General features: G+C 49.1%; 57 protein-coding genes and 1 tRNA gene (1 of these 58 running past the window's edge). 42 read left to right on the plus strand and 16 right to left on the minus strand.

The annotated features are described in order from the left end of the window. Positions 1 to 274: 274 nt before the first annotated feature. The 3 genes from IM638_15130 to IM638_15140 all read right to left on the minus strand — a co-directional run bounded on the left by IM638_15130 (position 275) and on the right by IM638_15140 (position 2,252). A tRNA-Ser gene (locus IM638_15130) sits at positions 275 to 361 on the minus strand. A 64-nt stretch (positions 362 to 425) separates the two neighbouring features. Next, on the minus strand, positions 426 to 1,463 hold the full coding sequence (locus tag IM638_15135; protein MCA6364369.1) for a type I asparaginase: 1,038 nt from the start codon (positions 1,461 to 1,463) through the stop codon (positions 426 to 428). A gap of 9 nt (positions 1,464 to 1,472) precedes the next feature. Continuing rightward, positions 1,473 to 2,252: a TatD family hydrolase gene (locus IM638_15140; GenBank protein MCA6364370.1), complete on the minus strand. Its 780-nt coding sequence runs from the start codon at positions 2,250 to 2,252 to the stop codon at positions 1,473 to 1,475. Positions 2,253 to 2,417: 165 nt separating this feature from the next. Between IM638_15140 and IM638_15145 the strand changes: the two genes are divergently transcribed. From IM638_15145 to IM638_15175, 7 genes are all read left to right on the plus strand, one after another. After that, complete coding sequence (locus IM638_15145; protein ID MCA6364371.1) at positions 2,418 to 2,876, plus strand: DUF5004 domain-containing protein; 459 nt, start codon at positions 2,418 to 2,420, stop codon at positions 2,874 to 2,876. A gap of 202 nt (positions 2,877 to 3,078) precedes the next feature. Continuing rightward, a complete protein-coding gene (locus IM638_15150; GenBank protein MCA6364372.1) occupies positions 3,079 to 3,663 on the plus strand; it encodes a hypothetical protein in 585 nt (194 codons plus the stop codon). 4 nt (positions 3,664 to 3,667) lie between these two features. Beyond that, entirely contained in the window at positions 3,668 to 4,303 is a 636-nt protein-coding gene (locus IM638_15155) for a hypothetical protein (protein ID MCA6364373.1), read from the plus strand. A gap of 50 nt (positions 4,304 to 4,353) precedes the next feature. After that, complete coding sequence (locus IM638_15160; GenBank protein MCA6364374.1) at positions 4,354 to 5,313, plus strand: glycosyltransferase family 9 protein; 960 nt, start codon at positions 4,354 to 4,356, stop codon at positions 5,311 to 5,313. A 52-nt stretch (positions 5,314 to 5,365) separates the two neighbouring features. Next, a complete protein-coding gene (locus tag IM638_15165; GenBank protein MCA6364375.1) occupies positions 5,366 to 7,213 on the plus strand; it encodes a T9SS type A sorting domain-containing protein in 1,848 nt (615 codons plus the stop codon). Then, positions 7,210 to 7,497: a hypothetical protein gene (locus IM638_15170; protein MCA6364376.1), complete on the plus strand. Its 288-nt coding sequence runs from the start codon at positions 7,210 to 7,212 to the stop codon at positions 7,495 to 7,497. The genes IM638_15165 and IM638_15170 overlap by 4 nt, the downstream gene beginning before the upstream one ends. Before the next feature lie 47 nt (positions 7,498 to 7,544). Continuing rightward, the gene (locus IM638_15175; GenBank protein ID MCA6364377.1) at positions 7,545 to 8,009 is read left to right on the plus strand and encodes a hypothetical protein; all 465 of its coding nucleotides are present in this window, start codon (positions 7,545 to 7,547) and stop codon (positions 8,007 to 8,009) included. A gap of 91 nt (positions 8,010 to 8,100) precedes the next feature. Here the strand turns inward: IM638_15175 and IM638_15180 are convergent, their stop codons facing one another. Both IM638_15180 and IM638_15185 read right to left on the minus strand, forming a co-directional pair. Further along, positions 8,101 to 8,919, minus strand: a complete 819-nt coding sequence (locus IM638_15180) for a hypothetical protein (GenBank protein MCA6364378.1) — start codon at positions 8,917 to 8,919, stop codon at positions 8,101 to 8,103. A gap of 39 nt (positions 8,920 to 8,958) precedes the next feature. After that, positions 8,959 to 9,747 carry a triose-phosphate isomerase gene (locus IM638_15185; protein ID MCA6364379.1) on the minus strand — a complete coding sequence of 263 codons (789 nt, stop codon included), beginning with the start codon at positions 9,745 to 9,747 and terminating at the stop codon, positions 8,959 to 8,961. A 343-nt stretch (positions 9,748 to 10,090) separates the two neighbouring features. On the opposite strand from IM638_15185, the gene gcvT reads away from it, so the two are divergent. Genes gcvT through IM638_15225 form a run of 8 tightly spaced genes read left to right on the plus strand, consistent with a single transcriptional unit; the run spans position 10,091 to position 15,769 of the window. Beyond that, a complete protein-coding gene (gene gcvT / locus IM638_15190) occupies positions 10,091 to 11,194 on the plus strand; it encodes a glycine cleavage system aminomethyltransferase GcvT (protein ID MCA6364380.1) in 1,104 nt (367 codons plus the stop codon). 22 nt (positions 11,195 to 11,216) lie between these two features. Continuing rightward, the gene (locus tag IM638_15195) at positions 11,217 to 11,528 is read left to right on the plus strand and encodes a hypothetical protein (GenBank protein MCA6364381.1); all 312 of its coding nucleotides are present in this window, start codon (positions 11,217 to 11,219) and stop codon (positions 11,526 to 11,528) included. Between the two features lie 4 nt (positions 11,529 to 11,532). Then, positions 11,533 to 12,150, plus strand: coding sequence for a DUF4263 domain-containing protein (locus IM638_15200; GenBank protein MCA6364382.1), 618 nt, complete (start codon positions 11,533 to 11,535; stop codon positions 12,148 to 12,150). A gap of 2 nt (positions 12,151 to 12,152) precedes the next feature. Then, the gene (locus tag IM638_15205) at positions 12,153 to 12,887 is read left to right on the plus strand and encodes a 2-phosphosulfolactate phosphatase (protein ID MCA6364383.1); all 735 of its coding nucleotides are present in this window, start codon (positions 12,153 to 12,155) and stop codon (positions 12,885 to 12,887) included. Positions 12,888 to 12,947: 60 nt separating this feature from the next. Then, positions 12,948 to 13,943: a S1/P1 Nuclease gene (locus tag IM638_15210; GenBank protein MCA6364384.1), complete on the plus strand. Its 996-nt coding sequence runs from the start codon at positions 12,948 to 12,950 to the stop codon at positions 13,941 to 13,943. Continuing rightward, entirely contained in the window at positions 13,933 to 14,655 is a 723-nt protein-coding gene (gene pgeF, locus IM638_15215; GenBank protein ID MCA6364385.1) for a peptidoglycan editing factor PgeF, read from the plus strand. Before IM638_15210 ends, pgeF begins: the two co-directional genes overlap by 11 nt. Positions 14,656 to 14,700: 45 nt before the next feature. Beyond that, on the plus strand, positions 14,701 to 15,414 hold the full coding sequence (locus IM638_15220; protein ID MCA6364386.1) for a T9SS type A sorting domain-containing protein: 714 nt from the start codon (positions 14,701 to 14,703) through the stop codon (positions 15,412 to 15,414). 13 nt (positions 15,415 to 15,427) lie between these two features. Then, positions 15,428 to 15,769 (plus strand): nucleotide pyrophosphohydrolase, encoded by a 342-nt coding sequence (locus IM638_15225; protein ID MCA6364387.1) that lies wholly within the window; start codon positions 15,428 to 15,430, stop codon positions 15,767 to 15,769. Here the strand turns inward: IM638_15225 and IM638_15230 are convergent. From IM638_15230 to IM638_15245, 4 genes are all read right to left on the minus strand, one after another. Beyond that, entirely contained in the window at positions 15,763 to 16,932 is a 1,170-nt protein-coding gene (locus IM638_15230; GenBank protein MCA6364388.1) for a 3-hydroxybutyryl-CoA dehydrogenase, read from the minus strand. The two genes, IM638_15225 and IM638_15230, sit on opposite strands and share 7 nt — an antisense overlap. A gap of 4 nt (positions 16,933 to 16,936) precedes the next feature. Further along, a complete protein-coding gene (locus IM638_15235; protein MCA6364389.1) occupies positions 16,937 to 17,719 on the minus strand; it encodes a 2-(1,2-epoxy-1,2-dihydrophenyl)acetyl-CoA isomerase in 783 nt (260 codons plus the stop codon). Positions 17,720 to 17,824: 105 nt separating this feature from the next. Continuing rightward, on the minus strand, positions 17,825 to 18,670 hold the full coding sequence (locus IM638_15240; GenBank protein ID MCA6364390.1) for a hypothetical protein: 846 nt from the start codon (positions 18,668 to 18,670) through the stop codon (positions 17,825 to 17,827). Positions 18,671 to 18,785: 115 nt separating this feature from the next. Then, on the minus strand, positions 18,786 to 19,565 hold the full coding sequence (locus IM638_15245) for an RNA methyltransferase (GenBank protein ID MCA6364391.1): 780 nt from the start codon (positions 19,563 to 19,565) through the stop codon (positions 18,786 to 18,788). A gap of 57 nt (positions 19,566 to 19,622) precedes the next feature. Between IM638_15245 and IM638_15250 the strand changes: the two genes are divergently transcribed. From IM638_15250 to IM638_15290, 9 genes are all read left to right on the plus strand, one after another. Next, entirely contained in the window at positions 19,623 to 22,184 is a 2,562-nt protein-coding gene (locus IM638_15250; protein MCA6364392.1) for a BamA/TamA family outer membrane protein, read from the plus strand. 119 nt (positions 22,185 to 22,303) lie between these two features. Then, positions 22,304 to 23,359, plus strand: coding sequence for a class I fructose-bisphosphate aldolase (locus tag IM638_15255; GenBank protein ID MCA6364393.1), 1,056 nt, complete (start codon positions 22,304 to 22,306; stop codon positions 23,357 to 23,359). A gap of 29 nt (positions 23,360 to 23,388) precedes the next feature. Further along, positions 23,389 to 24,234: an acetyl-CoA carboxylase carboxyltransferase subunit beta gene (locus tag IM638_15260; GenBank protein MCA6364394.1), complete on the plus strand. Its 846-nt coding sequence runs from the start codon at positions 23,389 to 23,391 to the stop codon at positions 24,232 to 24,234. Positions 24,235 to 24,297: 63 nt separating this feature from the next. Then, on the plus strand, positions 24,298 to 24,819 hold the full coding sequence (locus IM638_15265; protein MCA6364395.1) for a hypothetical protein: 522 nt from the start codon (positions 24,298 to 24,300) through the stop codon (positions 24,817 to 24,819). A gap of 86 nt (positions 24,820 to 24,905) precedes the next feature. Beyond that, positions 24,906 to 25,202, plus strand: a complete 297-nt coding sequence (locus IM638_15270) for a hypothetical protein (protein ID MCA6364396.1) — start codon at positions 24,906 to 24,908, stop codon at positions 25,200 to 25,202. 84 nt (positions 25,203 to 25,286) lie between these two features. Beyond that, positions 25,287 to 25,556, plus strand: a complete 270-nt coding sequence (gene rpsO, locus IM638_15275) for a 30S ribosomal protein S15 (GenBank protein ID MCA6364397.1) — start codon at positions 25,287 to 25,289, stop codon at positions 25,554 to 25,556. A 183-nt stretch (positions 25,557 to 25,739) separates the two neighbouring features. Continuing rightward, a complete protein-coding gene (pnp, locus tag IM638_15280) occupies positions 25,740 to 27,947 on the plus strand; it encodes a polyribonucleotide nucleotidyltransferase (GenBank protein ID MCA6364398.1) in 2,208 nt (735 codons plus the stop codon). A 229-nt stretch (positions 27,948 to 28,176) separates the two neighbouring features. Then, positions 28,177 to 29,046: a sigma-70 family RNA polymerase sigma factor gene (locus IM638_15285; protein MCA6364399.1), complete on the plus strand. Its 870-nt coding sequence runs from the start codon at positions 28,177 to 28,179 to the stop codon at positions 29,044 to 29,046. 87 nt (positions 29,047 to 29,133) lie between these two features. After that, a complete protein-coding gene (locus IM638_15290) occupies positions 29,134 to 29,697 on the plus strand; it encodes a hypothetical protein (protein ID MCA6364400.1) in 564 nt (187 codons plus the stop codon). Between the two features lie 154 nt (positions 29,698 to 29,851). Here the strand turns inward: IM638_15290 and IM638_15295 are convergent, their stop codons facing one another. Next, a complete protein-coding gene (locus IM638_15295) occupies positions 29,852 to 31,069 on the minus strand; it encodes a tetratricopeptide repeat protein (protein ID MCA6364401.1) in 1,218 nt (405 codons plus the stop codon). A 218-nt stretch (positions 31,070 to 31,287) separates the two neighbouring features. Beyond that, positions 31,288 to 32,964 (minus strand): T9SS type A sorting domain-containing protein, encoded by a 1,677-nt coding sequence (locus tag IM638_15300; GenBank protein ID MCA6364402.1) that lies wholly within the window; start codon positions 32,962 to 32,964, stop codon positions 31,288 to 31,290. 317 nt (positions 32,965 to 33,281) lie between these two features. Here IM638_15300 and rpe point away from each other — a divergent pair, with 317 nt between their 5' ends. Beyond that, positions 33,282 to 33,932 carry a ribulose-phosphate 3-epimerase gene (gene rpe, locus IM638_15305; protein MCA6364403.1) on the plus strand — a complete coding sequence of 217 codons (651 nt, stop codon included), beginning with the start codon at positions 33,282 to 33,284 and terminating at the stop codon, positions 33,930 to 33,932. 94 nt (positions 33,933 to 34,026) lie between these two features. Beyond that, positions 34,027 to 35,892, plus strand: coding sequence for a sulfatase-like hydrolase/transferase (locus IM638_15310; GenBank protein ID MCA6364404.1), 1,866 nt, complete (start codon positions 34,027 to 34,029; stop codon positions 35,890 to 35,892). 11 nt (positions 35,893 to 35,903) lie between these two features. Here the strand turns inward: IM638_15310 and IM638_15315 are convergent, their stop codons facing one another. Both IM638_15315 and IM638_15320 read right to left on the minus strand, forming a co-directional pair. After that, on the minus strand, positions 35,904 to 36,779 hold the full coding sequence (locus IM638_15315; GenBank protein MCA6364405.1) for a transglutaminase family protein: 876 nt from the start codon (positions 36,777 to 36,779) through the stop codon (positions 35,904 to 35,906). A gap of 86 nt (positions 36,780 to 36,865) precedes the next feature. Continuing rightward, positions 36,866 to 37,750: a nucleoside phosphorylase gene (locus tag IM638_15320; protein ID MCA6364406.1), complete on the minus strand. Its 885-nt coding sequence runs from the start codon at positions 37,748 to 37,750 to the stop codon at positions 36,866 to 36,868. Between the two features lie 282 nt (positions 37,751 to 38,032). Here IM638_15320 and IM638_15325 point away from each other — a divergent pair, with 282 nt between their 5' ends. Beyond that, entirely contained in the window at positions 38,033 to 38,914 is an 882-nt protein-coding gene (locus IM638_15325) for a universal stress protein (protein ID MCA6364407.1), read from the plus strand. Positions 38,915 to 39,067: 153 nt separating this feature from the next. Further along, positions 39,068 to 39,967 carry a universal stress protein gene (locus IM638_15330; GenBank protein MCA6364408.1) on the plus strand — a complete coding sequence of 300 codons (900 nt, stop codon included), beginning with the start codon at positions 39,068 to 39,070 and terminating at the stop codon, positions 39,965 to 39,967. A 90-nt stretch (positions 39,968 to 40,057) separates the two neighbouring features. On the opposite strand, the gene IM638_15335 is transcribed toward IM638_15330, so the two are convergent. Both IM638_15335 and IM638_15340 read right to left on the minus strand, forming a co-directional pair. Next, positions 40,058 to 40,801: a DUF4197 domain-containing protein gene (locus IM638_15335; protein MCA6364409.1), complete on the minus strand. Its 744-nt coding sequence runs from the start codon at positions 40,799 to 40,801 to the stop codon at positions 40,058 to 40,060. Between the two features lie 74 nt (positions 40,802 to 40,875). Beyond that, positions 40,876 to 42,120, minus strand: a complete 1,245-nt coding sequence (locus tag IM638_15340; GenBank protein MCA6364410.1) for a competence/damage-inducible protein A — start codon at positions 42,118 to 42,120, stop codon at positions 40,876 to 40,878. A gap of 142 nt (positions 42,121 to 42,262) precedes the next feature. Between IM638_15340 and IM638_15345 the strand changes: the two genes are divergently transcribed. The 10 genes from IM638_15345 to ftsY all read left to right on the plus strand — a co-directional run bounded on the left by IM638_15345 (position 42,263) and on the right by ftsY (position 51,609). Continuing rightward, positions 42,263 to 43,681, plus strand: coding sequence for a hypothetical protein (locus IM638_15345; protein MCA6364411.1), 1,419 nt, complete (start codon positions 42,263 to 42,265; stop codon positions 43,679 to 43,681). Next, positions 43,650 to 44,939, plus strand: coding sequence for a hypothetical protein (locus IM638_15350; GenBank protein ID MCA6364412.1), 1,290 nt, complete (start codon positions 43,650 to 43,652; stop codon positions 44,937 to 44,939). Before IM638_15345 ends, IM638_15350 begins: the two co-directional genes overlap by 32 nt. A gap of 5 nt (positions 44,940 to 44,944) precedes the next feature. Next, a complete protein-coding gene (locus tag IM638_15355; protein MCA6364413.1) occupies positions 44,945 to 46,573 on the plus strand; it encodes an MBOAT family protein in 1,629 nt (542 codons plus the stop codon). A gap of 41 nt (positions 46,574 to 46,614) precedes the next feature. Beyond that, positions 46,615 to 47,166 (plus strand): hypothetical protein, encoded by a 552-nt coding sequence (locus IM638_15360; GenBank protein ID MCA6364414.1) that lies wholly within the window; start codon positions 46,615 to 46,617, stop codon positions 47,164 to 47,166. Continuing rightward, entirely contained in the window at positions 47,091 to 48,149 is a 1,059-nt protein-coding gene (locus tag IM638_15365; GenBank protein ID MCA6364415.1) for a DUF1016 family protein, read from the plus strand. The genes IM638_15360 and IM638_15365 overlap by 76 nt, the downstream gene beginning before the upstream one ends. Before the next feature lie 152 nt (positions 48,150 to 48,301). After that, entirely contained in the window at positions 48,302 to 48,541 is a 240-nt protein-coding gene (rpmB, locus tag IM638_15370; GenBank protein MCA6364416.1) for a 50S ribosomal protein L28, read from the plus strand. Between the two features lie 125 nt (positions 48,542 to 48,666). After that, positions 48,667 to 50,100 (plus strand): aminopeptidase P N-terminal domain-containing protein, encoded by a 1,434-nt coding sequence (locus tag IM638_15375; GenBank protein ID MCA6364417.1) that lies wholly within the window; start codon positions 48,667 to 48,669, stop codon positions 50,098 to 50,100. Positions 50,101 to 50,211: 111 nt separating this feature from the next. Continuing rightward, positions 50,212 to 50,394 (plus strand): 50S ribosomal protein L33, encoded by a 183-nt coding sequence (gene rpmG, locus IM638_15380; GenBank protein ID MCA6364418.1) that lies wholly within the window; start codon positions 50,212 to 50,214, stop codon positions 50,392 to 50,394. A gap of 24 nt (positions 50,395 to 50,418) precedes the next feature. Next, on the plus strand, positions 50,419 to 50,577 hold the full coding sequence (locus tag IM638_15385) for a DUF4295 domain-containing protein (protein MCA6364419.1): 159 nt from the start codon (positions 50,419 to 50,421) through the stop codon (positions 50,575 to 50,577). Positions 50,578 to 50,652: 75 nt separating this feature from the next. Further along, positions 50,653 to 51,609, plus strand: a complete 957-nt coding sequence (ftsY, locus tag IM638_15390; GenBank protein MCA6364420.1) for a signal recognition particle-docking protein FtsY — start codon at positions 50,653 to 50,655, stop codon at positions 51,607 to 51,609. 130 nt (positions 51,610 to 51,739) lie between these two features. Here the strand turns inward: ftsY and IM638_15395 are convergent, their stop codons facing one another. Next, the gene (locus tag IM638_15395) at positions 51,740 to 52,057 is read right to left on the minus strand and encodes a heavy metal-binding domain-containing protein (protein MCA6364421.1); all 318 of its coding nucleotides are present in this window, start codon (positions 52,055 to 52,057) and stop codon (positions 51,740 to 51,742) included. A 151-nt stretch (positions 52,058 to 52,208) separates the two neighbouring features. Between IM638_15395 and IM638_15400 the strand changes: the two genes are divergently transcribed. The 4 genes from IM638_15400 to IM638_15415 form a co-directional block, all read left to right on the plus strand. Continuing rightward, positions 52,209 to 53,012, plus strand: a complete 804-nt coding sequence (locus IM638_15400) for an SPOR domain-containing protein (protein MCA6364422.1) — start codon at positions 52,209 to 52,211, stop codon at positions 53,010 to 53,012. 33 nt (positions 53,013 to 53,045) lie between these two features. Further along, the gene (rimO, locus tag IM638_15405; protein MCA6364423.1) at positions 53,046 to 54,359 is read left to right on the plus strand and encodes a 30S ribosomal protein S12 methylthiotransferase RimO; all 1,314 of its coding nucleotides are present in this window, start codon (positions 53,046 to 53,048) and stop codon (positions 54,357 to 54,359) included. Positions 54,360 to 54,434: 75 nt separating this feature from the next. Next, on the plus strand, positions 54,435 to 56,597 hold the full coding sequence (locus tag IM638_15410; protein MCA6364424.1) for a S46 family peptidase: 2,163 nt from the start codon (positions 54,435 to 54,437) through the stop codon (positions 56,595 to 56,597). A gap of 1 nt (position 56,598) precedes the next feature. Further along, a protein-coding gene (locus IM638_15415; protein MCA6364425.1) for a rhomboid family intramembrane serine protease crosses the window boundary here: on the plus strand, positions 56,599 to 57,671 show its 5' portion. The gene runs 10 nt beyond the window's last position; the window shows 1,073 of its 1,083 coding nt (coding positions 1–1,073); the start codon lies at positions 56,599 to 56,601; the stop codon falls past the right edge of the window.

Here is a 57,671-nt window from a genome sequence, read left to right on the forward strand (position 1 = left end):
CTTTGCAGGCAAAGCTTTACAATCAAAAATGCTTGACAGCTTTGCCTGCAAAGGAAAATGTCCGGTCGAAAAGACCGGACACTTTTGTGCTTTAATGCGGAGACGGAGCGATTAGCTCCGCTGATCTCGTGCCTCCCATGCTGAAAATACAAAAGCCGCCGCTGCGCGTCGGTTTTCCTTTGCAGGCAAAGCTTTACAATCAAAAATGCTTGACAGCTTTGCCTGCAAAGGAAAATGTCCGGTCGAAAAGACCGGACACTTTTGTGCTTTAATGCGGAGACGGAGAGATTCGAACTCTCGATACGGTTTCCCGTATACACACTTTCCAGGCGTGCTCCTTAAACCACTCGGACACGTCTCCCGGGAACGGAGGGCAAAGATACATATTCTCGTTATTTCGCCAACCTTGAGGTTTTTTTCGGGAATTACAGCGATAATTCGCCTCTGAGCGGGGTGGTGAGTTGTGTTTTGATGGTGTCGGGCGAAAGATTCTGGCCGAGCAGGAACATGAGTTTGGCCACGGCAGCTTCGGTGGTCATATCGCTGCCGCCCACTACGCCTACGCGGGCAAAAGCCGAGCTGGTTTCATAGCGGCCCTGTTCAACGCGGCCGGCGGCACATTGGGTGATGTTGAGGAAGATGATGCCGCGTGCAATGGCTTCTTCAAGCGCATCGGCAAACCATTGCTGCCGGGTGGCATTGCCCGAGCCGAAGGTTTCTAAAATAACGGCTTTGAGTCCGGGCGTATGCAGCACCGCGTGTACCAGCTGCGGCGTAATGCCGGGGAAGAGTTTGAGCACGGCAATATTGGTATTCACGGCTGTGTGTACACGAAGCGGCTGTGCGGGCGGCGGCAAAAGCGCCGGTGTATTGAACTGAATATGCACACCGGCTTCGGCCAGGGCGGGGTAGTTGGGCGAATGAAACGCGTCGAAATGTTCGGCGTTGTATTTGTGGGTGCGGTTGCCGCGATAGAGTTTGTATTCGAAATACACACACACTTCGGGCACTACGGGTAAGTTATTGTGCGCGCCGGCGGCAATTTCGATGGAGGTGATGAGGTTTTCCTTGCCGTCGGTGCGGATGGTGCCGATGGGCAGCTGCGAACCGGTAAGCACCACGGGTTTGCCCAGGTTTTCGAGCAGGAAACTCAGCGCAGAGGCGGTGTACGACATGGTATCAGAGCCGTGCAGCACCACAAAACCGTCGTAATCGTTGTAACGGTTGCCGATGAGTGTGGCCAGCTCCACCCAGATGCCGGGGTGCATATCGCTTGAGTCGATGGGCTCCGGAAACGAATAAGTATCAATGCGGATGTTGAACTTGGAGAGTTCGGGCACTTCTTCGAGCAGGCGGGCAAAGTTGAACGGTTTGAGCAGGCCGGTGTGTGTATCGCGGATCATGCCGATGGTGCCGCCGGTATAGATGAGCAGGATGGATGCCTGTGGTTGCGCTGTGTTCATGTGAGCAGTTTAGTGGCGATGGCCAAACAACAGTTCGGCATTTTGGGTGGTGATTCGGGAAATTTCTTCCACGGGAAGCTGATGAATATCGGCCAGCTTTTGTGCCACGTGTGCTACATAAGCCGTTTCGTTGCGTTTGCCACGATGCGGAACAGGTGGCAGATAAGGTGCATCGGTTTCGAGTACAAGATGCTGCAGGTCGATTTCGCGCACCACCGCATCAAGCCCCGAATTTTTGTAGGTAAGCACACCGCCAATGCCTAAGTAAAAGCCGCCAAGCGCAATTACTTCACGGGCTTCATTCAGTCCGTCCACAAAGCAGTGAAACACCCCCCGCAGCCTGCCGTTTTGCTTGGCGGCCACAATTTCAAAGCATTCGCGGAATGCCTGGCGCGAGTGAATGGCGATGGGCAAATCATAGTGCAGCGCCAGATCAATGTGGCGGGCGAAAATTTCTTTCTGTAAATCGGCGTGTGTTTTGTCCCAATACAGATCAATCCCAATTTCGCCCACCGCCGCAAAACTGCGTGAAGCGAGTAAATCCTCCACGTTCTTCATCTCCGCCTCAATTGTAGCCGGATCAACTGAACAGGGATGAAGACCCATCATCGGAATGCAAAAATCAGGATGCGCATCGGCCAGTTCAAGCAACGTTTTTGTCGTTTCTCCGTCTATATGGGGTAAATAAACTTTGCTCACTCCTGCTGCACGGGCGCGCTCCAGCATGGCTTCGCGGTCATTGTTAAACGCATCCACATAAAGGTGAGCGTGGGTATCAACTAAATTCATGTGTGCAAAAGTACATTCTGGCGGTGAATCGACAATTTGTAGCTAATTATCGTCTAAAAACTGAAAATGCCTCCCTAATTCCGTCTAATTGGCTAAAATTTCGATTGGCATGTATGTTTTTCCTAATTTTGCCCTCGTAATACAAAACCACCAAAACTCATAACAATGAAAAAAGTATTAGCAAGCCTTGCCATCGTTGCACTTCTCGCAGGTTCGGTATCAGTAGCCGGTTGCGGTAAATACGAAGAAGGTCCCTCAATTTCTCTCCGCACCAAGAAAGCCCGTCTTGTAGGCGACTGGAAGATTGTTAAAGTGGAAGTGAATGGAACTGATCAAACCAACAGTCAGTTAGCTTTAGTTACTGATCAGAATTTTAAGTTTGAGAAAGATGGTAAATACTCTTTTGCAATTACAACAAATGTTCCCATAATTGGACTTGTTAATACTACAAGGAGCGGATCTTGGGAGTTTGTTAGTGATAAGGAAGAAATAAAAATCACAGAAGTTGACGGTAACACTTCTTCATCAACCACAAGCACAATTCTTCGACTCACCAACAAAGAGTTTTGGATGAAAAATGTAAGTGGTAATAACACAACAATTACACATTACGAAGCAAAATAATTGCAGCTTATACTGCTTCAAAAACTGCTCCGTAAGGGGCAGTTTTTTTTTGCCCTGGTTGTAGTGTGCAGCGCGGTTGTGCCCGCTTGTGCAGTTTTTACAACCACTTATTAATGTGAAGTTAAGAATTGATTTATGCTGCCTTATATTTGAAATCAGATGAACATCCCCGCCCGTAAGTCGTTCATTTAATCCTTTCACAATGCGTATTTTATTATTGTTCCTGTGTGTTACAGGAATTTCAATATCACATCTTTCCTGTACACGAAAGGGAGAAGGCGATCCGTTAATTTCGCTGCGTAGCCGAAAGGCCCGCCTCGACGGGAAGTGGAAAATTGTTTCCGGTAAGGGAACGTATGAAATGAGTCAGATAAACTATCCATGGATTTATGATGGTAATACACTTATCTACTCATCGTCAAGTGTACCCGATCAACGCGTTTCGCTGGTGGTGGAGTTTGGGAAAGACGGGAAATATGAATGGACAAGGGTAGAAGAAATACCCACTTCAGGAGGATTAACAACAATAGTTGAAACCGGGAACTGGAATTTTAAGACTGGAAAAGATGATTCACGGCGCAAAGAGGAAATCGTGCTTGAGCCGGAGCATGTTTTTCCCACAATCAATTTAGTTCAGCAGCCTCATGAACGCGTGTTTGAGTTGCATACACTCAGAAACAATAAGGTGGTGCTGAAACGTAGTTTTTTTACGTTCAATTATTTGGGATATAATCCGTCTGATCGGGTGAATACAGAGGAGTGGACGCTTGAACCTGTTAATGATTAATACGATGAAAAAAAGTTTGTTGTTTCTTCAGTTGATGGTATTTGTAATGCTTATTGCTTTACCACAATTATCATGCACCCGCAAAGGTGACGATGATCCGCTTTTGTCTCTTCGTACCCGTAAAAGCCGGGTATGTGGTAAATGGAAAATTTCCGAAGGCCGTACCCGTATGGATTATTCAGCCCGGTTTATGTCGGCAGTTTATTCGCAGTACAATGGGCAAACTGAAACTGTATTCACGCCCTATTCCAATCAGGTCATTCACGCAATTGACTACACCTTAGAGATTGAGTTTAACAGGGATAATACATTTACCTGGGTAATGAACTGGAACAGCAGTGCCGGTGTAAGTGAGAAAGGAGAATTAAAAGGACAATGGGATTTTTTGTCAAAATCCGATCATCAGAAAAATAAAGTGGAACTGATATTAACGCCCGAAAGCAATACCGGAAACTGGCTTTACAGCTATTCCTGCCCGTTTCCGGCATCACAGCAAACACCTGTATTTATACTCAGGGAATTGCGCAATGATAAAATGGTAATACGCAGAGAATTTAATATTTCTACCGAAAGCCTTCAGGGCCCATTCACCGGGCAAACCAGTCCTTATTTTGAGGAATGGATACTGGAGCCCCGGTAAGCCGGTTTGTATTTCGCTAAACCAAAACAGCAGCCTATCTTTGGCAACGTATGCCCAAAATACTGGTTGTCCGTTTCAGTTCCATTGGTGATATTGTGCTCACCACACCGGTGGTACGTGCGCTGAAGCAGCAGCTTAATGCAGAGGTGCATTACATTACCAAGAAAGGCTTTCGCGGTATTCTTGCGCACAATCCGTATATCGATAAAATCATTACCATAGAAAGCAAGGTGAGTGAAGCGGAAGCCGAGCTCCGCGCAGCGGATTATGATTTTGTGGTTGATCTGCACCACAACCTGCGTTCGATGCAGGTAAAAAGGTTAACGGGCAAGCCTTCGGGTTCGTTTCCGAAACTCAATGTGCAGAAATGGATGCTGGTGAATCTGGGTATTAACCGTATGCCGGAAATGCACATTGTCGATCGCTATTTTGAAGCGGTGAAGGCGTTGCATGTGGTAAACGACGGCAAGGGGCTTGATTACTTTATTGCCCCCGCCGATGAAGTTGATCTCAGCACCCTGCCCGATACGCATCGGCACGGCTACATTGCCGTAACGGCGGGGGCAAAGTTTGCCACCAAGCAGCTCCCTGCCGGTAAACTCATCGCCATAATTAATCTCCTCGAACTGCCTGTGGTGCTGCTTGGCGGCCCCGAAGATGCACAGCGTGGTGCCGAAATTGAACAAGCCTGCGGCAGCAAAGTATATAATGCCTGCGGCCGCTACAACCTCGGCCAGTCGGCATCACTGGTGCGGCAGGCCACACGCGTAATTGCGCACGATACCGGCCTGATGCACATTGCCGCCGCATTTCACAAACGCATACACTCCGTATGGGGCAACACCGTGCCCGAACTGGGCATGACGCCCTACCTGCCCGCCGAAGGCTCGGTAATTGTGCAAACTACCGGACTGCGCTGCCGCCCCTGCTCAAAAATTGGTTACGACCATTGCCCCAAAGGGCATTTCCACTGCATGAACCGCATCAGCCCCGAAGCTTTTGCCGTGTGAGCGGCATGTTCGTTTGTATTGCGTATCTTCATTGCGCTAAACACAACCACATATGAAATTCCGTTTACTTCTTTCGCTCAGCGTCTTCAGCCTTACACTGGCTGCGCAGCAAGCATCAACCTGGCGCATTGCACCCGGCGCTACCACCACACTCGACCGCAGCGGCGCCGATTATGCGCCCGTTGTTCAATGTATTGAGCAGCCCAGCCCGGTTGCCAAAAGCGAATTGCAGCGCGTAAAAGACAGCCTCGCTGCAATGTATCCGCGCCACAACAATACAGCAGCTGCTCCGGCAAACACGCAGCGCAGCGCAGTAGTTCCGCCTGCGCCCACACTTGGTGCCACGTTTCAGGGCAACCCCTACAGCAGCAGCACGCCCTGCGATAATGAAATTTCAATTGGCAACAACGGCCAGCTGATTTCGGTGCAAAACACCAACATTTTCCGCTACAATACCAACAACAATACGGCATACACGCTGCGCTCGCTGGCCTTCTTCTCGCAGCCGCTGCTCATTGGCGGTTCAAAGTACGATCCGAAAGTGCTGTACGACCCCGAAGCAAACCGCCACATCATGGTGTTTCTGGCCGGCTACTCATCCACGCAAACCAATATCATTGTAGCCTTTTCCAATTCCGACAGTGTAAACGGAACCTGGCACCTTTACTCGCTTCCCGGCAACCCGGTGGGCGATAATACGTGGAGCGATTACCCGATGATTTCGGTAAATCAAAACGATCTTTTCATTACCGTTAACCGCGTAATCGACAACCAGCCCTGGCAAACTGGTTTTGCCGAAACACTCATCTGGCAGGTGGGCAAATGGGACGGCTACAGCGGCGATACACTTACCTCGCAGCTTCGCCGCAACGTGCAGTATGGCGGCCGTCCGGTACGCAATATGTGTCCGGTTGAAGGCGGTAATTTTCCGCAGCAGGCAAACGAACAGTATTTCCTCTCCAACCGGAACCTCACCACCGGCAACGATACCATTTTCCTTGTGCACCTTGTGGGCACGGCCATGGACACAGCCGTAAGCATAACCGTTACACCCATCGTGGCCGACCGTATGTATGTGGCGCCGCCCGACGCCGTGCAGCCCGGAAACGGCGGACTGCTGGCCACCAACGATGCGCGTGTGCTGGGTGCATTTATGCAAAACGGACGCATACAGTATGTGCATAATACAATGGACACCGCCACAGGCACGGCCGGCATTATGCACGGCGTAATCAGCAACTATGCCACCACGCCGGCTATTGCAAGCACACTGATCAGCGATACGCTTGTGGAATACGGTTACCCGAATATTGCCTACGCCGGATACGATGGCAGCGACAACAACGCCATGATTATCATGCTGCGCACATCGCCCGCACTCAATCCCGGCTTTGTGGCGCTCACTACCGATGGCAACGGAGGCTACTCGCCGCAGCTGGTGGTGAAACAGGGTGTAGGCCCGTACAACGTGCTCGGCGGCGGCGAACGCTGGGGCGATTACTCCGGCATACAACGCCGCTACGATGCGCAGGGAACCTGCTGGGTAAACGGCCTCTACGGCATGAGCAACGGCACGCACAGCACCTGGATTGCCGAACTTGGCATTTCGCCCGATGTGAACGTGAATGAAAGTGCACCGGCCACCACACCCATTTCCGTATTCCCCAATCCGTTTGCTGATCGCATTGCGGTGGAGTTTACACTGGAGCAGGCGCAAACACTGCGTTTTGAACTTTACGACATGAATGGCCGTTTGGTTGAACTCCTGCTCGAAGACAGAGTGAAGGCTGGTGTAAACCGCTTCAGCTTTTCGGCACAGCCCCTGCCTGCAGGCGTGTATCTGCTGCGTGTGGCCGGAAACAACGGCATGGTGGCCGAGTCAAAAGTAATCCGCCAATGACCCAGACAGATACCTGTGCGCTCTGCAAACGACCGCTGGGCAGTAACTGGAATGTGCATCACCTTATTCCTAAAACCTTTGGCGGACGCGTTACCGTGCCCATGCACCGTATTTGCCACAGCAAAATACACAGCGTGTTTACCGAGCGTGAGTTGCTGAAACAATATCATACAATTGAAGCCCTGCTTACGCACGACGCCATTGCCGGTTTTGTGAAATGGGTGCAGAACAAACACCCCGATTTTCATGCGCCTACGGCGAAGGATAAACGGAAGCGGAAGTGAGCTGATTACTGCTTATTGAAATAGACTTAACAGATCATTACATGGCCATGAAAAAAATAATTCCGCTTTTTTCAATTACCCTCCTGTTCATGTATTCGTGTAATGAACCTGATTTTGAAAAAAGAGGAACACTGTCTGCACAAAACAACAATCCGGTGCCGGCACCTGAATTGGATAAAGGTGAAGCGTTCTTGCTGCGTTTTTATACCAGCTACATTCATTTGCAGGGACAGGATGTACCACCCAAGGCTGAAACAAACAAATTACTTAACCTTTGGTGTACACCCGAACTGATTGCCAGACTTGAGAAAGCCGAACCGGAGGCCGATCCTTTTCTGAATACACAGGATGTGGATGCCGGCTGGGCAGTAACCTTGCAGGCCAGGAAGAAATCAGCAACGGCGTATGAGGTGAGTTTTCTTACCGAGGCCGGTGGCAAACGCATAGTGGTGCCGGTAACAATTACCGAAACTGCAACCGGATATAAAATTGCATCGGTAAACGGGTATTGAGCGGTGAGCTGTAATTTCCGACCCGCATACAAACCACAAAGCCATCCCGTTTTTCAGGATGGCTTTGTGGTTTCAGAGGGGCAATTGTAAATCAGTATTTGGTTACTTTCACGGGTTTGCCGGGAAAATATTCTTCTTTTTTGATGAGTTTACCTGTTGCATCGTAATAGTTCCACACGCCGGTTTTGGTGGGCATGAAAGCGGTGGCTCCGGCGGGCAGTTCGGTAAAGCGGCCTTCGATGGCTTTTTTGCCGTTTTCGTGATATTCAGTGTAGGCGCCTACGTAGCCGAAACGGTAGTGTGTACCGGTAATGTGTGTGTTGCCGTTGCAATGCAGGCGGTTTACAGGAACAGGTGTAATGGAAGTGGGATTGTAGCTTTGGAGCAGGCGGCCATTGTCGCACCACGATTTCATGAGTGTACAGTTGCCGGCCGCGTCGAAGAAAAAGTACGAAGCCGGTTTGCCGTTGGGGTGGTATTTGTATTCCACGAGTGAATCGGTGTATTGCATGCGTTCGCTGCGGAGTATGCCGTTTTCGTACCAGCTTTTGCCAATGGGGAAGCCGGGGTTTTTTGAAGTGCTGTAATCGTATTCTTCGCGGAGCTGGCCGTTTTTGTACCACATACGCCATGTACCGGTGCGTGCGCCCAGCTGGGTGTAATGCTGTTCGGCAATTTTCTGCGAAAACGCAAAGTCGAAGTAAAGTGTCCAGTCGCCTTTTCGCAGAAAATCGCGTACAATGTAGCTGGTGTCGCGTTTGGAAATAAGTTCATCCACCAGCGCGGTGTCCTTGTAGCAGGCCTGATTCATGAGCGAATCAGTTTGTGCGGTGGCGGCAAAGGGCAGCAGCATGAAAAGGGCCGCAAACAGGTTGCGGAAAGCAGGGGCTGAGGGAGCAAAGCGTTTCATAGTGATAAGGCAATAAGCATTTTCTGTGCCAAACTGCCATCAGGCATGGGCATGTTGCAGGTGTTGCTGCATGGCTGCGCGGATGCTGAGGAAGTCGGCCGCCTTGAGAGCGGCGCCGCCAATGAGTCCGCCATCCACATCGGGGCAGGCAAAAAGTTCGGCGGCGTTGGCTGGGTTACAGCTTCCGCCGTAAAGCAGGGGCAGTTGTGCTGCCACGGCAGCGCCAAGTTTATCGGCCACCACGCTGCGGATGAATGCGTGCATTTCCTGCGCCTGTGCCGCGCTGGCTGTAACGCCGGTGCCAATGGCCCACACGGGTTCGTAAGCCACAATGCAGCGGCTCACGGCAACGGCGCCGGCAGGCAGCAGGCCTTCTTCAAGCTGGCGGCGTATTACGTTGAAATGTGTATTGCTTTCGCGTTCGGGCAGTGTTTCGCCGATGCAGAATACAGGCGTGAGCTGGTGTGCCAGCGCCTGCTGTGTTTTTTTGAGCAGCAGGGCATTGTCTTCGGCAAAATACTGGCGGCGCTCCGAATGCCCCAGAATTACATGCGACACACCAAGGGAAGCCAGCATGGCCGCAGAAACTTCGCCGGTGTAGGCGCCCTGTGTTTCGTGGTGCATGTTTTGCGCACCCAGCAACACACCTTCAATGCCCGAAATTTGCCGGTGTACATCGCTCAGCAGCGGAAAAGCCGGGCAAAGCAAGGTAAGCAAACTTTCAGCCGGCTGCGCCGATACACCTGCCGCCACCGCTGCCGCCAGTTCGAGCGCCTCGGTGCGGGTTTTGTTCATTTTCCAGTTTCCGGCAATAATTTTCTGTCTCACAAGTAAATATGCGTTAAAGGTGTGCGAACAGCTTTGTTTGAAGCCGGATAAAGATAATGGGTTTCTGCCGATAGGCAGGGATGCGGTGCTGTGAATTTGGAACACCAGGCGGAATGAATATCTAGCCGGGATTGTAGCGGAAATCTGCTGAAATAAAACTGGAAGTCAGCCCGGCCGATGTTTTTTTTGACCTCGGAGGGTTCAACGTATGGTGTATTTTATTTCAGCAGATTGGAGCGCAAAGCCCGGACCGAACCGATTTTTAATGTGAATAAGGTTCGCTCCTGAATGATTGTCAATTCACTGAACCCATTAACTTTGCCGCTGAATAAATTCAAACACCATGTCTGAAACAGCTACACAACTCAAAAACACCGCGCTCACTTCCACACACGTTGCACTGGGTGCCAAAATGGTTCCCTTTGCAGGCTACAACATGCCTGTGTCGTATTCCGGCCTCAACGAAGAGCACCTTTGCGTGCGCAACAGCGTGGGTGTGTTTGATGTGTCGCACATGGGTGAATTTATTCTGAAAGGTGAAAAAGCTCTCGACCTTATTCAGCTTGTGACCAGTAACGACGCCACGCAGCTTTACGACGGACGCGTGCAGTATTCCTGCCTGCCCAACGCATCGGGCGGTATTGTGGATGATTTACTGGTGTATCGTATAGACGAGAAAACGTATATGCTGGTGGTAAATGCGTCGAACATTACCAAAGACTGGAACTGGATTAGCAGCCACAATACCTTTGGTGTGGAAATGAAAGATATATCGGACCGCACCTCGCTGCTGGCTGTGCAAGGCCCCAAAGCGCAGGCGGCGCTGCAAAAACTGACTGATGCCGATTTGAGCGCCATTCCGTATTACCACTTTGTGAAGGGCAAATTTGCCGGGTTTGACAATGTGGTAATTTCAAACACGGGCTACACCGGCGCCGGTGGCTTTGAAATTTATTTCGATAACGAACAGGCCGAAGGTATCTGGAAAGCCGTGTTTGAAGCCGGTGAAGAATTCGGTATCAAACCCGTTGGCCTTGGTGCACGCGATACGTTGCGTCTGGAAATGGGCTTCTGCCTTTATGGCAATGATATTGATGATACTACATCGCCCATTGAAGCGGGCCTTGGCTGGATTACCAAATTCAACAAAGACTTTATCAATAAAGACGCATTGCTTGCCCAGAAAGAAAACGGTGTGCAGCGTAAACTTGTGGGCTTTGAAATGATTGACCGCGGCATTCCGCGCCATGATTACGAAATAGCGGATGCCGAAGGAAACATTATTGGTAAAGTTACTTCGGGCACCCAGTCGCCATCGCTGCAAAAAGGCATTGGCATGGGTTATGTAAAAACCACATTTGCCAAAGCTGAGACGGAAATCTTTATCAAAGTGCGCGATAAAGCACTGAAGGCAAAGGTGGCGAAAGTGCCGTTTTTTAAGGCGTGATATTTTTATTACCTTTGAAAATATGATTTCGTTGCTTTTTATTTCAAACCGTGTCAATCTTACCTTTTCGCATGGCGCAAGGGTGGTTTATAATTTTTTATCGGTTGATGAGCAACGATTTCTGAATGAAAAACTTCCTGCACTGCTTATCAATTACCGCAAACCCGAAAACAAAGATCGAATCAGGAAAATTAACCTTCCTGATTACCCGGTTTATATTTTATCTATAAACGAGTTGCGGGTTTTCTTCAAAGTTCTTTCGCCATCGCAGTTCGAAATTCTTGATATTACCGACAAGCAAATGCTTGAGCGGTTCTCTAAAAAATCGGCCTGATACAATGACCGGATTTGAACCGAGTAAATTCAATTCGGTAATACTCAAGGAGGAATTAGGCGAATTTCGTAAGCTGATTGATTCTGGCGAAAAGCTGGATGAACAGAAAGTAATCCAACCTTTTTTCAGAAAAAGAAAACAGCTTTCGGCGTTTATCGGATCGTTTGTGAGTGGGCTGGATGTAAACCGGATTTCTTTTGAGCTTAATTTGTTTGGCGATTTTAGCCCTGATCTGGTTATAGGCGATTACACGCGTTCGAAATATTGTTTTGTGGAGTTTGAATCGGGATTACCGCAAGCAATTTTTAAAAAAACGACAGGCCGTAAAGCCCCCCGATGGTCAGCTAAGTTTGAAGAGGGATATAGCCAGATTGTGGATTGGTTTTGGAAGGTGGAAGAACAATCGGGCACCGCTTCGTTTAGAAAACTTTTTGAGGCCGATTCGATAATATCCTCCGGTCTTTTGATTATTGGCCGTAGTAACGACCTTGATGAATTCGGGCGAAACAGAATGAGCTGGAGAGGTGAAAAAGTTGTGGTTAATTCGTCACTTATTCAGTGCATGACATACGACAGCCTACTCGCTGATCTCGAACGAAGGTTAATGATTTATAATTACTGATAATGGCCGAATCAAACTCCCCCCTGAAAATAGACGCCTGCTTCTCGCCCTATCTCTATCCGGTGTATGCCGACAGCGAGAGCATTGTGGTAATCATTGACGTATTGCGTGCTACATCGGCTATTTGTACAGCGTTTCACCACGGTGCAGAGAAAATGATTCCGGTGGCTACGGTAGAGGAAGCCCTTGCCCTGAAAGCCACCGGCATGCTGGCCGGCGCCGAGCGCGATGCGATTAAAGTGGAGGGCTTTGATTTTGGCAATTCGCCTTACGATTACATGGGCGACCATGTAAAAGGGCAAACAATTGCCATTACCACCACCAACGGCACACAGGCACTTGAAGCGGCAAAAAATGCGAACAAGGTGGTGGTGGGGGCATTCACCAATATCTCTGCACTTTGCAACTGGCTGGTGGCCGAACAGCGCCCGGTTTTGCTCCTTTGTTCGGGCTGGAAAAACCGCTTCAACCTCGAAGACTCCATGTTTGCAGGCGCGGTTACACAGGAACTCATTAACCGCAACCCTGCCTACAAAATGGGCGATGCCTGCCTTGCGCTGCAATACCTTTACCAGCAGGCCAAAGACGATCCGTATAAATTTATCAGCCGCGCATCGCACAAAGAACGCATGGCAAGGCTTGGGCTTAAAAAAGACATCCGCTTCTGCCTGAAGCCCGACCAGACTGCTGTAATCCCCATTCTGCGCAATGGTGCGCTGGTGAAACTGGAGGATTAGCACACATAAATTTCACACATTCATCACTTCAGGCAGGGCCGATTTGTTTACTTTAGAGTGATGAAAAAGCTGAAACGTTTTTCAGGACTTATTGTGCTGCTGGTGGCTGCATGGCTGCTGCTTATTCCCGCCCCGAAGGCTGAATCGTGGGGATTTTGGGGGCACCGGCGCATAAACCGTATGGCCGTGTTTACACTGCCGCCCGAAATGATGGGCTTTTACAAAAAGCATATCGAATACATTACCGAACACGCCGTGGATCCCGACAAGCGCCGCTATGCCATACCCGAAGAAGCGCCGCGGCATTACATAGACATTGACCACTACGGCAAATTTGCGTTTGATAGTGTGCCGCGTTTCTGGAAAGCAGCCGTGGCAAAATATTCGGAAGATACGTTGCAGGCCTATGGCATTGTGCCGTGGTGGATTGATGTAATGACGTACCGCCTCACGCAGGCTTTCCGCGATGGCAACGTGGATAAAATACTCCAGTACTCGGCCGAGCTTGGTCACTACGTGGGCGATGCGCACGTGCCGCTGCACACCACCGAAAACTACAACGGCCAGCTTACCAACCAGCACGGCATACACGGCTTCTGGGAATCGCGCATTCCCGAATTGTATGGCGAAAGCTACGACTACTTCGTGGGCCGTGCCCGCTATCTTGATTCGCCAATCAATTCGGCGTGGGACTGGGTGTATGCAAGTCATCAGTCGCTCGACTCGGTGCTTTTTTTTGAAGCACAGCTCAATGCCAAAACGCCGCCCGACCGTAAGTATGCTTACGAATCGCGCGGGGCTGCCAATATGCGTGTATATAGCGAAGAATACTCGCGCGCATACAGCACCGTGCTCAACGGCATGGTGGAGCGGCGTTTGCGGGCCTCTATTTATTTCACCGGCAGCCTTTGGTACACGGCATGGGTAAATGCCGGCCAGCCTGATTTGCGAAAGCTGGAAGACAAAGACGTGAGCGACTCTATGAAGCGTAAGCAGGCCGAAGAGGAATACCTCTGGAAAAACGGTAAACTCAAAGGCAAAGGCCATGAAGACTGAGCCCGGCCTGCATGTGCTGAAAAGCAGCCTGCTTGCAACCGCGCATGGATTCAGCACAAGGCATGGCGGAGTGTCTGAAGCACCTTATCACAGCCTCAATCTTGGCGGCAGCGATGATGAGCCTGCGCGGATAGCGCAAAACCGAGCTCTGTTTTTACAATCGCTTGGCATTGGCGATGCGGCTGTGGCCTGGATGCGGCAGGTGCACGGAGCTGAAGTAGGTGTGGCCCAAGCCGGCCCGCAAACCTGCGATGCGCTGGTGACAAATGAAAAAAATATCGTGCTCGCCGTAAGCACAGCCGACTGTTATCCGCTGCTGCTGCACGATCCGGTGAACAACGTAATCGGCGCGGCACATGCCGGCTGGCGCGGTACACTGGCGCGTATTGGTGCGGCAACTGTAAAAGCCATGTGCGCACTTGGCGCATCGCCGCAACACATTTGTGCTGCCATAGGCCCCGGCATTTGCGGCGAAAAGTATGAAGTAAGCGAAGATGTAATTGCGCAGTTCCGGCAGGCCGGTTTTCCGCACAGCATCCATCAAAACCGCATGCTCGATCTGGCACGCGCAAACAGCTTTGTGCTCGAAGAATGTGGTATCAACGGCAATCACATCGACACATTACACCGTTGCTCTACCGAAGATGATTTCTTCTCGTTCCGCCGCGATAACGGGAAAACCGGGCGGATGTGGTCGGTGATTATGCTGTAAATCACAGGTTTTTGAATATATTTGAAATGCTCAACACCATTTCAAATGAAAAAAACAATCGCCCTTTTATTGCTTTTGCTTTTTATAAAAGCAGGCAGCGCCCAGTCGAGTATTCAGATTTTCTCTGCACAATATGGTGTGGTTAACAGTCAAACCATTGTTACTTACATCAATCCGGGAGGCAATGTTGAACATGATTTTACAATCATCTCTTCCCAGTCTCAACCCTTACTTGATGTAGATAAAACAAATCTTGCGATAGATACAGGATCACAATCGTCATTCGTGGTTGGAGGATCCTGTTATGGGCCGAACTCCGGAAGTTCTAATCAGTTTAACCCGGTTTTTGACCCTGATTTTGTTGTTCAGTTTTATCAGAGCAGTTTTGTATGTGATACATCTGAAGTGTTGTACGTGGTAAGAAATGTGTATAATCCTTCGGATACTGCCTGGGTAAAATTTATTTACTACTGCGTGGGAGGATTAGCGGGAATTAACCAGAATGATACGGATGAACAACTTGTTCTTTCCCCCAATCCTGCATCAGCAAACATTACACTCACTGGTTCGGCATTATTAAATTCTACCCGATACGAGATCTTTAATGTAACTGGTCAGTTAATTTATCAGGAAACACTCATTCCGTTTACCACAAACCGGACAGTGAATACTTCTGATTGGGAAGATGGATTATATGTGGTGAGAATCAGTTATCAGAACGGGCTGGGTATTCAGCGAAAATTGCTTGTAAAGCATTGACCGGAAATACAAAATGACCATCGAGCAGGCACAGGAAACAGTTGACCAATGGATTAAAACCCACGGTGTACGCTATTTCAGCGAGTTAACCAACATGGCTATTCTTACCGAAGAAGTAGGGGAGGTGGCCCGAATTATATCGCGGCAATACGGCGAACAATCGTTTAAGGCCAGCGATAAAGACAAACAGCTTGCCGATGAACTTGCCGACGTGCTGTTTGTGGTTATTTGTTTAGCCAACCAAACCGGTGTGGATCTTACTGCCGCCCTGCAAAAAAATCTTGATAAAAAAACGCAGCGCGACAGCACACGCCATCACGAAAACGATAAACTGCGCGGAAGCGAAAATCAGTAGAACGTTTTCTTCTCGCGGGCCATGCGTTTCAGTAATACGCAGGGGCGGTAGCGGTCTTCGCCGTATTCGGTGTAAAGATTTTCGAGCGTGGCAAGTACGTTCGCAATGCCAATTTCATCGGCCCATTTCAGCAAACCTTTCGGGTAGTTAACACCTTTGGTCATGGCCGTGTCAAGATCATCGCGTGTGGCAATGCCGAGGTAAAACGCATCTGCCGCTTCGTTGATAAGCATAGCCAGCACGCGGTTCAGAATTTCGTTGGCAAGTGTTTCGTCTTTCTTTGGCTCAGGCATAACGGCGCCCGGCGAATAGTCGTAATAACCACGTCCGGTTTTGCGGCCAAATCGTTTGGCTTCGTAAAGTCGTTTTTGGGTAAACGAAGGTTTGAAACGCGGTTCGTAAAAGAACTGCTCCCACACGGTTTCAGTTACTTTGTAGTTGATGTCGTTGCCGATAAAATCCATCAGTTCAAACGGGCCCATGCGGAAACCGCCCGCTGTTTTCAGCGCGTAATCGATGGTGGCAAAATCAGCAATACCTTCTTCGTAAATACGTATCGACTCGCCGTAGTACGAACGCGCCACGCGGTTTACAATAAATCCGGGTGTGTCTTTGGTAAGCACCGTAGTTTTGCCCCAGCTGTCAATAGTAGCTTTCGCAGCAAGCAGCAGCGTTTCATCAGTAGCTACGCCGGGAATAATTTCTACCAGCGGCATAAGCGGCGCCGGATTGAAGAAGTGAATGCCCAGCACACGCTCCGGCTTTTTGCAGGCCGATGCGATGAGTGTGATGGAAAGTGACGATGTATTGCTGGCCAGCATACAGTTTTCGCTTACAATGCTTTCGAGTTTGCCAAACACATCCTGTTTCACATCGAGCCGCTCTACAATTGCTTCGATAATGAGCGCACAGGGCGCAAAGGTATCGAGCGTGGTGGCGTAGGTGAAACGGCTTTGAATTTGCTGCGCGGCTTCGGCAGTGAGTTTGCCTTTTTCGGTGAGTTTATTCAGCGTGGCAGCCAGATCGGTTTTGGCTTTATCGAGCTGGGCGGCGTTTGTATCAAACAAAATTACAGCGTGTCCGGCTGTGGCAGCTACCTGCGCAATGCCCGCGCCCATGGCTCCGGCGCCAATTACACCAATTACGGAAGATGTGGAAAGCATACGATCAGCGGCCTTTGAATTCGGGTTTGCGTTTTTCGAGGAAAGCAGTTACGCCTTCGTTGTAGTCGTACGTTTGTGCCGCTGTAACCTGCTCTTCACCTTCGCGTGCAAGCTGCTGCGCAAGGCTGTTGGTGGCCGATTCGTTGAGCAGCCGTTTGGTAAGACCAATTCCTTTGGTGGGCATTGCCGCCAGTGTGGTGGCGGTTTGCAGCGCAGTGTCCATAAGCGCGGCATCGTCGCACACTTTGTAAAGCATACCCATTTGCAAGGCATCGGCCGCAGTCACTTTATCGCCCAGCATCATCAGTGCCGATGCACGCTGAAAACCAATCAGACGCGGCAAAAAGAAGGTTCCGCCGCTATCGGGAATCAGCCCGATTTTACTGAATGCCTGAATAAACGAAGCCGAAGCGGCCGACAACACTACATCGCAGGCCAGTGCAATGTTGGCACCCGCGCCGGCAGCCACACCATTTACCGCACATACAACAGGCTTTTCAATGGCGCGCAGCTTGAGAATAATAGGGTTGTAATGTTCGGTTACAATGTTTTCAATGCCCGGGCCATCCGGGTCAATGGCTTCCGAAAGATCCTGCCCGGCGCAAAATGCCTTGCCGTTTCCGGTAAGCAAGAGGCAGCGCACTTCTTCATCGGCAGCAGCAGCATCAAGCGCGGCCTGCAATTGCAGCGCCATTTCGCGGTTAAAGCTGTTGAATTTATCGGGACGGTTGAGGCGGATGATTAATACGTTTCCGCTTTTTTCGGTAAGAATCGGTTGTTCACTCATACGTTGCAAATGTAGCAAAGCCCGGCCAAAACACATCACCATAAACACAACAACGGCTCCCTGTGCAGAGAGCCGTTGTTTTTAATCGCAACTTCAGCAGAGCGGTTAGCGAAGCTGGATTGTGTAAGTGTTGTTGCCAATGGTTACGGTTGCAATATTGTCGCAGGCGCCGTTGCCAAAATCAACTGTGCGCATGGGGCGGTTTGAGGGTGTGAGCTGCAGCACACCTTGTGTAAAGTGGCGGCGGCAACCGAGAGCCATGTTGCGGATGAGCGGGCTGGTGATTTGCATGGTGTAGCTTTGTCCGCTTGCGCTGGTGCCGCTGGCTGAGCCGGTTACCGAGTAAATATCGTCGCTCCATACAGCCGTGCTTTCACCTTGTACCCATTCGCGCTGGCGCTGTGAGGTCCAGGTTATGGTGCCGCCGTTGTTGGCCAGTACAATCTGTCCGTTCACATCAACATCATACACGGTGTGGCCGGCTGCATTGGGGCCGAGGTTGCTTACCGTTTTAGTGCCCAGTACCTGGTTGTCGTTTACAAAGTAGTTGTCGAAGGTTACGGTGTGAGTGTGGCCTGCATCGCGGAAGCGGCCGTTATAAACCACAATTACTTTTCCACGGCGGTTGCGTCCATCGTTGCCGGTGCAGTTTGTGGTGCCGAAGTCGATGGTGAGTGTATCATTATCGGTCGAGATAAGTGAGTCGAACGTAATGGTTGCACAGGCGTTGAGAGTACCTTCGAGATCACCCACGCGGTAGTTGGTGAGATCGCCGGTGCGGCCTGCTTCGTCGGTAAAGTTGGCTACGTCGCTGAAAGTGGCTTCGGCCAGTGCGTTGTCGGTGGCGGCATTGGTGTCGGTATCTTCTTCTTCACGGCGGCAGCCTGTTACGAGTACTGCACTAAGTGCAAGAACGGGAAGAGTGCGGGAGAAAATGCGCTGGATATTCATCGGTGTTGGTTTTTTATGTGAATGTTGTTGTTGCTGTTTGTTGTCGTTATGACTCAGCTACAACTCCGGGGTTTAACCCGCCAATGAAATTTTTTTAAGAAAATTTATGATTCCCTTATTTTACAAGGGTTTGCCGGCGCATTTCGGCGCAAATAATTCCTGCCGCCACGCCCGCATTGAGCGATTCGGCTCCCTGACCGCTGCTAAACGAAGGTATTGTAATGTGATGCGAAACCATATTTTTCACCGCATCGCTGATGCCGTGCGATTCGCTGCCGATGATAATAATGCCGTTTGGGGCAAAGCCGGTGCTGTAAACCGACTGGCCCTGAAGAAAGGTGCCGTAAACCGGCAGTGTATTGTTTGAGAGGCTGGCTGTTTCGGCAAGGAAAGCGGGCAAATCTACCTCGGCGGTTTGCACGCGGGCCAGCGAACCCATGGTGGCCTGCACGGTTTTTGGGTTCCACACCTCAGCCGTATCGCCCGAGCAGAGTACGCGCTCAATGCCAAACCAGTCGGCAATACGTATGAGTGTGCCGAGGTTGCCGGGGTCGCGTATGCCGTCGGCAGCGAGGGTGTAGCCGCCCAGCACATCGGCCGGAGCAATGGCAGCAGCAGGGATTTCAAACACGGCCAGCACATCGGGTGCGGTGCTGAGCGAGGAAATGCGGGCCATGTCTTTTTCGTCGGCCGTATCCGTATCCGCTTTACATGCCGGCGGAAGCTGGTGGGTGTGCCACCAGTTTTGCGTGGCAGCCACATAGCGGCAGGGCAGGGCAGCGTGCAGGAGTTCGAGCACGGTTTTAGTGCCTTCGGCCACAAACAAACCTTGTTCGCGGCGGGTTTTCTTCTGCTGCAGGGCACGCAGAAAAGCGATTCTGTTTTTTGAGATCATCCGATAACCAATTCAGGCACTATATTTGCAAAAATAGCAACTGCTTTATTCTTTTCCGTGTTCCGTTCAGCCGTTTCACTCTTTCTGACCCTTGTTCTGGCCCTGCTGGTGCTTGCCGATTCAGGCTGTGCCACCCGGCGCCTTAACAAAAAGAAAAATCAGAAACTGCTGCGCCGGGTGGAAATTCTTAACACCGGAAAAAAGCCCGACAAAAGCGATCTGAATGCCTACGTAAAGCAAAAGCCCAACCGAAGGGTGGTTATTGTACCGCTTTACCTCCAGATCTATAACCTGGTGAATCCGAAACGTGATTCTGTTCGTCAGATAAGAAAGCTGGAAAAATACAATGCGAAAAAACAGCGGTACGAGAACAACCCCAAACGCCGCAACGGCTCCTATCGCCGCGAACCCAAAAAACGCCGCACCGTAGGCCAGTTCCTTCAAAGCATTGGCGAAGCCCCGGTAGTTTACGACAGCACACTTACCGAACGTACACATAAACAGTTTGAACTTTACCTGCACAACAAAGGCTATTTTGATGCCGTGGTAAAGGATACCACATTCAACCGCCGTCTTTTGTTTTTTCAGCGCAATGCACTTTTGCGCTCAATTAATGATTCTACGGTGAAAATGCCGTGGAAATTCCGCTTTAAAATCGGCCCCAACCGTAACCGTAAAGTCCATCTGTATTATTATATCGACCCCAAACAACCCTACGTAGTACGCAATGTAAGTTATGATGTGCAGGATCCCCAGCTTGCGCTGCTGGTAAATGAAGATAAAGACTCCTGCTATCTTCTGCCGCGTAACCCCGGTGAGTTTGTAAACTACGATATGGATGTTTTTTCGGCCGAACGCGACCGCATTACCCGGAACCTGCGTAATAAAGGCTATTACCAGTTTACCAAAGATTACGTTCGCTTTGAAGTCGATTCCTCGTCGCGCGGACATTATGCCGATGTAATTATCCGCATCCGGAGTCCGCGTCAGCAGGTTTCCGATACCTCCTGGGTGCCCACTGATCACAAACGCTATTATGTGCGAAATATCACTGTGCGCACCATTACTTCGGTGCAGGAGCTTAAAAACGACGATGCTCCGCGCGAACTGATTACCCATGTTGATCACGACGGTACACGTACCATTCAATTTTTGCGCGATACGCTGCGCGAGCCCGAGTTTCCCTACAAACCCGAAGTACTTACTTCACGCATCCTCATCGACCATAACGGTGCGTTGTATAATGAGTCGGAGTTTGCGGCTACTTACCGCCAGCTTATCAGTTTGCGCCTTTTTCGCCAGGTGTTTGTGAACGCCCGTGCCGTGGGGGCCGATCAGGTGGACTGCGAAATTGTGCTTATTCCGATCATGCGCCAGTCGTATCAGTTGCAGGTGGAAGGCACCAACACGGGCGGTAACCTGGGCATCGGCGGACAGTTTGCATTTCAGAACAACAATCTTTTCCGTGGAGCTGAAATGCTCGAATTCCGTTTGCGCGGCGGTACGGAAGCCCAGCAGCCAATTACCCAAACCACGCAGAACGGCCCTGAGCAGGTAACGCTGAACACGATTGAGGCGGGTGCCGAAATTTCGCTCAATATTCCGCGCGCAATGGCTCCCTACAACCTCTTTCCCTTTGCCCGTGCCGAAGGACGACGCACTACTTTCCTTACTTCATTTAACTACCAGCGCCGGTTGGATTACGACCGTACCATCTTCAACCTTTCTTACGGTTACAATTTCAGTATGGGGCGGTTTGGGCGCATGGGTATTTACCTGCAGGAGTTTAATGTGGTAAGGGTAACCCCCAAAGCCGGTCTGGCCGATTTACTCAATGCCAATACTGATCCCGTATTGCGTTATCGTTTTACCGATCACTTCATCAATGAAAGCCGTATTTCCTACACACTCAACACGCAAAACCCCAAGAAATCGCGCGATGTACATTACCTGAAAGCCGATGCGGGCATATCCGGGAACATTATGCGCTTTTTCTTCGAGCGTTCCAATGCCGTGCCTGATCAGAACGGCTCATACCGGGTATTTGGCATTCCGTTTTCGCAGTATGTGCGCGTGGCGGCTACCTACATCTATTCACGCCGTTTTGGTGACCACCAGCAACTGGTTTTGCGTGTGGCACAGGGTGTGGGTGTGCCGCTCGATAATTTTCCTGCCATGCCGCTTGAGAAAAGCTTTTTTGCAGGCGGTACAAACGGCATCCGTGCCTGGGAAGCCCGAAGCCTCGGCCCCGGGTCCTATCCCGTGCCAGCCAATGAACAGTTTGCCCAGTTTGGCGATGTGCAGGCCGAGTACAACATTGAACTCCGTTTCCGCATTACCAATACCCTCAAAGGCGCCGTGTTTGCCGATGGGGGCAACATCTGGCTCCTGCGCCCCGACACCACCCGCCCGAACGGCAATTTCGAGTTCTCTCGCTTTGTAAACGATCTTGCTTTCGGTCCCGGCTTTGGTTTACGTTACGACCTCAGCTTCTTCATTATTCGTCTCGACCTCGCCTTCAAAATGCGCGATCCCTCATTACCCTACGGCGAACGCTGGTGGATCGGGCAGCGCCCGCTGGGCAGCAACCTCAATTTTGGCATCGGTTATCCGTTTTAACCATTCGAAGGTATTATTCTTTGATTATCAGGTTGTTAGTTAACACTTTGCCGATTGGCAGGCCAAAACGTGCACAGATTTGTTAGCTTTGCCTCCCTGAACGATCAACAGAACCGGCAATGGCCATCGATAAAATCCAGCAACTCCTTGGCGATCAGGCAGAAAGCCTGCTCAATCACACATGTAAAATCTCCCGCGATCAGCTTCACCTGCCCGGTGGCGATTTCGTGGACCGCATTTTTGCTCAAACCAACCGCAGTCCGCAGGTGCTCCGCAGCCTTCAGGCACTCTACGGCACAGGTCGTTTGGCCAATACCGGCTATATGTCAATTCTTCCTGTCGATCAGGGAATTGAACACTCTGCCGGCGCTTCCTTCGCTCCGAATCCGATTTATTTCGATGGCGAAAACATTGTAAAGCTTGCCATTGAAGGCGGTTGCAATGCTGTGGCTACCACGTATGGTGTGCTGGCTTCAGTATCGCGCAAATACGCCCATAAAATTCCGTTTGTGGTAAAAATCAACCACAACGAATTTCTCAGCTACCCTAACAAGTATGATCAGGTAATGTTTGGCTCTGTAGAAGAAGCCTGGAACCTGGGCGCTGTGGCTGTGGGTGCTACCATTTACTTTGGTTCTGACGAATCGGCCCGCCAGATTCAGGAAGTATCCGCTGCTTTCGAACGTGCGCACGAACTGGGCATGGCTACCATTCTCTGGTGCTACCTGCGCAACCCCGGCTTCAAGAAAGACGGTGTTGATTATCACGCCGCGGCAGACCTTACCAGCCAGGCCAACCACCTGGGCGTAACCATTCAGGCCGATATTATCAAACAAAAACTGCCCGTGAACAACGGTGGCTACAACGCTACAGGCCACGGCAAAACACATCCCAAAGTATATTCCGAACTCAGCAGCGATCACCCGATTGATCTTTGCCGCTATCAGGTAGCCAACTGCTACATGGGCCGCATGGGACTTATCAATTCGGGTGGCGAATCAAAAGGCGCTTCCGACCTTGCCGAAGCCGTAGCCACAGCCGTGATCAACAAGCGTGCTGGCGGTCAGGGCCTCATTTCAGGTAGAAAAGCCTTCCAGAAACCCCTGAACGAAGGCATTGCATTGCTCAACGCCATTCAGGATGTTTACCTGTCTAATGAAGTGACGATTGCTTAACCGCATCATCACTCCCCAACATTGTATTCATGAGCTGGTTTAAACGCATCAAGGAAGGGATTACCACTTCCACCAAAGAGAAGAAAGAAACCCCCGAAGGGCTCTGGTACAAGTGTAAGTCATGCAAAAAGGTAATTCCTACTACCGAGCATGTGGCTAATCACTATGTATGTCCCAACTGCGGGTATCACGAACGAATTGGTTCGGAAGAATACTTTACGATCCTGTTCGACGAGCAGGAAGCGGAAGAGCTTTTCCCGAATCTCACCTCTGGTGATCCGCTGCAGTTTACGGATACAAAAAAGTATCCGGCCCGCGTAGCCGAATCGCAGCAGAAAACAGGTTTGAAAGATGCCATCCGCGCCGCACACGGCAAAGTAGGCGGTCATGAGATGGTGGTGTGCTGTATGGATTTCAGCTTCATCGGAGGTTCAATGGGTTCAGTAGTGGGCGAGAAGATTGCCCGCTCCATTGAAGTGTGCCTGGAGAAAAAAATTCCGCTGCTCATCATTTCCAAATCAGGCGGCGCGCGTATGATGGAAGCTGCTCATTCGCTTATGCAGATGGCCAAAACATCGGCACGTCTGGCTCAGCTCGATGATGCCGGCATTCCGTACATCTCGCTGCTCACCGATCCTACCACCGGCGGTGTTACAGCCTCTTACGCCATGCTTGGCGACCTGAACATTGCCGAACCGGGTTCACTCATCGGCTTTGCCGGTCCGCGTGTGGTAAAGGAAACTATCGGTAAAGATCTGCCTAAAGGCTTTCAAACCGCCGAGTTTGTACTTGAACATGGCTTCCTCGATGCCATTGTGCCCCGTACTGAGCTTAAAGCAAAGCTGGTGCAGTTGCTCAGCCTTTTTAAAGGTTGATTTTAGCCTGTTTATTGTTTATCTTTGTATGAAGTTGCTTATGAGTAACTTATTTGTTTATTTATGTTAGCTCACACAATTAATCAGGACTTTAATTATCCTATTTCACTGCTCAATCGAAGATATGGTGAAGTAAGTGGCATTGCGCGCACAAAATCGGCCACAGAAGAAAATCCTGATATCCATCTCAGCGATCAGGATGTATCTGCCTTAATGAAAGTCTTTGTCAGGATAAATGATAATCTTCGGGCAAAAGCATTTCGCTACACACCCAGTCAGGCACAGGAAGCCTATCAGCATGTTGTTGGAGCAGTAGATACATTAATCGCTCTTGATGAATTTCTTTCAACCAAAGAAATTACAGATCAGGCTGATTTTGATTTGTATATGTCGGCAAAAAGCCTGATTTCAAGCTCAATCAAATTTATTGAGACACTACGCATTATTGCTGATGAGTCTATTACGGTGGATGAAAGTTCGGATGGTTACAACAACTATTTGTCTTCACTTGTTGCACACGGTCTTGGTAGTGAACGAATTAAATCAGGTAATTCGGTCGATGAATTATTAAATGGTTTAGAGTAATGGCATATAAGTTATCCCTGACCAAGAACTTCGAAAGAGACTTTAAGTCATTTGATCCCGGTGCGAAAACAAAAATTAAGGAAGCGATGAATGAAATTCATCACAATCCAGCGTCCGGCGAATTACTCAAGCATAACTTACAGGGACTTACCAGTTATCATTTTAACCGCAAGCCCGAAATGCGTATTATTTACGCTGTTTATTCCTGCCACGAAAGAAAAGAAGGTATCCTATCCTGCCGTTTCGACGATATTCTGCACACAGATGAGGAACTGGAAACCTGCAACGGTCTTATTGAGTTTCTGTTTGTGAAAACCCGCGAGGAACTTAATAATGGTTACAAGGTAATCAAGGACACTGCCGCACGATTGAAGCGGGAATGAGGGCGAAACATTTTTGAGGAATCAGAAATATTCCTACCTTTGCAGCCGTTTGGCACCGTAGCCAAGCCTAATTCATTCACAATCATGTACCTTACGTCCGACAAAAAGAAGGAAATCTTCCGCACACACGGCAAGTCAGATGCCGACACCGGGTCGCCTGAAGGTCAGATCGCTCTGTTTACCTATCGTATTCAGCACCTGACACAGCACCTCAAGCAAAAGCCGAAAGACAAAAGCACCGAGCGTTCACTCGTTCTTCTGGTAGGCAAGCGCAAAGCTTTGCTTGATTACCTGAAGAAAAACGACATCGAGCGCTACCGCGCTATCCTCAAGAAACTGGAAATCCGCAAGTAATTCATGCCCCAGTTTCTAAAATAACTTTTCAGTCGAAAGCATCCCGGGCAATGCGGGATGCTTTCGGCTTTTATACCGGGCTAAAACCCCGACGCATGCATTGCCGGCACACCGCAAAGGGCGGATGTAAAATACCCGATGTATTTTATCGTGCTGCCACCATTGGAAAAATAAATGAGTAATATGAAACCAACAGGAATTCAACAAACGTTCGACATGGGCGACGGCCGTATGGTGACCATCGAAACGGGCAAATTAGCCAAACAGGCTGACGGTTCGGTAGTTGTGAAGTACGGTAACACGATGCTGCTTGCTACGGCAGTATCCAACCCTGATGCAAAACCCGGCGTTGACTTTATGCCGCTCACGGTTGATTACCGTGAAATGTTTGCCTCTACAGGCCGCTTCCCCGGAGGCTTTTTCAAACGCGAAGCCCGTCCGAGCGATGGCGAAGTGCTTGTAAGCCGCCTTGTGGACCGCGCACTGCGTCCGCTTTTCCCCGAAGATTATCACGCCGACACACAGGTGCTGATTTATCTCATCTCGTCAGACAAAACCATTCTGCCCGATTGCTTTGCCGGCCTTGCTGCCGCTGCTGCACTGGCAGTTTCAGATATTCCGTTCAACGGACCTATTTCAGAGGTTCGTGTGGGTCGTATTGATGGAAATTTCAAGATCAACCCCACGATTGAGGAAATGAAAACTTCTGATATCGACATGATTGTGGCTGCCAGCCAGAAAGATATTCTGATGGTGGAAGGCGAAATGCTCGAAGTATCAGAAGCTGTAATGCTTGAGGCCATCAAATTTGCACACGAAGCGATTCGTGTACAGATCGGAGCCATCAACGCACTGGCTGCTGCGGTTGAAAAGTCGAAAGTAAAGCGCGAATACAGCCACGAAACCAACGACGCCGCACTGCAGGAAAAAGTACATGCCTTCTGCTACGAAAAAGCACTTGCCGTAGCCATGCAGGGTAACCCGAATAAGGCCGAGCGCAAAGCCGCTTTCAAAGCGGTGTTTGAAGCGTTCTGGGCCACCATTCCGGCCGAAGAACAAACCGACGAACTCAAAGGCCTTGCCAAAAAGTATTACTACATCACCGAATGGGAAGCCGTTCGCCGTGCTGTACTCGATACCCGCAAGCGCCTCGACGGCCGCACACTTACTGAAATCCGCCCGATCTGGAGTGAAACCGATTACCTGCCTATGGCACACGGTTCAGCCGTATTTACCCGTGGCGAAACACAGTCGCTTACCACTGTTACACTCGGCACCAAACTCGATGCACAGCTTATCGATACACCGATGTATCACGAAGAAGTAAACTTCCTGCTGCATTACAACTTCCCGCCCTTCTCTACAGGTGAGGCTAAGCCGATGCGCGGAACCGGTCGTCGTGAAATTGGTCATGGCAACCTCGCACTGCGTGCACTCAAAAACATGATTCCGGCCGATAACCAATACACTATTCGTATTGTTTCGGATATTCTCGAATCAAACGGTTCTTCATCTATGGCCACCGTTTGCGCAGGTACAATGGCGCTGATGGATGCAGGTGTGAAAGTGAAAAAGCCGGTTGCCGGTATTGCAATGGGTCTTATCACGGATGCAGCCGGTAAGTACGCCGTACTTTCTGATATTCTCGGTGATGAAGATCACCTCGGTGATATGGATTTCAAAGTTTGTGGTACAAAAGACGGCATTACTGCTGTTCAGATGGACCTGAAGGTTGACGGACTGCCTTACGAAGTAATGGCCGAAGCATTAGAGCAGGCCAAACAAGGCCGTTTGCATATCATGGGTGAAATGCTGAAAACGATCAGCGAGCCGCGTGAAGACTATAAAGATCACGCACCGCGCATCGTTCAGCTCCGCATCCCGCGCGAGTTTATTGGTGCGGTAATCGGACCGGGCGGCAAAATTATTCAGGAAATGCAGCGCGAAACCGGCACTACCATTATGATTGAAGAGGTAGGCGAGTTTGGTGTAGTGGATATTGCCGCTTCAAACAAAGATTCGATCGACAAGGCTGTGATGCGCATCAAAGGCATTACTTCGTTGCCCGATGTGGGTGAAGTATATGAAGGCAAAGTGAAGAGCATTATGCCCTTCGGTGCTTTCGTAGAATTCCTGCCCGGCCGCGATGGTCTGCTGCACATTTCGGAAGTGGACTGGAAACGCCTCGAAAACCTCGACGGTGTGCTCAAACAGGGCGATATCATTCAGGTGAAACTGATTGAGATTGACGAGAAGACCGGTAAGTTCCGTCTTTCACGCAAGGTGCTTCTGCCCAAGCCCGAAGGCTGGCAGGAACGTCCGCCCCGCCGCGAAGGTGGAAACAACCGCGGCCCGCGCAATCCGCAGCCCGAGAATACCACTCAGGATTAATTTTTCAGCTTAAATGCAAACGGTGCCGGAATTTTTTTTCGGCACCGTTTTCTTTTTAACTCCCGCCACCATCAAGCCTCTGAAAGAAACGGCATGAAAATTGGTCGGGCAAAAAATATTGTTCGACGGGCTGAAGCACTTGTCGGTTGAAACCTTTTTAGTTACCTTTCGTTAAGCCAAACAGAACCACTTACACATTTTATTCATTTAGAGACAGCTTGCCCCTATGATGCGTCAGCTAAAAATATCGAAGCAGGTAACGAACCGTGAAACGGCATCGCTCGACAAATATTTGCAGGAGATTGGTCGTGTTGATCTGATTAATGCGGAGGAGGAAGTTGAATTAGCACGCAGAATCAAACAGAATGATCAGGCCGCATTAGCCAAACTGGTGAATGCGAACCTGCGTTTCGTTGTTTCTGTTTCCAAACAGTATCAGAACCAGGGCCTGAGTTTGCCTGACCTGATTAACGAAGGCAATCTTGGTTTGATTAAAGCAGCACAGCGTTTCGATGAAACACGCGGCTTTAAATTCATCTCCTACGCTGTTTGGTGGATTCGTCAGTCAATTCTTCAGGCGCTGGCCGAGCAGTCGCGCATTGTGCGTTTGCCGCTCAATAAAATCGGCTCCATCAACAAAATCAACAAAACCTTTGCCCGTCTCGAGCAGGAATACGAACGCGAGCCCAGCGCCGATGAAATCGCCGCCGCACTCGAACTTTCGCCCGAAGACATCAAAGAAGCTTTGCGTAATACCGGCCGCCACGTATCCATGGATGCTCCGCTCGCCACCGGCGACGAGAACACGAGCAACATGTATGATGTGATGCAGAGCGAAGACACGCCAAGCCCCGAAGGCACACTCATCAGCGAATCGCTCCGCAAGGAAATTGAACGCGCGCTTTCCACACTCACCGCCCGCGAGGCCGATGTGGTGCGCCTGTACTTCGGCCTCAATGGCGAACACGCACTCACACTCGAAGAAATCGGCGAGCGTTTTGATCTCACCCGCGAACGCGTGCGCCAGATCAAGGAAAAAGCCATCCGCCGCCTGAAACATACTTCGCGCAGCCGTTTGCTGAAAACATATCTGGGTTAACAACTATCTCACCTGTGCCCGTAAGCGCAGTGTCTTAGTATAAATGAAAAGGAAGCTCTGTAGGCTTCCTTTTTTTATTTTTGAAATATGCAAACTAACTCCATGCCCTCTGAAAAATCATTGCCCCAAAAAGAAGTATATCTTTTTCTTGAAAATCAATACCAATATTACTATCAATTATACCAGAAAAAATTCACTCTTTTTTTTGTAGTTGATTTTGTATTAATCATGCTGTATTTGTTAAGCAGATATACTGCTTTAATTAGTAAGAAAATTGATTGGGTACTTGTTTTAGCAGGAATTTTAATATGTGTACTCTGGATAACGATTATGTGGATTGGGAGTAAGTTTATATTAACCATTCAGAAAGATAAGGTGCTTGCAGGGAAGAAAATTAGTGAAGAATATCCGGATCAGTGGATGCCGCATTTATCCTCATCAGATTCCTTTCGGTATTCTGAGTTGTTGATTTTTTTACAGCTATTGACAAGCATAGTCGGAATGTTGTTGTGGTTGGTACTTATGCTGATTGCTTTTGTAAACAATACCGATTTTGATCCAAATAATTCAGTGCCGCTTTTGCTTTTTGGGTTTGCGATGATAGCTGTAATTGTAATAATCGCAAAAGGTAAATCAACAGAAAATCGATAATTGACTTTCGTGACTTATACAATTATATTCTATAAAGAATTTTGCTTCATTCTGCTGGCGTATTAATCTGTAATATTCATCAGTCTATCATCAAACTACTGAACATAGCTATGAAATGAATGTTTTGGTGGTGATATTGAGTCTCTTGATTTCTCTAAAACCCCGCACAATTACACCTCACCGCCATAGCCGCTCCGGGTACATTATACATTTCTGCTTCGCGCAGCTCCGCGCAGGCACGTACATGGCGCAATTGAAGCAGCAGCGTGATGCCTAAGTTGTAGCGTGCGGTGTGATAATCGGGTTTTAGTTGCAGGGCGCGGTTGTAATGCAGCACGGCACGATCAAAATCGCCGAAGAAATTGTAAAGATTGCCCAGCGCATTGAGCAGATACACATCGTTCGGATTTTTGTACAGTAAATCTTCGTAAATGCGCAACGCATTTTGATAATCGCCGAGATGTTTGTTGAGCACGGCCTGATTGTAAAGCGCATGATCGGTTTCGGCGGCATCAGAAATAAGCAGCATATCATTTTGCGCCTCGTTGAAATTATTTTGAGCTGTGTGTACCGCACTGCGCATAATTAATGCCTGCCTGAGCTGCGGTTCAAGGCGCAGTGCTTTGTTGAACCATTGCAGCGCGGATATTGTATCGCCTTCGAGTTTGCTCAGGTAGCCGAGATGATAATAGCTTATGGCATAAAGCGAGTCGTGCGAAATGGCTTGCTGAAACCATTTGCGCGCATCGCCGAAGCGTTGTTCCTTTTTGTACATCATCCCTTTTATATCCGCGGCCTGCGCACTGCCCGGAATAAGTGTAAGTACACGATCAATATACTTATGTCCTTGCGTTGTTTGTCCAAGAAAATAGCTCGATAAGGCCGCACAGGTAAGTGCTTCTGTATCGAGCGGATTAGCCTGCAGACGCTGTGCCGAAGCCACCAGACTTGAATCGAAATGGCCTTCGATGAGGCTGCGGTCGGCAAGGTTGTATTGCAGTGTGGTTTGATACGGATTGTTCAGAATCTGCTGGAGCGGATCTTCGGCAGAAGTGCGGTAATCGGTTTTGAGCATTTGCAGCCTGCGCCGCGCATCAATGTACAATGCCGCGTACGGATTAAGCTGAGTAGCCTGCTGAAAATCGGCGGCTGATTCGCTTTGCCTTCCCATAATGGCATAAAGACGGCCACGGTGCACGTAGGCTTCGGCAAAGTCAGGCGCCATGGCAATGGCATTGTTGTAATTCATTAACGCCTGCTCCGTGCGCCCGAAGCGCAGTTCCACATCGCCAAGCGTAATCAGTTCAAGTGCCGGATAAAAATTGGAGGGAACACCGCTTCCTGTTTGTGCAGTTGCTCCAAATGAAATCAACAAAAGAAAAGTATGAAATACAAAAGTCCGCATAGCTGTCGTTTAATTTTAAAACAAACTGCAGCCATCGATGTTTTACGGTGTTTTAATAGGGAATTAATATACTGGACATCGCTGTTCTTGGTTTTTGGTATCAGTTTGAACGTGAGTATTTTAAAAATAAAAAGAGTGTTGAGCAGCTACTGCACAACACTCTTTTTAATGAATAATTAAGCTGATTAGTGAGTAACCACCAAACGCTTGGTCATTACATCATTTCCAACCTGCATACGAACAAAATAAATTCCGGCAGGCAGTTCGCTTACATCAAATGTAGTTTGGAAGTTTCCGGCTGTGCGTTCAATGTTTTGAACTTCTACTTCCTGACCTACCATGTTTACAAGTGCAATGCGAACATTAGTAGCAGTTGATACTGTGTAAGAAAGTGTAGCCTGCTGAGTTGCCGGATTCGGATACAACTCATTAGCCGAGATTTGTCCGGCCTGCTGAACACCTGTAATTACATACTCGGCATCAAACATAGCTACACCATTGTTGCCAACACCTTTTGCAATCCATGCATGTGCAACACCTGTTACAAGCGGGTTGATTTCTACACGCGGCAGCGGCTTGAGCAAGTTCGTTGTTATATCATTGTATTGTGGGTTGATTACAGTCCAGGTACTGTTATTGATAAGGTTAAAATTGTTGATTACATACGGAAGTCTGCCGTTTGTAGAATCATAGTAAGTGGCAAGGAAGTTATTATTTGTAGGATCATAACTGATGTGCGGATACAAATCGTTTTCATTTGAGTTTACAACATCCAGACGATACCAGAAATTGGTAAAGTGTGCACGTTTGTTGAAAAAACCAATTGCATCATAATCAGTTCCGTTGCTGCTGTAATCGCGCTGAACCAATACAACAGCACTTACACCACCGCTGTCTGTGTCTTCGGTATCATAACTGGTTGCAATTTCGGGGTATGCGCAAAGCCCGATTGCCGCAGAGCTTATAGAGTCGAGGTTTTTCGGTGTAATAAATGTACCGTCAACCGTGCTTGTATTGCGTGAAACATAAATATTACCTGTACGGGCTGTTGATGAAGGCAAGCGTTCCCAAGCTATAAAATAGCGGCCATTTGAACCCGAAGCACTGCGGCCATAAGAAATTGAAACATGGCGTGAGTAAAATCCGGTTGTGGCAACTACTTCGCGTTCAGTAAACGTATTTCCACCGTCTATAGAACCGATAAAAATAATTGAATCGGTACTGGACTGAAAAGCTGAATAGGCAATGCCAATACTGTAGCCTGTTACTCCCACAGCAGGATGGGTGTAATCAGTAGCAATGGATATACCGCGAATTGGGCTGTTATTACCGCGAAGCAGCGTATAGTTTTCAATAATAAACGCTCCTGTTGTGGCATTGTATTTATCTACATACAACACGTCACTTCCGGTTGAAATAATTCTGTTCGATCCGGTAACATAAAGCACCAGGTTATTGGTATCGGTTCCGGCTACTGTAATGTCAAAAACAGAAAGATCGGCTCCGGGAAACGAAAACGAATTCATCGGAATCCAGGTTTGTCCGTTGGTACGTGATCGCATAATTGTCATGCCGCCTTCGTTGGTTGCTGCATCCTGAAAACTATAGGCTGCATAGAGCCAGCCATTGAAAGCTACAGCAATCCGTACTTTGTTTTGATCAATAGCCGGCTGAGGGTTAATGGTAACATCAGTTGAATAAAGCGGCACTGCAGGGGGCGTGTAGGCCGGGAAATGTGTTTCAGCTGTTGTTGCAGATGAACGTGGGTTCATTGCATTTACCTGCTGGTGCGTTAATACATCCTGAGCAAATGTGTGCTGTGTTAGCACTAACGCTGAGGCGATCAGTAAAAAGTTTTTCATGTTTTGGTTTTGAGAATGATTCAGCTTATTTGTCGACAAATTTAGAGTGTATATCGATGAACTGATTAGTTTGGTTGCGGTTGAAGTAAAACATATGTGATGCTTTTGTCTGTCGTATTTATTTTATAATAAATTGATAATCAGTGATTAGAATTTGTAAAGGTGCTGATTTGTGATGTAAAAATGTTGAAGTGCAAATAGATGATTGGTATCATATCATCGGTAGTTTGCAACGATTTTACAGATTGGTAGAAGCTTAAGTCAAATACCAATTTGCAAAAGAGAGGTTTTGTACCTTTGCCGCTTAACTCAACATTATGCCAGCACTCGTAGCTCCTTCCGTTCTCTCGGCCGATTTCGGCAACCTTCAGCGTGATATTGAATTTATCAACTCAAGTGCTGCCGACTGGTTTCATGTTGATGTAATGGACGGCGTTTTTGTGCCTAATATTTCGTTTGGCTTTCCGGTTATCAAAACATTACAGCAGCATGCAACCAAGCCGCTTGACGTGCATCTGATGATTGTAAATCCCGACAATTACATAGACGAGCTTGGCAAATACAAACCGGCCGTGCTTACCGTGCATTACGAAGCCTGCACGCACCTGCACCGCACCCTGCAGCACATTAAGGCTGTGGGCGCCAAAACCGGCGTGGCACTCAATCCGCATACGCCCGTGAGCATGGTAAAAGACATCCTGCACGAAATAGACCTGCTGCTGATTATGAGCATCAATCCCGGTTTTGGCGGACAAAAATTTGAGCCGCTTGCGCTCGACAAAGTGCGCGAAGCAAAAGCATTGATTACTGCCAAAGGCACCAATACACTTATTGAGGTGGATGGCGGCGTAACACCCGACAATTGCGACGCATTAATTGCCGCCGGAGCCGATGTACTTGTGGCCGGCACCGCCGTATTTGCTGCGCCCGACCGCAATGCGGCGATTGTACGATTGAAAGGGAAGTAAGCTACAGAAGCGGTGTACGCTTCTAATGCAGCGTTAACATTCACATAGCCTCAACTTTACCTAACTTTGCTCCGATCATTCTCCGGGGCAATCTATGCGCGAAGCATTCCGCACACATCTCGTCTGGCTTTTTCTACGGCAGTTCCTTTTCTGGATGCTTTTCTTTGGCCTCACACGCCTCATTTTTCTGCTCTGGAATATCGAAGAAACCACTGGCACCGGTGCAGGCGAAGTACTTGCCGCATTCTGGCATGCATTGTATGTGGATGCTGCCATGACGGCTTATTTCATGGGTATTTCGTGGCTGCTTTTTTCGGTGGCAGGTTTTTGGCGGGCACAGCTTTGGCTGAAAATAAATACCTGGCTGCATTATGTGTTTATTGTGGCCGTGAGTTTTCTCACCATCGGCGAATTGCCCATTTACGACGAGTGGCACCATAAGCTTACCTACAAAGCCCTCTGGTTTCTCGGCGATCCGGCCGAGGTAATAAATACCGCTTCCACACTTCAGCTGCTGGTGGGTTTGCCTTCGGTGGCGTTGCTGGCCTGGGGCGCAATCTGGTTTTACAAACGCGCGGTGCCGTGGCAGTTTGCCGTGCAGCCTTTACGCTGGAAACATATTGTATTTGTACTGCTGGCACCGGTGGCGGTGTTCTGGTTTTTGCGCGGCGGCTTTTTTCAGGTGATGCCGGTGCAGGTGAGTGATGCGTATTATTCGCGCTCCAATTTTCTGAATACAGTAAGCGTTAATTCTACCTTTCACCTGTTCAGCAACATATTTCAGAACCGCAACGCCGGCGAACCATACAAACTCCTGCCGCCTGAAGAGGCCAGACGAATTTTTAACCAGATGGTGAAAGCCCCGGCCGACAGTACCGTGCAGGTGCTTACCACCACGCGCCCGAACGTGGTGCTGGTGGTGCTCGAAGGCTGGTCGGCTGATCTGATTGAGCCGCTGGGAGGATACCCGGGCATTACCCCGCATTTCAATAAAATGCTTGGTGATGGCATTTCGTTCGACAGCTGTTATGCTTCCGGCAGCCTTTCCGATCAGGGCATGGCTGCCGTATTTTCGGCCTTCCCGGCGCAGCCCAAAACTTCCATCATTACCCAACCCGATAAATACACGCATTTGCCCTGCCTCAGCAATGCTTTTTCCAAAGCCGGCTATGCCACTTCGTTTATGTTTGGCGGACAGCTTAGCTACGGGAATATCCGCGCTTACATGTATTACAACCAGTTCGGACGAATTACCGAAGAAAAGGATTTCGGTCCCGAAATTCCCAAAGGCAAACTCGGTGCGCACGACGAGTACTTGTTCAATCGTCAGCTCAGCGATTTAGGCCGCGAAAAACAACCCTTCTTTGCCGCCATGTTTACCCTCAGCACGCACGGCCCGTTTGATATTCCCATGAAACCCGAACTTAACTGGGGCGGCAAAGAAAAAGAATACATCAACTCGGCGCTTTATGCCGATCGCTGCATTCACAACTTCCTTGAGTCGGCACGCAAACAGCCGTGGTACAGCAACACACTTTTTGTGTTTGTACCCGATCACAGTCACAACTCGCCGCGCAACTGGAGCTTTAACGAACCCAATTACCGCCGCATTCCCATGGTATTCTTCGGCGAAGTAATCAAGCCTGAATACCGCGGCTACCACTACCGTAAAATCTGCTCGCAAATTGATCTCGCCGCCACACTGCTCACCCAGCTAAAGCTTGATGCATCGCCGTTTCACTACAGCAAAAATCTGTTCAATACCTGTGCGCCCGAATATGCGTACTACGCATTTGATGAAGGGTTTGGCTGGATAAAGCCCGGCGCGCATGTAGTGTATGAAGTACGCCAGAATCGCATCGAACACGAAAAAGTAAGCTCCGATGATCAGCGCCGGCAACTCATTACCGAAGGCAAAGCCTGGCTGCAGATTATGACCGATGAATACTGGAAATATTAGATGCTGCCCGGCTAAAAATCAGACAGTACATCCATCATCCGTTTCAGTTCCTCGGTTTTATTCGGATAGCCCAAACGCTCGTAGGAAATGATGAGTTTGGTAATGAGGCTGCGGATAATATCGAGGTTGGAGCAGGGCGCGTAATACTCGGGTTTGGGATCGAGGTTTTGCTGTTTCAGGTAAGCATCAATTTCCTTACGGCTTACCACCCAGCCACGGCTGAAGGGGTTGATGTAAAACAACACACGGTCGCTGTCTTGCGTAAACGCCATCGGCTGATCGGTGCCGGCATCCACATAGGCCAGAATAAAATGCTCAGGCAGGTTTACGCCGTACACGGGTATGCGAAGATCCTGTGCAATAACGGCGTAAATTATTGACAATGAGAGTGGATTGCCTTTTTTGGTTTCAAGTACATTGTTGATGTACGAGTTTTGCGGGGCGTGGTAATTGGCCGTATTTCCGCTGAAATTATGTACATCAAAAAGAATGTGATTAATTACACGCACTTTTTCAAGCGCCGTAAGGTTGTTGTTCAGCTCCAGCCAGATGTCCTGTTTGATTTGCTCAATGTGGCGGCGGATGCGTTCCTCGTCGAGATCGGGATATTGCGTGCGGGCCACTATAAGCGCACCTTCTAACAAATCCTGCTGCCCGGGTAAGGCCCAGGTGCGAAGACTGTTCCGCGTATAATCAAGCTGGATACTGTGGATAATGTTTTCGATACGCGACTGAAGCAGCGGATCGAACGAGTTTTCCCAGGCCGATTCGAGTGCAGGTACAGCCACATTGCCCATTGAGAGCAATTTTTCGCGGATCTGATGAAATACGTTTTCATCAGGATCATCAAGCAGGCTGATTAATGCGCTGAGCTGGGAGCTGTCCATCGGTTTAATTAACCTTTATTCTTATGCAAAGATAGGATTTTGTTGTGCTTGAAAACGGGTGTTTACCACCGGTTTTAATGTAGTTTCTATGCCGAAGAACCGGAAAGGCGTTCAAGAACGAGCCGGATAAGATCGTTTACTGTTTTCTTGTAGTCTTTACTGTACTGCTTTGCTACGCGGTTGGCAATTATGGCACACACGGTACAGCACTCATGTCCGAGCAGTTTGCCCAGTCCGTATAGCGCCGAGGTTTCCATTTCGAAATTGGTGATGCGGTGACCATTGTGGGTAAAACTGCCGAGTTTTTCGTTCAGGTCGGGAAGTGCGGGAGCGAGGCGAAGCTGCCTTCCCTGCGGACCGTAAAAGCCGGGAGCGGTGGCGGTAATGCCCTGCGTCAGGTCGTGTGCAAGGGTGTGGAGCAGTGTTTGCGAGGCTTCCACCACATAGGGATACGGCATGCCGGGCAGCCAGCCGGCGTGCTGCTGAAAAGCGGTGGCTATTTCAGGCACATCGCAGAGATCAAGCCCGGCATAGTAGTTCAGTAACCCGTCGAGACCCATGCCGTGCGAGGAAGCCACGAAACTGTCCACCGGAATATCGCCCTGCAGCGCACCCGAAGTACCAATACGTACAATTTTAAGCGCACGTTTCTGCGGCAGAATGGTACGCGTTTTCAGGTCGATGTTTACCAGCGCATCCAGCTCGTTGAGCACAATGTCGATATTATCGGTACCAATGCCGGTTGACAAAACCGTGATGCGTTCGCCCCGAAAAGTGCCGGTATGTGTAATAAACTCACGGTTCTTTTCACGATGTTCAATACTGTCGAAATGCGCCGAAACCGTGGCTACCCTGTCCTGATCGCCCACCACAATAACCTTATCGGCAAGCTGTTCGGGCCGCAGATGGATATGATAAACGCTGCCGTCGGGATTTAAAATGAGTTCTGATTCAGCAATGGGTAAAGCCATATACAAGAGGTTTGGCAACGAAAATACAAAGTAGAAATGTGTTTTGCATTGTTCGTGTTTCGGTTCTTTGAAACGACTTGTCAGCTGCGTTTAGATGAATAACTGCCATAGCTTGCCATTTACCGCAATTTACCAGCAGGTTTCAGCTAATTATCTGATTTCCGGTCAATAATCATTTGAACAGATGTTCCCGGTCAGTTGCAACGCTTTTCGATTTGATTATATTTGCATCGTTCAAACACCACTACTAACGCCGGAAAAGAGCCGGCAGCGACGTTACGTATGAGCCAAAAAGCAGAAAAAATTGTAGTTCCCGTTGATTTCGGCGAACAATCCATGATTGCACTCGAGCAGGCCTGTCATCTGGCCAAAATGACCAATGCGGAAGTTACACTTGTGTATGTGCTCGAAGGTGCAAGTCTTTTGGGACGCATTCTTTCTTCCCAGCAGGACGAAGCCATCCGCAAGGAAATCAACGAAAAGCTGGAGGAACTTACCGTTAATGTGGAAAAAACACATGGCGTGAAGTGCGACAAAGTGGTAGCACACGGCTCGGTATATGATAAAGTAGCCGAGGTGGCCGAAATGATTAACGCCACCTTTATTGTAATGGGCACCAACGGCGCCGAAAACCTCCGCAAACGCTTTATCGGCTCAAATGCGCTGCGTGTAGTACGCGAGTCGAAAGTGCCCGTAATTACCATTAAAGGAAAACATCACCGCGATGGCTGCAAAAATATTGTGGTGCCCCTCGATCTTACCAAGGAAACACGCGAGAAAGTGAATAAAGCCATTGAAATGGCGAAACTTTATGCGGCTGATATCCGCGTGGTTTCGGTGCTTTTCTCTACCGACGAGTTTATCGTAAACCGCCTCACCCGCCAGCTTTCGCAGGTGAAAACGTTTATCGAAAAAGCACACATACGCTGCACCGCCGAAATTATTAAAGGCATCAAAGGCGATGAATCACTCGGACAAATCATAGTCGATTACGCCAACAAAGTAGAAGGCGACCTCATCATGATTATGACCCAGCAGGAAACTGATATTACCGAACTCTTTATCGGTTCGGCTGCTACAGAAATCATTCATAAATCAGACATCCCGGTGCTTTCTATCGTTCCTTCTCCCAAAAACGAGTACGTGGATTTCAAACCCTATTAATATACACACCTATTAATTTAAACACCTGTTCTGCGCAAGCCTGACAGGTGTTTTTTTATTTACCTCCGGCAATTATCAGTTCTGCTTATGACTGCTGTCAGTAAAGGGCCCGGCAGAGTTGCCTATATTTGATACTGTCCAAACAAAACGAGTATGAGCTTTCAACTAAAAAAAATTCTGGTTCCGGTTGATTTTTCCGAAACAGGTATGCTTGCTCTTGAGCATGCCGGCCACATGGCCGGGCTGGCAAAGGCCGATTTACTGCTGCTGCATGTATTGCCGGTAAATCAGTACCATTTCGAAATTCCGGAGCCCGAACTGCATATCGAAAATTTCGACCGCGTAAATGCAATAGTCGAGGAGAGGCTTAATGAAGCAGTGGAAATGGTGCGGCAACGATACGGCGTAAGAGCTTCATCAATGAGCGCCCGTGGTTCGGTTTCGAGAGAGGTAAATGAGGTGGCCACAGAAGAAAATGCCGACCTCATTATTATGGGGACGCACGGTGCCAAAGGCTTCGAAGAACTCTTTATCGGCAGCAATGCACATAAGGTGATAAGCATGGCTAAGTGCCCGGTAATCACCGTGCAAACGCATGCAAAGCGTATCGGCTTCACCAACATTGTACTGCCTATCGACCGTACCGCCCACTCGCGCGAGAAAGTGGATGTTGCTTTGCGTTTCGGTGCCATGTATGATGCCAAAATCCATATCCTCGGCTTGTTTGAAAGCAGCGAAGACCAACGCGAATTTGATAAACTGCAGATTGTACTTGATCAGGTGCAGCATGCGGTAGAACATGCCAAACTCCGTTTCAGCCGCCAAACCGTAAAAGGTACAAACCTGGCTGCCGAAGCCATGCGTTTTGGCCCCACGGTAGAAGCCGATCTGATTGTGATTATGACCGAACAGGAATCAGAGCTCACCGGACTTTTCCTCGGTCCCCGCGCCAAACAAATTGTCAATCATTCGCGCATTCCGGTAATGAGCATCAAACCCAAAGAAGGTATCGTAAGCGATTTCAACCTCGATGGTTCAGTCGGGCTGTTTTAACAACGCTTATTGGCCCTCACAGCAACTATCCAATAAAAAGAGCCGTGAAACGCGATTGTCGCAGTTTCACGGCTCTTGAGTTTTAACCAATTACTTGTTATGCGGATTCTCCGACGAGCCGAAAACTTTTTTTAGAATTTCGGAAGTGCGGGCTACCGGATTCGTGCGGATGTTCTTTTCCTCGTTACCGATAAGTTTAAACAAACCGCCAATGGCCTGTCCGGTAATGTAACCGTCGAGATCAGGATTTACGGGCTGGGTAAACGGAATTTTGTTGTAGGCATTCACCACCGGTGTCCAGTATTTGGTGAGCTGCACTTTTTGGGTGGCACGGTTTACAACCGGACGAAATTTGGTGGTGAGATCACCTGTGGTTTTGGTGCGGAGATAGTTGGTGGCTGCCGTATCGGTGCCGCGCAGAATGTTGAGACCATCGGTAATGGTCATGCTGGTAATGGCATTAATAAAAATGGGGCCGGCTTCCTTAGACGCTTCTTCAGCGGCGTGGTTCATGGTTTCTTCAAAGTCGTTGATCCAGCCTGGGCCGCCGGGTACTTTCATCACGGCATCTTTTACTTTCTGCACCGAAGCCGGGAAGGGGATGCGGATGAGCGGATTGTTTAAAAATCCGTTGGCCTGCGAAGCAGAGGCGGTTGATTTGTTGGTGCCTTGCTGCAGTGCGGCTTTGAGGCCGTTTACAATTTCGGTGCTGGTAAGCGGTGCTCCGGGCAGTGTGCCCACCTGCTTGCCAAGATCGCCGGCTACTTTGCCAAGTTCAGTGCAGGCTGAGAGTGCAAGAGTGCCTGCGGCGAGAATAAACACAAACTTTTTCATGGAATGATCTGATTCGGGTGAATGAATATGTTACGAAGCTAACAAATACTTTGCCAGAACAAAAAGTCTGGCTGTTATGCCGTTCCCAGAATTACTTTTCGCAGCAGCATAAGTGCCGAAAGGGTGGTTGCGGCAATGTTTCTTTCGCGGTTGCCGCCATACTGCATTTTTCTGACGGTAACACCGGTTTCGGAGGCAACGGCAATGTACACCAGCCCCACCGGTTTTAATTCGGTACCGCCTCCGGGGCCGGCAATACCGGTGGTGGCTATTGCGTAGCCGGCATTAAACTGCTTGCGGGCATTGACGGCCATTACCGAAGCCACTTCTTCGCTCACCGCACCATGCTGTTCGATGAGGGCGGCCGGTACGCCCAGCTGCTGCATTTTTACTTCGTTGGCATAGCTTACAATGCTGCCGAGATACCATTGCGAACTGCCCGGCACCGAGGTAATGGCCTGTGCCACACTGCCGCCGGTGCAGCTTTCGGCCGTAATTACTGTTTGGCCGTGTTCAACCAGCAAGCGGCCAACTACCTGTGGCAGCGTATCGTCGTTATAGCCATAGTGCCACTGCTCAATGAGCGGCAGCAGTTCTTCCACTTTGGCATCGGTAGCTTTGCGCACTGCAGCTTCCTCGCCCGAAGCCGAAAGCCGCAAACGCACCATGCCGGGCGAGGGCAAGTAAGCCAGCTTGATGCCGTGTTCGGCCAAACTGTTTTCCCAGGCCTCAATCTTCTCCGCCAGCAGCGATTCGCCCACTCCCTGCGTAAGCACGGTGCGGTGATAAATAAACGGCAGACTGAATTTTTCGCGCAGCAAGGGCAACACGCCGTCACTCATTATTCCCTTCATTTCAAACGGCACACCCGGCATCGACACAAAAATTTTCCCGCCTACCTCAAACCACATGCCCGGCGCCGTGCCGTTTTTGTTGCGTATCACCCGGCAACCATCAGGCACCTGTGCCTGAAGCAGATTCACCTCGCCGGGCTCACGGCCGAAGCGTTTAAATATGCTCATTACATCTTCCGCCACCTGCTCATCCATGCGCCAGCCCATACCAAAATAGTCGCGCAGCGTTTTCTTGGTCAGGTCGTCTTTCGTGGGCCCAAGGCCGCCCGTAATCAGAATCAGGTCGGCCCGCTGCCGGGCTTCGTCAAGAGCCTTTACAATATGTGAAGCATCGTCGGAAACAGAAGTAATTTGCTTTACCGCAATGCCGTTTAACCCCAGCTGCCCGCCCATCCAGGCCGAGTTGGTGTCCACAATCTGTCCGATGAGAATTTCATCGCCAATGGTAATGATTTCTGCAAGCATGTTGCAAAGCTAAACACAACTGAGGCTGTTTGGTTTAAAAACAGGTTGTGCTGCTTCCTCGCTGCTACATTTATTCAATAAATACATACACCTGTTTTTACGTGCGTAGCAGAGCGTGCTATTGTTTACCTTTGCACCTTAAATGAACAAGCCCGGTCAGCCCGATAAAATGTCTGAACCCTTTCTGCTGCTGCTTGCTGCAGTAGTGGTATTTACCTTGCTTTCGCTTACCAATACCAGTTTTTCTGTTGGCGGTTTCACCTCGAAACCGGTAAACACCATTTATGAAATCACAGCTTCGGGACGCATCGAAAAAGCACCGGGTGTGCGTCCGCTTCTTGATTCGGCCTTTCTGGCTGCACGCGGTGTAAAACTCGAAACCGCCAAAGACAAAACAGCCATTGCCGAATACGGCTCCGATACCCTTGGCGGCCTCATCCGTTTTTACCTTGCGCTCGATCAGCTCAAAGCCGGCAAAAGGAAAACCGTTCGCGTTGCCTACTTCGGCGATTCAATGGTGGAAGGTGATCTGGTTACACAAGACCTGCGAAAAAGCCTGCAGGATACATTTGGCGGCGAAGGTGTGGGCTTTATGCCGGTTACTTCAATTGTGGCAGGCTTTCGCCAAACCATCATCCACAGCTATTCCACCAACTGGACCGATCATTTTCTGATAACGCCCACCGGATGCGGCAACTGCGGGCCGGGAATTACCGGACATACCTTTCAGCCTGCAACAGGCGGCATGGTTACCGAAAACGACAGTGCCTCACAGGCTGTGGGCGGAAGCTGGGTAAGCTACACCGCCGTAAACCGCCCCCGCCTTGAGCGTTTCCCCAAAGTGCGTATGTTTTACGGCAAAGGCGAGGGCGCTACCGTAAACTGCAACGGCCGCAACTACCGCATGGAAGGCAATGAAACGGTTAACACCATTACACTCGCTGATCAGCCGGTGAAAAAAGTGAAAGCCAGCTTTGCCGCAGGTAGTCCGCAATATGTGTACGGTTTCAGCATGGACAGCGACAGCGGCGTGTTTGTGGATAATTTTGCCATGCGCGGAAACAGTGGTTTACCGCTGGCCACCTGGCCGGTTGAAGTGCTGCGCGGACTGGATGCGCAGCTGAATTACGATCTCATTATTCTGCACTTTGGTGTAAACGTGGTAAACAGCAAGCAGAAAAATTATCAGTGGTATGCCGCAGGGATGACCACGGTAATCAACAATTTCCGCAAGGCATTTCCGAACGCCAGCTTCCTCATTATCGGTGCTGCCGATAAAGGCTGGCGCGGCCCCGAAGGCTACACCACTGATCCGGCTATTCCCATTCTGCTCAACGCACAACGCCAGATGGCACAAAACACAGGCTGCGCTTTCTGGAGCCTGTTTGATGCCATGGGTGGCACCGGAAGCATGGTTGAGTGGGTGAAAGGTGATACTGTTTACGCCAATAAAGATTATACACACTTCAACCACCGGGGCGCAAAGCGTGTGGCCGGATTATTGTTTAACGAACTCATGCGCGAGTACAATGTCTATCATCAGTCGGCTCAAAAAATATAGCCTGTTGCCGGTGCTGCTGATGTGGGTGTTTACCTCCTGCAGCGAAGCCCCGGCACAGAATCCGCCTGCCGGCCAGACCATCGATCAGATGCTGGCGGCCTATCCCTTTTTGCGCCGCGATCTGAATGTAATCCGTAACGACAGTGCTGCGCTGGCCGGGTTTTACGAAAAGCTGTGGGAACTCAGGCAGGGCAAGCGTAAAACTGTAAGCATCCTCCATATCGGCGATTCGCACATCCAGGCCGACTTCTTCTCCGGCACTGTGCGCCACAACATTCAAACCGAGTTTGGTAATGCCGGGCGCGGACTTGTTTTCCCTTACCGTGTAGCCAAATCAAACGAGCCGTGGAGCTACAAAACTTCGGCTACCGGCAACTGGAATTCACGCCGAATGCTTAAGCCCGAACCTAATCTGCCCATCGGTCTCTGCGGTTTTACCATCGAAACGCCCGATACGCTTTCGGCATTCGGCCTCAAGGTAAGTCCGCACGGCAATCTCAGTTATGCCTTCAACAAAATGACCGTGCTGCACAGTGCCGGCCCCGGAAGTTTTGATGTGGCCGTGTGCGATGCCTTCAATTGCCGCATCGGTACACGGCAGCCCGGCGCAAAACCTTTTGCGTCGGTATTTACGTTCGACAGTCTGCGAAACGAAATCATTGTAGAATGTATTCCGGCCGACACCGCCGCCCGCAGCCTGCAGATTTACGGCATGATTCTCGAAAACGGCCGGCCCGGCGTGCTTTATAACATGGTAGGCGTAAACGGTGCCGAATACCGCCACTACAACGCCGCCGAGTTTTTCTTCGATCAGCTCACCATCATCAACCCTGATCTGGTTATCGTTTCACTTGGTACCAACGAAGGTTTTGCCACAAGCTACACCAACGAGGCCTACCGCAAAAACATCGAACAGTTTATGCAGCGCCTCAAACAGGTAGCGCCTCAAACCGCCATCATTACCACCACTCCCGGCGATTCATTCCGCCGCACCCGCAAAGGATTTGTAAAAAATGCCGATATGGGTGAAGCCCGCAAAACCCTCATGAACTGGAGCGATTCCAGTCAGGTGGCCTGCTGGGATTTTTACGGCGTAATGGGCGGATACGGCTCCATGAGCAAATGGTACGTGGCCGGAATGGCTCACAAAGACAGGCTGCATCTCAATAAAAAAGGCTATCAGCTGCAGGGCGAGCTGTTTTACATCGCACTCATGGCCGGTTATGATAAATACGTGGTACGCGTTCACGGCAAATAGGAAGTATGTTTGATATAGATTTCGGCAAACTGCTTCAGCAGCTCGTGTATGATGAGAAAAACCCGCTCATGTTCAACAGCGGTTTCTTTTTCTACTTCTTTACCATTTTCCTGCTTTTTTATCTGCTCATCCACAAACACAAACTCACCAGAGTCATTGTGTTTACGGTGTTCTCGCTTTACTTCTTTTACAAAGCCTGTGGCTGGTACGTGGGCTTTATTCTCATAGCTGCTGTATTTGACTTCAACCTTTCCAATGCAATATGGAACTCGAAAACGCAGCTTCGGAAAAATGCCTTGCTGGTATTTAGTATCCTCACCAACCTCGGGCTGCTGTTTTATTTCAAGTACACCAATTTCTTTATCGAAATTGTAAACGAAATAGGGGCCGGACAACTCGATCCGCTCAAGCTGGCCCTGCCTGTAGGCATTTCGTTTTACACATTCGAGAACCTGAGTTATACAATAGACGTGTATCGCGGGCATTTCAAGCCGGTAAGCAGTTTCTGGGATTACTGCTTCTTCCTTTCGTTTTTCCCGAAACTGATGATGGGCCCCATTGTGCGCGCCGCCGATTTTATTCCGCAAATCCGCCAGGATATCCGCGTTACGCAGGAGGATGTGGGCGCAGGGCTTTACCTGATTCTCAGCGGACTTTTCCGCAAAGTGGTAATTTCAGACTTCATCTGGCTCAACTACGGCCAGTACATTTTCGACGATCCGTCGAAGCACAGCGGCGTGGAATGTTTGCTGGGCGTGTATTGCTATGCCCTGCGTATTTACTGCGATTTTTCGGGTTATTCGGATATGGCCATCGGTATGGCGCGGTGGATGGGCTTTAAAATTCCGGCCAATTTCCGTTCGCCTTACCAGTCGGCCAACATTACCGAATTCTGGCGGCGCTGGCACATATCGCTTTCCGCCTGGCTGCGCGATTACCTGTACATTCCGCTGGGCGGCAATCGTAAAGTGGTTATTGGTGCAGCCATTACCGGGTCGCTTTTCTTTGGCGGGGCAGCGGTTTGGGCAGGCATTGAGTTTGTGCAGAAGCAGCATGTATGGCCGCTTGTGGTGCTGCTGTGTGTGCTTGCGTTGCTGGTGGTGCCCGCGCTGGTCACCCGCAAGCGCGAGAGTTTTGCCGCCAGTCTCAATCAACTCCTAACCATGCTCATTGGCGGCCTCTGGCACGGTGCCTCGTGGAATTTCCTGTTCTGGGGCTTCCTGCACGGCATTGCGCTCGGGCTCGATAAATTGCGGCTGAAGATTTTGCCGGTGAGCAATCATCCGCTGCGCCGCTTTCTGGGTGTGCTGCTCACGTTCCATATTGTATGCTTTGCCTGGATTTTCTTCGTGTGCGAAGATTTTACGCAGGCCTCGGCCGTCATTACCCAGATCACCGGCAATTTTGCCCCGGAAACTTTTGTGGCCACGCTTACAGGTTACTGGCCGGTAATGGTGGTTATGGCCATCGGTTTCATCCTGCACTTTGTGCCCGAACGGGTGGAGGAGAAAGTGCAGCTTATGCTGGGCCGCTGGCCTTCCTACGGCCGGGTGTTGTTGCTCATTGGTTTTATCTGGATGGTGATTCAGATGAAACAGGCAGAGCAGCTGCTGCCCATTTATTTGCAGTTTTAGAGGTAACTCTTAATTCCTTTAGAGTATATTTGATTAATAGTATGATGAAAACATATAACAAATCGTTATTCAGCGATATATACACAGAAACAATTGATCTGTCGAAACTGATAAATCAGTATTTCGTTGTAATTAATGAAGATTCATCTTATATGCATCTTATTCATTTTGTTGGAAAAGGTACATTGAATAATATTTATGATGGGATAGTCACAGACGGACAATGGGAGTTTTTAAATCAATCAGATGTCAAATTGACTTTTCCGGAAATAAAATTTATAGTTAGGTGTCTTTTTTTTGATAGAAATATTGCATTAATGAATTTAATTGGAACAGAGGATGTTATAGTATTTGTTAGCAAAGACAGATACGAAATGGGAGTTAATTCAATTATAGAAATAAATAAATATATTAAGGCGAAGAACCGTTTTAATAATCTGCAAAATAGTCATTTAAATCAATATGGAATTCAAAATCATTATTCACAACAAACCTCTTATTCAAGCGGAGTTGATCAATTAAAAAATTTAGTCTGGGGAATTTTATTGATTTTTATTATCATAGTTATCGGTTATATCTGCTCAAAATTCTAACTGCCAAATTAGGTGCCGGCCTTTGGGGCGAAAGCACAGTTGATGACCTTGCCGGTTACCTCGAAAACCGTTATCCCGGCTTAAAAGGATTCAATCGCCGGGGCCTTTACCGGATGAAACAATTCTACGAAACTTACACCCATCCCGAATTTGTGTCACCACTGGTGACGCAATTGCAAAATCCTGATAGTGAGGTTGTTGAAATTGTGTCACCAGTGGTGACACAATTAGAAACACCGGAGGAAAAGGTGCTCAGATTTATACCGATGCTCGTGTCGCAGATCAGCTGGACGCACCACCTGCTGATCTTGTCCAAAACCCGGTCGGCGGAGGAGAAAATGTTTTATATTCATCAGTGTATCAGGGAGAAGCTATCAAAACGGGAATTGGAACGGCAGTTGAATTCTGCCACATTTGAGCGCACCATTCTGGCCAACCAGAAAATATCGCCGGTAGTTTCGCAGTTGCCGCACAACCTGTTTAAAGATCCCTACATCTTCGAGTTTCTGGATTTACCCGAAGGACATTCAGAAAAGGATCTGGAAAAGGCGCTGGTAAAAAATCTGCAGAAATTTATCCTTGAAATAGGCAAGGGCTTTACTTACATGGGTACACAGTTCAGGATGCAGGTAGGAAACAAGGATTATTACACCGATCTGTTGTTTTATCACCGCGATTTGCAGTGTCTGGTACTTTTCGAGCTGAAAATTCATGAGTTTGAGCCCGAATTTCTTGGTAAACTCAATTTTTACCTCGAAGCACTTGACCGTGATGTGAAACGCCCGCACGAAAAACCCAGCATTGGCATTTTGCTCTGTAAAGGCAAGGATTCGGAAGTGGTAGAGTATTCGCTGGCCCGCAATCCCTCGCCCGCACTCATTGCCGATTTTGAAACCAAACTTCTGCCCAAGGATGTGCTTGCCCGCAAACTCAACCAGTTATTTGAACAGCTTACGGGGTTGGATGAGTTTGTAAATGATTGAATAAAGGCTAGTTGGATGATTTTTGAGTCAGAAGAAAAGCTAATTTGGTAGTGAAAACAGAAAAATCGCTCAAAAAACTTGATTCGCTGTTTGCCACACTCAAAAATTATCCGATATTTGCACTCCGTTTTCGGAAAATAAAGCATTGAGTCATGTCAAAAGTTTGTCAGATTACCGGTAAGCGCACCATTGTAGGAAACAAAGTGTCGCACTCAAACCGCAAGACCAAGCGCACGTTCATCCCGAACCTGCACACCAAGCGTTTCTTCCTTCCCGAAGAAAACCGCTTCATCACCCTGAAAGTGTCCACTTCGGGAATGCGCACCATCAACAAGATCGGTATCAAAGAAGCCGTGAAGCGTGGTGTAGAGGCTGGTCTTATCCGCCTGTAATTCCCATTGGCCGGTGAATAACCGGTTCATACCTTCTGACAAACGTTGTTCGCTGTTGCGGGCAACGTTTTGTAGTTTTGTTTCACCGGTACGTTTTGGCCGGTGTTTTATTTTTCAAGTATTCCATGCGTTCACTTCGTGCTTTCTGGTGTTTGCCCTTGCTGCTGCTGCTTTCGGCGGGCGATGGCGGTAAATACAATTATGATACTGATTTGCTTTCGCCCGAGTTTCATGCCGGGCGGCGCAATGCGCTGCGGGCGCTGATGCCTGATAGTTCGGTGGCCGTGTTTTTTGCCTCGCCGGTGCGCAACCGGGCCAATGATGTGGATTACGATTACCATCCCGACCCTAATTTCTACTACCTCACCGGCCTGCGCGAGCCCAATGCCATGCTGCTGGTGTTCAAGGAGAAAATTGCCATCGACACGCTTTTTACCAACGAAATTCTGCTTGTGCAGGACCGCAGCCCCGGAGCAGAAGCCTGGACCGGCCGCCGTTTGGGACCTGAAGGTGCAAAAAAGACGCTGAAAATAGACCGGGTGCTGAGCAACAAAGCCTTTGCCGGAATGAAAATTGACTTTGCGCGTTTCAGTAAAGTCTTGTTTTACGAATTGCCCGGCGATGTGCGCGATGAAAAGTACGATGAGGCCGATTTGTACAACCTGATTGCCCGGTTCCGCAGCCGTACCGAAGGCCATAAAAACAACGATAATCTCCGCATCGACGAGTACATGAGCATTTTGCGCCAGATCAAACAGCCGGAGGAAATGGTGCTTTTGCGCAAGGCCATTGATATAAGCTGCGCTGCACATATCGAAATGATCAAGGCGCTGGAACCCGGCATGGGCGAATACGAAACGCAGGCCATTCTTGAGTACGAATTCCGCCGCCGTGGTGCCGAAGCCGTGGGCTACCCAAGCATTTGCGGCGGTGGCGAAAACAGTTGTATTCTGCACTACACCACCAACCGCAAACCGCTTACCGGCAACAATTTAATCGTGCTCGACGCCGGTGCCGAATACCACGGCTACACCGCCGATATTACGCGCACGCTACCGGTTGACGGGAAGTTTTCGGACGAGGAAAAGGCCATTTACAACATCGTACTCGAAGCGCAGGAAGCCGGTATTGCCCTTTGCCGCCCCGGAAACGATTTCCGCGCACCGCACAAAGCAGCCGTTGCCATAATTAAAAAACGCCTGCTCGAACTGGGCATCATTACCAAAGAAGAAGATTTTCAACGCTACTTCTTCCACGGCACTTCCCACTACCTCGGCCTTGATGTGCATGATGCCGGTATGTACGGCCGTTTTGAAGCCGGAAACGTGATTACCGTTGAACCGGGCATCTACATCCCCGAAGGCTCGCCCTGCGACCCGAAATGGTGGAATATCGGCATCCGTATCGAAGATGATATACTCATTACCGCCGGCGCCCCCGAAAATCTCTCCGGCTCCATCCCCAAAACAGTGGCCGAACTGGAAACACTTATGCAGGTGGAAAGCTACCTCAACCGCCGTCCCGACCTGCCAAAACCCACCGGCAAACACAGTCACTGACCATTTTGTGAAAAAGAAAAGGCCTGAGAAAGAAAAAAATACATTTTCCGCTTGGTAAACCCGAAGGAATAATTACCTTTGCCGTCCGATTAAGTAAAAGCAGAAATTACCATGGCTAAGAAAGGTAACCGCATTCAGGTAATCCTCGAATGCACCGAGCATAAGGAGAGCGGACTTCCCGGTACTTCGCGTTACATCACCACGAAGAACAAGAAGAACACCCCTGAGCGTATTGAGATCAAAAAATACAACCCGATCCTCAAGCGCATGACCGTTCATAAAGAAATCAAGTAATCAACCGGCTAACGTCTATCCGTCATGGCTAAGAAAGTAGTTGCTACCCTGAAAACCGGTGAAGGAAAACAATTCACCCGCGTAATCAAAATGGTTAAGTCGCCCAAAACAGGCGCTTATGCCTTCAAGGAAGAAGTGGTTCACAACGACCACATCAAAGACTTCCTGTCTGATAAAAAGTAATTTCGCGCAAGATGCGAAACCGATTGAAGCTTCTTTCACCGAAAGGAGCTTTTGTCGTTTCTGAATATCACTGCTATGGGAATTTTTAACTTCTTCAGTAAAGAGAAAAAAGAGAACCTTGACCAGGGTTTATCCAAAACCAAGGAAACCTTTTTCTCTAAAATTGCCCGCGCCGTGGTGGGCAAATCAACCGTTGATGCCGAAGTTCTCGACAACCTGGAAGAGGTGTTGATTACTTCGGATGTGGGTGTGGAAACCACGCTCAAAATCATCAAGCGCATTGAAGAACGTGTATCGCGCGATAAGTATGTTAATACTTCGGAGCTGGATACGATTTTGCGCGATGAAATAGCTGCGTTGCTGGCCGAAAACAACACCGAAGACCTGCGCGAGTTTGCCGTGCCAGAAGGCAAAAAGCCGTATGTAATTATGGTTGTTGGCGTAAACGGCGTAGGAAAAACCACCACCATTGGCAAGCTGGCCAATGCCTTCAAGCAAAGCGGCAAAAGTGTAATGCTTGGCGCAGCCGATACCTTTCGTGCGGCGGCAGTAGATCAGCTTACCATCTGGTCGCAGCGGGTAGATGTGCCCATTGTGTCGCAGGGCATGGGAGCTGACCCGGCTTCGGTGGCTTTTGATACGCTCAACTCGGCCGTGGCACGCAATGCCGATGTGGTAATTATTGACACGGCCGGCCGTTTGCACAACAAGATCAACCTGATGAACGAGTTGAGCAAAATCAAAAAGGTGATGCAAAAAGTAGTGCCGGATGCGCCACACGAAGTGTTGCTGGTGCTCGACGGCTCAACCGGGCAAAATGCCATTGAGCAGTGCAAGCAATTTACTGCCGCCACTGATGTAACTGCACTTGCCGTAACCAAACTCGATGGTACAGCCAAAGGCGGCGTGGTAATTGGTATCTCCGATCAGTTCAAAATTCCGGTAAAATATATTGGAGTAGGTGAGAAGATCGGGGATTTGCAGGTATTCAATAAAGGTGAGTTTGTAGATTCCCTTTTTAAAAGAAACTGATAACAGAGCGAGAAAGAGAAAGAGAGCGGTTGCCGTAGTTTATTACGCCCCGCTCTCTTTCTCTTTCTCTTTCTCTTTCTCTTTCTCTTTCTCTTTCTCTTTCTCTTTCCCGCTCCCGCTCCCGCTCTGTTTAATTGGTAATTACAGCTGTGCCTGTTGCACTAACCATAAGCATTGACCCATTGCCAACAGTTTCATAGTCGAGGTCAACGCCGATGATTGCATTTGCGCCCATTTGCTTTGCCATTTGGGTCATTTCCTCAAGAGCAATATTTTTGGCATCACGCAAACTTTTTTCATACATACCTGCGCGGCCGCCCACAATATCGGTAATTCCGGCAAAGAAATCCTTTACAATATTTGCACCAATAATGGCTTCGCCCGAAACAAGTCCGATGTAACGGGTGATTTGTTTTCCTTCAAGTGTACTGGTTGTTGTAATAAGCATGGGATATCGTTTTTATTTAAGGTAAAGATAGAGAAGCAGAAGTTCTGCAGATTTAAAAAAGATGTTAATTGTGATCTCGGGATTTTTTAAACAGATCTGCTCAGGCTGCCTTCGATTGATTAATTTTCATTTCCCAAACAAGCATACCCCAATGGATAATGAACATCAGTTAGAACTCGAAAAATTCAATTTCGAGAAGGAAAAAACCAACCGCGATTTTAAACTGCGCGAACGGGAACTGGCACTCCAGGAGCAAAGCCAGAGCAACAACGGTTTTAAGAAGCTGTTTACCAATCCGATTTTGCTGGCGGCTATAACGGCTGTGCTGGGCCTTTCGGTGGATATGATTCTTAAAAACCAGGAGCATAGCCTTACGCTGGCCGAAAACAAACGAAAGCAACAATCGGAATTACTGATGAAGGCGCTCGACGGAAGCGATATTACGGTAATTGCCATGAAGCTTTCGCTGCTGGATAGTTTGAATTTCATTGATCTTACGCATGAGCAGCAGCAGGCTGTAATTTCAGCTTATGCGCAAAAAGCCGGCGTACAGCCCGATTACGAGGTGCTGATTAACGAGACCAATTCAGACAGTACGCGCCGTGCTGATTCGGTGATTGTACCGGAAACGTCGGTTAATCAGCCGTCAGTAAAGCCCAAGCCGCCAATAATAGCAGAGGTGAAGCCGCTTACGGCGCCGGGCTACACCATTCTCATTGGCACCGATGTGTTGCAAAACGAGGCGATTGCAGAACTTGAGCTGGCCCGGAAAATGTATCCTGATGCGCGGCAGTATCAGAACGGAAAGTTTACGCTCACTGTGGTGGGCAATTTCGCCACCCGCGACCAGGCAGAAGCCGAACTGGAAAAAGTGCGCATATCGCTGCATCGCCCCGGCGCCTATGTGATACGCAACCTTCAAAAACGCACCATCCCCGGCGCCGAAACCCGCTAATCAAACCCTCGTTTTGCGTACCTTTGCACCCGCATGAAAACCAAGACGCTTCGCAAGAATAAGGTCAACGTGGTGACGTTGGGCTGCTCAAAAAATATTTTCGACTCCGAAGTACTCATGGGCCAGCTGCGCGCCAATGAGTATGAAGTAGAGCACGAAAGTCAGAAAGGTGATGCAGCCATTGTGATTATCAATACCTGCGGGTTCATTGAAAACGCCAAGCAGGAAAGTATTGATACCATTCTCCAGTTTGTGGATGCAAAGGATCAGGGCCTGGTGGAGAAAGTGTATGTAACCGGCTGCCTGAGCGAACGCTACAAGCCCGATCTGGAAAAGGAAATTCCCGAAGTGGATGCCTGGTTCGGCACGCGCGATCTGCCGCGTTTGCTTAAAACACTCAAGGCCGACTATAAGCACGAACTTGTCGGCGAACGCATCCTCACCACACCGCAGCATTTTGCCTATCTTAAAATTTCGGAAGGCTGCGACCGGCCCTGCTCGTTTTGCGCCATTCCGCTCATGCGCGGCAAACACATTTCCACACCCATTGAACAGCTGGTGAAACAGGCCGGAACACTGGCCAAAAACGGCACGCAGGAACTCATTCTCATTGCGCAGGATTCAACTTACTACGGACTCGATTTGTACGGCAAGCGCAACCTTGCCGAACTCATGCAGCATCTTGCTGCGGTTGACGGTATGCGCTGGATTCGCCTGCACTATGCTTTCCCCAGCGGCTTTCCTGAAGATGTGCTCGACCTGATGCGCGATACCCCCAACATTTGCAATTACCTCGATATGCCGCTGCAACACATCAGCGATAATATGCTCAAAAGCATGCGCCGCGGCACTACCAAGCAAAAAACAATCGACCTCGTAAATAAAATCCGCGATAAGGTGCCCGGCATTACATTGCGCACCACACTTATCACCGGCTATCCCGGTGAAACCGAGCAGGATCACGAAGAAATGCTGCGCTGGGTGGAAGATACCCGTTTCGACAGGCTGGGTGTGTTTACCTATTCGCACGAAGAAAATACACACGCCCACACGCTCGAAGACAATGTGCCTGCCGAAGTGAAGCAGGCCCGCGCCGAGGCTGTGATGGAAGTGCAAAGCGGAATTTCCTACGACCTCAACCAGCAGCGCGTGGGCAAAACATTCGATGTGCTCATCGACCGCAAGGAAGGCGACTATTTCATCGGCCGTACCGAAGCCGATTCGCCGGAGGTGGATAACGAAGTGCTGGTACCGGCAAAAGATAATTACCTGCGCATCGGTCACTTTGCAAAAGTGCAGATTGAAAAAGCCGAGGAGTTTGATTTGTATGGTAAAGTGGTTGAATAACACCGCTTTTCCGTTGCACAGTCCGCTCATCAGCAGATACATTTTCCAATTTCTGTCAATTCCTACTTTTACAATATGAACCTTACCGCATCTCTCAAACGCATTGTTGCCAGCGCGCTGCTGGTGCTGTTTCTGCTTCCGCTCCGTGCCGACGAAGGCATGTGGCTTCCGCTGTTGCTGGAACAGATGAATATTACCGATATGAAAGCCCGTGGCTTCAAGCTCAGTGCAGCTGATATCTACAGCATAAACAGCACCAGCATGAAAGATGCCGTGGTGCAGTTTGGCGGTGGCTGCACCGGCGAAATTATTTCGGGCGAAGGATTGCTGCTTACCAACCACCATTGCGGCTACGGACAAATTCAGTACCACAGCTCGGTGGAGAAAGATTACCTCACCAACGGCTTCTGGGCAATGAACCGGGGCGAGGAATTGCCTTGTCCGGGGCTTACCGCCATGTTCATCATTCGAATGGAAGAAGTAACTGCGCAGGTACTCAACGGCGTAAACGATAATATGCCGGAGGCCAAGCGCATGGAAGTAATTCAGGCCAACATCAAGCGCATTGAAAAAGAAAATACCAAAGACGGCTACGAAGCGATGGTGCGCAGCTTTTTCTACGGCAATGTGTTTTACATGTTCATTACCGAAACCTTCCGCGATGTGCGTATGGTTGGCGCTCCGCCTACATCTATTGGTAATTTTGGCGGTGATACTGATAACTGGATGTGGCCCCGTCATACCGGCGACTTTTCCCTCTTCCGCATTTATGCCGGCAAAGACAACCGCCCCGCCGAGTACTCAAAAGATAATGTGCCGTTTAAGCCGCGTAAGTTTTTCAATATTTCCATGCGCGGTGCCCAGGAAAACGATTTTACGCTCGTGTATGGTTTTCCCGGCCGTACACAGGAATACATCTCATCGTATGCTGTAAGTATGATCGGCGATGTATCTGATCCGCTGAAAGTGGATCTGCGCACACAGCGTCTCAACATCATTCGTGCCGGTATGCGCAGCAGCGATGTGGTGCGTATTCAGTATGCCGCCAAGTACAACAGCATTGCCAATGCCTGGAAAAAATGGCAGGGTGAAATGAAAGGCCTGCGCGATAACAAAGCCGTGGAGAAAAAACAGAAATACGAAGCCGAATTTACACGCCGCGTAGAAGCTGATGCCGCGCTGAAACCAAAATATGGAAATGTGCTTGCCGAACTTGCAACACAGCACGAAGGATTGAAGCCGTGGCAAATTGCATTCGATTATTTCACAGAAGGTATCCTTCAGGTAGAAGCACTTCGCCTCGCATGGAGTTATAAAAAATTAGTTGACCTGAGCAAAGCTGCATCGCCTGATCAGACCGAGATAAATAAAGCACTCGATGCATTGAAAAAGAATGTGGGGCCGTTCTTCAAAAATTTCAATGCTTCGGTTGATATGAAGCAGGCTGTCGTGCTGTTCACTGCCACCGACAAGGGCATGGATCCTGATAAGCGTACGCCTCAATGGAACAGCCGAAACAAAAACTTTGGCAGCTACTTCAAAAAACTCTACAAAAAGTCAATGTTTGCCAACGGAGCCAAGCTGGAGAAGTTTGTAAACAGCTACACGGCTGACAAATATAAAGCCATTGAAAAAGACATGGCCTATCAGCTGGCGGTAGAACTATTTACGCATTTTAACAGCAAAATAAGACCCGAGTTCGATAAGTACAACGATGAAATTGCCCGCCTCAACCGCATTTACATGCAGGGGCAAATGGATGTATTTAAAGAACGTCGTTTTTATCCCGATGCCAATTCCACACTGCGCGTTGCATACGGAAAAGTAGAAGGTTACACCACGCCCGAAGGCAAAACGTACAACTGGTTCACCACTCTCGACGAACTCATTGCGAAAGAAACCGATACTATTGCCGATTATAAAGTGCCGCAGAAGCTAAAGGAACTTCACGCCAAAAAAGACTATGGCCGCTATGCTGCGCGTGATGGTAAAATTCACACCTGCTTCATTGCATCCAACCACACCACCGGTGGTAACTCCGGCAGTCCGGTGCTGGATGCACAGGGAAACCTCATCGGCACCAATTTCGACCGCTGCTGGGAAGGAACCATGAGTGATATTAACTATGACATTTCGGTGTGCCGGAACATTACGCTTGATATTCGTTATACACTCTTCATCATTGATAAGTATGCCGGTGCCGGTTATCTTATTGATGAAATGGTGCTGGTGAAGTAACATGGCTAACTATTTCATTCCCAGAGGAAATTATTTCTTTACGCCATTGCTCATTTATGCAAATGTGGCAATGTGGTTGTTGATGATTATTTCAGGTGCATCGGTTTTTCATCCCGATGCACTTGAAGTAATGAACTGGGGAGGAAACCGTCCTGCACTTACGTTTGATGGTGAAGTGTGGCGCCTGTTTACGTCGATGTTTGTGCACTGGGGAGTTGTGTATCTCGCACTTACATTAATCGCGTTGTTTACGCTTTCGGGCTGGCTCGAAAGCCAGATCGGTCGCTGGCGGTTTGCGGTGATTTATTTTTTTGCGGGCATTATTTCATCAGCCGCAGCAAGCTGGTATAACCCGCAAACCGTTGTGGTAGCGGGTGCTTCGGGGGCGTGCTTTGGTATTGCAGGAGCCATTCTTGCGGTGTGGCTGATAAAGAAAAACAGCCCGCCGCGCACTACGTCATTTCTGGCTTTCGCCACACTGTTTATTGGCTACAGTATTTACACTGGTATAACCGACAAAGGCGACAATGCGCAAAACCTAAGCGGATTGCTTGCCGGTTTTCTTGTAGGGCTGCTTGCAGTGTATGATTTCCGTACACCGGTGCGTACCTATCGGTTTACCACGCTGGCGGCAATAGCCGGGTTAACCATTTCGGCCGTATTCTTTTTTCTTGCGGCAAAACCGGTACAGCAACGTGTGCAGGCGGAGCAGATGATGAGTGAGTTTGTTGAACTCGACCAGACAACTGCTGAAGCAGAAGACTTTTTTGAACGACAGGTAAACGAAGGCGATTCGGCCGATCCGGAGGATTTTAAGCAGAAGGTTGTGCTTCAACGAAAAAAACTGCACGAAATTGGCGGGCGGATGAAGCAACTTGATATGACCGAAGATGAAAAATATCTCGCTTCCAAACTCACTGAATACGCTTCACTCCGCGCCGAACAGGCTTCTGATTATCACCAGTATTTACTAACCGGTAAATTACATTTCCTCAAACGCTCGGCCAATCTGCGCGATCAGGCTGATGAACTGATTAACGCAATTAATACAGCTTACGAAAATCAGGCTAAGAA

This window comes from Bacteroidota bacterium, assembly GCA_020402865.1.
Lineage (GTDB): Bacteria > Bacteroidota > Bacteroidia > Palsa-965 > Palsa-965.

What these genes read in the sequence shown, in the direction of transcription:
- rpmB (MCA6364416.1), top strand. Translation starts at nt 48,302, where the DNA reads ATGTCAAAAGTTTGTCAGATTACCGGTAAGCGCACCATTGTAGGAAAC.
- IM638_15135 (MCA6364369.1), bottom strand. Translation starts at nt 1,463, where the DNA reads ATGAACACAGCGCAACCACAGGCATCCATCCTGCTCATCTATACCGGC.
- rpmG (MCA6364418.1), top strand. Translation starts at nt 50,212, where the DNA reads ATGGCTAAGAAAGGTAACCGCATTCAGGTAATCCTCGAATGCACCGAG.
- gcvT (MCA6364380.1), top strand. Translation starts at nt 10,091, where the DNA reads ATGTCTGAAACAGCTACACAACTCAAAAACACCGCGCTCACTTCCACA.
- IM638_15410 (MCA6364424.1), top strand. Translation starts at nt 54,435, where the DNA reads ATGAACCTTACCGCATCTCTCAAACGCATTGTTGCCAGCGCGCTGCTG.
- IM638_15180 (MCA6364378.1), bottom strand. Translation starts at nt 8,919, where the DNA reads ATGAAACGCTTTGCTCCCTCAGCCCCTGCTTTCCGCAACCTGTTTGCG.
- IM638_15170 (MCA6364376.1), top strand. Translation starts at nt 7,210, where the DNA reads ATGACCCAGACAGATACCTGTGCGCTCTGCAAACGACCGCTGGGCAGT.
- rpsO (MCA6364397.1), top strand. Translation starts at nt 25,287, where the DNA reads ATGTACCTTACGTCCGACAAAAAGAAGGAAATCTTCCGCACACACGGC.
- IM638_15300 (MCA6364402.1), bottom strand. Translation starts at nt 32,964, where the DNA reads ATGAAAAACTTTTTACTGATCGCCTCAGCGTTAGTGCTAACACAGCAC.
- IM638_15400 (MCA6364422.1), top strand. Translation starts at nt 52,209, where the DNA reads ATGGATAATGAACATCAGTTAGAACTCGAAAAATTCAATTTCGAGAAG.
- IM638_15290 (MCA6364400.1), top strand. Translation starts at nt 29,134, where the DNA reads ATGCAAACTAACTCCATGCCCTCTGAAAAATCATTGCCCCAAAAAGAA.
- IM638_15240 (MCA6364390.1), bottom strand. Translation starts at nt 18,670, where the DNA reads ATGAATATCCAGCGCATTTTCTCCCGCACTCTTCCCGTTCTTGCACTT.
- IM638_15260 (MCA6364394.1), top strand. Translation starts at nt 23,389, where the DNA reads ATGAGCTGGTTTAAACGCATCAAGGAAGGGATTACCACTTCCACCAAA.
- IM638_15175 (MCA6364377.1), top strand. Translation starts at nt 7,545, where the DNA reads ATGAAAAAAATAATTCCGCTTTTTTCAATTACCCTCCTGTTCATGTAT.
- IM638_15200 (MCA6364382.1), top strand. Translation starts at nt 11,533, where the DNA reads ATGACCGGATTTGAACCGAGTAAATTCAATTCGGTAATACTCAAGGAG.
- IM638_15315 (MCA6364405.1), bottom strand. Translation starts at nt 36,779, where the DNA reads ATGGACAGCTCCCAGCTCAGCGCATTAATCAGCCTGCTTGATGATCCT.
- rimO (MCA6364423.1), top strand. Translation starts at nt 53,046, where the DNA reads ATGAAAACCAAGACGCTTCGCAAGAATAAGGTCAACGTGGTGACGTTG.
- pgeF (MCA6364385.1), top strand. Translation starts at nt 13,933, where the DNA reads ATGAAGACTGAGCCCGGCCTGCATGTGCTGAAAAGCAGCCTGCTTGCA.
- IM638_15220 (MCA6364386.1), top strand. Translation starts at nt 14,701, where the DNA reads ATGAAAAAAACAATCGCCCTTTTATTGCTTTTGCTTTTTATAAAAGCA.
- IM638_15140 (MCA6364370.1), bottom strand. Translation starts at nt 2,252, where the DNA reads ATGAATTTAGTTGATACCCACGCTCACCTTTATGTGGATGCGTTTAAC.
- IM638_15225 (MCA6364387.1), top strand. Translation starts at nt 15,428, where the DNA reads ATGACCATCGAGCAGGCACAGGAAACAGTTGACCAATGGATTAAAACC.
- IM638_15330 (MCA6364408.1), top strand. Translation starts at nt 39,068, where the DNA reads ATGAGCTTTCAACTAAAAAAAATTCTGGTTCCGGTTGATTTTTCCGAA.
- IM638_15335 (MCA6364409.1), bottom strand. Translation starts at nt 40,801, where the DNA reads ATGAAAAAGTTTGTGTTTATTCTCGCCGCAGGCACTCTTGCACTCTCA.
- IM638_15355 (MCA6364413.1), top strand. Translation starts at nt 44,945, where the DNA reads ATGTTTGATATAGATTTCGGCAAACTGCTTCAGCAGCTCGTGTATGAT.
- rpe (MCA6364403.1), top strand. Translation starts at nt 33,282, where the DNA reads ATGCCAGCACTCGTAGCTCCTTCCGTTCTCTCGGCCGATTTCGGCAAC.
- IM638_15195 (MCA6364381.1), top strand. Translation starts at nt 11,217, where the DNA reads ATGATTTCGTTGCTTTTTATTTCAAACCGTGTCAATCTTACCTTTTCG.
- IM638_15310 (MCA6364404.1), top strand. Translation starts at nt 34,027, where the DNA reads ATGCGCGAAGCATTCCGCACACATCTCGTCTGGCTTTTTCTACGGCAG.
- IM638_15160 (MCA6364374.1), top strand. Translation starts at nt 4,354, where the DNA reads ATGCCCAAAATACTGGTTGTCCGTTTCAGTTCCATTGGTGATATTGTG.
- IM638_15395 (MCA6364421.1), bottom strand. Translation starts at nt 52,057, where the DNA reads ATGCTTATTACAACAACCAGTACACTTGAAGGAAAACAAATCACCCGT.
- IM638_15230 (MCA6364388.1), bottom strand. Translation starts at nt 16,932, where the DNA reads ATGCTTTCCACATCTTCCGTAATTGGTGTAATTGGCGCCGGAGCCATG.
- IM638_15360 (MCA6364414.1), top strand. Translation starts at nt 46,615, where the DNA reads ATGATGAAAACATATAACAAATCGTTATTCAGCGATATATACACAGAA.
- IM638_15350 (MCA6364412.1), top strand. Translation starts at nt 43,650, where the DNA reads ATGTCTATCATCAGTCGGCTCAAAAAATATAGCCTGTTGCCGGTGCTG.
- IM638_15340 (MCA6364410.1), bottom strand. Translation starts at nt 42,120, where the DNA reads ATGCTTGCAGAAATCATTACCATTGGCGATGAAATTCTCATCGGACAG.
- IM638_15265 (MCA6364395.1), top strand. Translation starts at nt 24,298, where the DNA reads ATGTTAGCTCACACAATTAATCAGGACTTTAATTATCCTATTTCACTG.
- IM638_15270 (MCA6364396.1), top strand. Translation starts at nt 24,906, where the DNA reads ATGAATGAAATTCATCACAATCCAGCGTCCGGCGAATTACTCAAGCAT.
- IM638_15210 (MCA6364384.1), top strand. Translation starts at nt 12,948, where the DNA reads ATGAAAAAGCTGAAACGTTTTTCAGGACTTATTGTGCTGCTGGTGGCT.
- IM638_15255 (MCA6364393.1), top strand. Translation starts at nt 22,304, where the DNA reads ATGGCCATCGATAAAATCCAGCAACTCCTTGGCGATCAGGCAGAAAGC.
- IM638_15375 (MCA6364417.1), top strand. Translation starts at nt 48,667, where the DNA reads ATGCGTTCACTTCGTGCTTTCTGGTGTTTGCCCTTGCTGCTGCTGCTT.
- IM638_15235 (MCA6364389.1), bottom strand. Translation starts at nt 17,719, where the DNA reads ATGAGTGAACAACCGATTCTTACCGAAAAAAGCGGAAACGTATTAATC.
- IM638_15155 (MCA6364373.1), top strand. Translation starts at nt 3,668, where the DNA reads ATGAAAAAAAGTTTGTTGTTTCTTCAGTTGATGGTATTTGTAATGCTT.
- pnp (MCA6364398.1), top strand. Translation starts at nt 25,740, where the DNA reads ATGAAACCAACAGGAATTCAACAAACGTTCGACATGGGCGACGGCCGT.
- IM638_15345 (MCA6364411.1), top strand. Translation starts at nt 42,263, where the DNA reads ATGAACAAGCCCGGTCAGCCCGATAAAATGTCTGAACCCTTTCTGCTG.
- IM638_15325 (MCA6364407.1), top strand. Translation starts at nt 38,033, where the DNA reads ATGAGCCAAAAAGCAGAAAAAATTGTAGTTCCCGTTGATTTCGGCGAA.
- IM638_15165 (MCA6364375.1), top strand. Translation starts at nt 5,366, where the DNA reads ATGAAATTCCGTTTACTTCTTTCGCTCAGCGTCTTCAGCCTTACACTG.
- IM638_15320 (MCA6364406.1), bottom strand. Translation starts at nt 37,750, where the DNA reads ATGGCTTTACCCATTGCTGAATCAGAACTCATTTTAAATCCCGACGGC.
- IM638_15245 (MCA6364391.1), bottom strand. Translation starts at nt 19,565, where the DNA reads ATGATCTCAAAAAACAGAATCGCTTTTCTGCGTGCCCTGCAGCAGAAG.
- IM638_15205 (MCA6364383.1), top strand. Translation starts at nt 12,153, where the DNA reads ATGGCCGAATCAAACTCCCCCCTGAAAATAGACGCCTGCTTCTCGCCC.
- ftsY (MCA6364420.1), top strand. Translation starts at nt 50,653, where the DNA reads ATGGGAATTTTTAACTTCTTCAGTAAAGAGAAAAAAGAGAACCTTGAC.
- IM638_15145 (MCA6364371.1), top strand. Translation starts at nt 2,418, where the DNA reads ATGAAAAAAGTATTAGCAAGCCTTGCCATCGTTGCACTTCTCGCAGGT.
- IM638_15285 (MCA6364399.1), top strand. Translation starts at nt 28,177, where the DNA reads ATGCGTCAGCTAAAAATATCGAAGCAGGTAACGAACCGTGAAACGGCA.
- IM638_15150 (MCA6364372.1), top strand. Translation starts at nt 3,079, where the DNA reads ATGCGTATTTTATTATTGTTCCTGTGTGTTACAGGAATTTCAATATCA.
- IM638_15385 (MCA6364419.1), top strand. Translation starts at nt 50,419, where the DNA reads ATGGCTAAGAAAGTAGTTGCTACCCTGAAAACCGGTGAAGGAAAACAA.